This window comes from Achromobacter sp. FW305-C-30-7 (assembly GCF_058783105.1).
The window spans coordinates 1,345,752-1,400,742 of the sequence record NZ_JBYSYI010000001.1; the positions used below are offsets into that span (position 1 = coordinate 1,345,752).

The 54,991-nt window shown below is 67.0% G+C and carries 54 protein-coding genes and 6 tRNA genes (2 of these 60 only partly in view); 16 read left to right on the forward strand and 44 right to left on the reverse strand.

What is annotated here, in order from left to right:
- Both AC3WOB_RS06230 and AC3WOB_RS06235 read right to left on the reverse strand, forming a co-directional pair.
- Positions 1-685 carry the 5' portion of a ferredoxin reductase family protein gene (locus AC3WOB_RS06230; protein WP_492274527.1) on the reverse strand. 659 nt of this gene lie to the left of the window's left edge, so only the first 685 of its 1,344 coding nucleotides appear in the window; its start codon is at positions 683-685; its stop codon lies off the left edge, out of view.
- A gap of 74 nt (positions 686-759) precedes the next feature.
- Positions 760-1,071: a PepSY domain-containing protein gene (locus AC3WOB_RS06235; RefSeq protein WP_492274528.1), complete on the reverse strand. Its 312-nt coding sequence runs from the start codon at positions 1,069-1,071 to the stop codon at positions 760-762.
- A 220-nt stretch (positions 1,072-1,291) separates the two neighbouring features.
- Between AC3WOB_RS06235 and AC3WOB_RS06240 the strand changes: the two genes are divergently transcribed.
- Genes AC3WOB_RS06240 through AC3WOB_RS06250 form a run of 3 tightly spaced genes read left to right on the forward strand, consistent with a single transcriptional unit; the run spans position 1,292 to position 3,626 of the window.
- Positions 1,292-1,591 (forward strand): PepSY domain-containing protein, encoded by a 300-nt coding sequence (locus tag AC3WOB_RS06240; protein ID WP_492274617.1) that lies wholly within the window; start codon positions 1,292-1,294, stop codon positions 1,589-1,591.
- Positions 1,591-2,253 carry a response regulator transcription factor gene (locus tag AC3WOB_RS06245; protein WP_013395807.1) on the forward strand — a complete coding sequence of 221 codons (663 nt, stop codon included), beginning with the start codon at positions 1,591-1,593 and terminating at the stop codon, positions 2,251-2,253. The genes AC3WOB_RS06240 and AC3WOB_RS06245 overlap by 1 nt, the downstream gene beginning before the upstream one ends.
- Entirely contained in the window at positions 2,250-3,626 is a 1,377-nt protein-coding gene (locus AC3WOB_RS06250) for an ATP-binding protein (RefSeq protein ID WP_492274529.1), read from the forward strand. The genes AC3WOB_RS06245 and AC3WOB_RS06250 overlap by 4 nt, the downstream gene beginning before the upstream one ends.
- Positions 3,627-3,641: 15 nt before the next feature.
- On the opposite strand, the gene AC3WOB_RS06255 is transcribed toward AC3WOB_RS06250, so the two are convergent.
- The 4 genes from AC3WOB_RS06255 to AC3WOB_RS06270 form a co-directional block, all read right to left on the reverse strand.
- Entirely contained in the window at positions 3,642-4,070 is a 429-nt protein-coding gene (locus AC3WOB_RS06255) for a universal stress protein (protein ID WP_013395805.1), read from the reverse strand.
- A 16-nt stretch (positions 4,071-4,086) separates the two neighbouring features.
- The gene (locus tag AC3WOB_RS06260) at positions 4,087-4,512 is read right to left on the reverse strand and encodes a universal stress protein (RefSeq protein ID WP_492274530.1); all 426 of its coding nucleotides are present in this window, start codon (positions 4,510-4,512) and stop codon (positions 4,087-4,089) included.
- 148 nt (positions 4,513-4,660) lie between these two features.
- Positions 4,661-5,464, reverse strand: coding sequence for a glutamate racemase (gene murI, locus AC3WOB_RS06265; protein ID WP_492274531.1), 804 nt, complete (start codon positions 5,462-5,464; stop codon positions 4,661-4,663).
- Between the two features lie 46 nt (positions 5,465-5,510).
- On the reverse strand, positions 5,511-6,431 hold the full coding sequence (locus AC3WOB_RS06270; protein ID WP_013395802.1) for a LysR family transcriptional regulator: 921 nt from the start codon (positions 6,429-6,431) through the stop codon (positions 5,511-5,513).
- Positions 6,432-6,556: 125 nt separating this feature from the next.
- Here AC3WOB_RS06270 and AC3WOB_RS06275 point away from each other — a divergent pair, with 125 nt between their 5' ends.
- The 3 genes from AC3WOB_RS06275 to AC3WOB_RS06285 are packed head-to-tail and all read left to right on the forward strand — an operon-like array spanning position 6,557 to position 8,377.
- The gene (locus AC3WOB_RS06275; RefSeq protein ID WP_013395801.1) at positions 6,557-7,135 is read left to right on the forward strand and encodes a chromate transporter; all 579 of its coding nucleotides are present in this window, start codon (positions 6,557-6,559) and stop codon (positions 7,133-7,135) included.
- Complete coding sequence (locus AC3WOB_RS06280; RefSeq protein WP_492274532.1) at positions 7,132-7,656, forward strand: chromate transporter; 525 nt, start codon at positions 7,132-7,134, stop codon at positions 7,654-7,656. The genes AC3WOB_RS06275 and AC3WOB_RS06280 overlap by 4 nt, the downstream gene beginning before the upstream one ends.
- A gap of 34 nt (positions 7,657-7,690) precedes the next feature.
- A complete protein-coding gene (locus AC3WOB_RS06285; RefSeq protein WP_492274533.1) occupies positions 7,691-8,377 on the forward strand; it encodes a DUF1345 domain-containing protein in 687 nt (228 codons plus the stop codon).
- 83 nt (positions 8,378-8,460) lie between these two features.
- Here AC3WOB_RS06285 and AC3WOB_RS06290 read toward each other — a convergent pair whose 3' ends face one another.
- From AC3WOB_RS06290 to AC3WOB_RS06320, 7 genes are all read right to left on the reverse strand, one after another.
- Positions 8,461-9,579, reverse strand: a complete 1,119-nt coding sequence (locus AC3WOB_RS06290) for a methyltransferase (protein WP_492274534.1) — start codon at positions 9,577-9,579, stop codon at positions 8,461-8,463.
- Between the two features lie 138 nt (positions 9,580-9,717).
- A complete protein-coding gene (locus AC3WOB_RS06295) occupies positions 9,718-11,385 on the reverse strand; it encodes an OFA family MFS transporter (protein WP_013395797.1) in 1,668 nt (555 codons plus the stop codon).
- 107 nt (positions 11,386-11,492) lie between these two features.
- The gene (locus AC3WOB_RS06300; protein WP_492274535.1) at positions 11,493-11,750 is read right to left on the reverse strand and encodes a formate dehydrogenase subunit delta; all 258 of its coding nucleotides are present in this window, start codon (positions 11,748-11,750) and stop codon (positions 11,493-11,495) included.
- A 17-nt stretch (positions 11,751-11,767) separates the two neighbouring features.
- The gene (gene fdhD, locus AC3WOB_RS06305) at positions 11,768-12,589 is read right to left on the reverse strand and encodes a formate dehydrogenase accessory sulfurtransferase FdhD (protein ID WP_492274536.1); all 822 of its coding nucleotides are present in this window, start codon (positions 12,587-12,589) and stop codon (positions 11,768-11,770) included.
- A 28-nt stretch (positions 12,590-12,617) separates the two neighbouring features.
- The gene (fdhF, locus tag AC3WOB_RS06310) at positions 12,618-15,494 is read right to left on the reverse strand and encodes a formate dehydrogenase subunit alpha (protein ID WP_492274537.1); all 2,877 of its coding nucleotides are present in this window, start codon (positions 15,492-15,494) and stop codon (positions 12,618-12,620) included.
- 13 nt (positions 15,495-15,507) lie between these two features.
- Entirely contained in the window at positions 15,508-17,079 is a 1,572-nt protein-coding gene (locus tag AC3WOB_RS06315; protein WP_492274538.1) for a formate dehydrogenase beta subunit, read from the reverse strand.
- Positions 17,076-17,633: a formate dehydrogenase subunit gamma gene (locus tag AC3WOB_RS06320; RefSeq protein WP_492274539.1), complete on the reverse strand. Its 558-nt coding sequence runs from the start codon at positions 17,631-17,633 to the stop codon at positions 17,076-17,078. Before AC3WOB_RS06320 ends, AC3WOB_RS06315 begins: the two co-directional genes overlap by 4 nt.
- A gap of 138 nt (positions 17,634-17,771) precedes the next feature.
- On the opposite strand from AC3WOB_RS06320, the gene AC3WOB_RS06325 reads away from it, so the two are divergent.
- The 3 genes from AC3WOB_RS06325 to mobA all read left to right on the forward strand — a co-directional run bounded on the left by AC3WOB_RS06325 (position 17,772) and on the right by mobA (position 20,606).
- Positions 17,772-18,851, forward strand: a complete 1,080-nt coding sequence (locus AC3WOB_RS06325; RefSeq protein ID WP_013395791.1) for a substrate-binding domain-containing protein — start codon at positions 17,772-17,774, stop codon at positions 18,849-18,851.
- Between the two features lie 35 nt (positions 18,852-18,886).
- Positions 18,887-19,990 carry a GTP 3',8-cyclase MoaA gene (gene moaA, locus AC3WOB_RS06330; protein WP_207465651.1) on the forward strand — a complete coding sequence of 368 codons (1,104 nt, stop codon included), beginning with the start codon at positions 18,887-18,889 and terminating at the stop codon, positions 19,988-19,990.
- 67 nt (positions 19,991-20,057) lie between these two features.
- The gene (gene mobA / locus AC3WOB_RS06335) at positions 20,058-20,606 is read left to right on the forward strand and encodes a molybdenum cofactor guanylyltransferase MobA (protein ID WP_492274618.1); all 549 of its coding nucleotides are present in this window, start codon (positions 20,058-20,060) and stop codon (positions 20,604-20,606) included.
- On the opposite strand, the gene AC3WOB_RS06340 is transcribed toward mobA, so the two are convergent.
- From AC3WOB_RS06340 to moaC, 5 genes are read right to left on the reverse strand one after another with little or no spacing between them, the layout of a single operon-like run.
- On the reverse strand, positions 20,591-21,796 hold the full coding sequence (locus AC3WOB_RS06340; protein WP_492274540.1) for a molybdopterin molybdotransferase MoeA: 1,206 nt from the start codon (positions 21,794-21,796) through the stop codon (positions 20,591-20,593). The two genes, mobA and AC3WOB_RS06340, sit on opposite strands and share 16 nt — an antisense overlap.
- 3 nt (positions 21,797-21,799) lie before the next feature.
- On the reverse strand, positions 21,800-22,321 hold the full coding sequence (moaB, locus tag AC3WOB_RS06345) for a molybdenum cofactor biosynthesis protein B (protein WP_492274541.1): 522 nt from the start codon (positions 22,319-22,321) through the stop codon (positions 21,800-21,802).
- 20 nt (positions 22,322-22,341) lie between these two features.
- The gene (locus AC3WOB_RS06350) at positions 22,342-22,809 is read right to left on the reverse strand and encodes a molybdenum cofactor biosynthesis protein MoaE (protein WP_013395786.1); all 468 of its coding nucleotides are present in this window, start codon (positions 22,807-22,809) and stop codon (positions 22,342-22,344) included.
- Between the two features lie 5 nt (positions 22,810-22,814).
- Positions 22,815-23,066 carry a MoaD/ThiS family protein gene (locus AC3WOB_RS06355; RefSeq protein WP_013395785.1) on the reverse strand — a complete coding sequence of 84 codons (252 nt, stop codon included), beginning with the start codon at positions 23,064-23,066 and terminating at the stop codon, positions 22,815-22,817.
- Positions 23,047-23,535, reverse strand: a complete 489-nt coding sequence (moaC, locus tag AC3WOB_RS06360; RefSeq protein ID WP_041654266.1) for a cyclic pyranopterin monophosphate synthase MoaC — start codon at positions 23,533-23,535, stop codon at positions 23,047-23,049. The genes AC3WOB_RS06355 and moaC overlap by 20 nt, the downstream gene beginning before the upstream one ends.
- 171 nt (positions 23,536-23,706) lie before the next feature.
- Here moaC and AC3WOB_RS06365 point away from each other — a divergent pair, with 171 nt between their 5' ends.
- Both AC3WOB_RS06365 and AC3WOB_RS06370 read left to right on the forward strand, forming a co-directional pair.
- Positions 23,707-27,426, forward strand: coding sequence for a DUF748 domain-containing protein (locus AC3WOB_RS06365; RefSeq protein WP_492274542.1), 3,720 nt, complete (start codon positions 23,707-23,709; stop codon positions 27,424-27,426).
- 63 nt (positions 27,427-27,489) lie between these two features.
- Entirely contained in the window at positions 27,490-28,368 is an 879-nt protein-coding gene (locus tag AC3WOB_RS06370; protein ID WP_013395782.1) for a dienelactone hydrolase family protein, read from the forward strand.
- A 988-nt stretch (positions 28,369-29,356) separates the two neighbouring features.
- Here AC3WOB_RS06370 and AC3WOB_RS06375 read toward each other — a convergent pair.
- On the reverse strand, positions 29,357-29,779 hold the full coding sequence (locus tag AC3WOB_RS06375; RefSeq protein WP_013395781.1) for a hypothetical protein: 423 nt from the start codon (positions 29,777-29,779) through the stop codon (positions 29,357-29,359).
- Between the two features lie 242 nt (positions 29,780-30,021).
- Here AC3WOB_RS06375 and AC3WOB_RS06380 point away from each other — a divergent pair, with 242 nt between their 5' ends.
- Positions 30,022-30,525 (forward strand): peroxiredoxin, encoded by a 504-nt coding sequence (locus AC3WOB_RS06380; protein WP_332015776.1) that lies wholly within the window; start codon positions 30,022-30,024, stop codon positions 30,523-30,525.
- An 86-nt stretch (positions 30,526-30,611) separates the two neighbouring features.
- Positions 30,612-31,994, forward strand: coding sequence for an MFS transporter (locus AC3WOB_RS06385; protein WP_332015775.1), 1,383 nt, complete (start codon positions 30,612-30,614; stop codon positions 31,992-31,994).
- A 16-nt stretch (positions 31,995-32,010) separates the two neighbouring features.
- Here the strand turns inward: AC3WOB_RS06385 and AC3WOB_RS06390 are convergent, their stop codons facing one another.
- From AC3WOB_RS06390 to AC3WOB_RS06430, 9 genes are all read right to left on the reverse strand, one after another.
- Positions 32,011-32,886, reverse strand: a complete 876-nt coding sequence (locus AC3WOB_RS06390; RefSeq protein WP_454697132.1) for an EamA family transporter — start codon at positions 32,884-32,886, stop codon at positions 32,011-32,013.
- Positions 32,883-33,902, reverse strand: a complete 1,020-nt coding sequence (gene bioB, locus AC3WOB_RS06395; protein WP_332015774.1) for a biotin synthase BioB — start codon at positions 33,900-33,902, stop codon at positions 32,883-32,885. Before bioB ends, AC3WOB_RS06390 begins: the two co-directional genes overlap by 4 nt.
- A 243-nt stretch (positions 33,903-34,145) precedes the next feature.
- A complete protein-coding gene (locus tag AC3WOB_RS06400) occupies positions 34,146-35,636 on the reverse strand; it encodes a PAS domain S-box protein (protein WP_492274543.1) in 1,491 nt (496 codons plus the stop codon).
- Between the two features lie 227 nt (positions 35,637-35,863).
- A tRNA-Asp gene (locus AC3WOB_RS06405) sits at positions 35,864-35,940 on the reverse strand.
- A 71-nt stretch (positions 35,941-36,011) separates the two neighbouring features.
- Positions 36,012-36,087 (reverse strand) — tRNA-Glu (locus tag AC3WOB_RS06410).
- Between the two features lie 39 nt (positions 36,088-36,126).
- A tRNA-Ala gene (locus tag AC3WOB_RS06415) sits at positions 36,127-36,202 on the reverse strand.
- 103 nt (positions 36,203-36,305) lie between these two features.
- Positions 36,306-36,382 (reverse strand) — tRNA-Asp (locus AC3WOB_RS06420).
- Between the two features lie 63 nt (positions 36,383-36,445).
- Positions 36,446-36,521, reverse strand: a tRNA-Glu gene (locus AC3WOB_RS06425).
- A gap of 39 nt (positions 36,522-36,560) precedes the next feature.
- Positions 36,561-36,636, reverse strand: a tRNA-Ala gene (locus tag AC3WOB_RS06430).
- Between the two features lie 355 nt (positions 36,637-36,991).
- Here AC3WOB_RS06430 and AC3WOB_RS06435 point away from each other — a divergent pair.
- Complete coding sequence (locus AC3WOB_RS06435) at positions 36,992-38,047, forward strand: aldo/keto reductase (RefSeq protein WP_492274544.1); 1,056 nt, start codon at positions 36,992-36,994, stop codon at positions 38,045-38,047.
- Between the two features lie 7 nt (positions 38,048-38,054).
- On the opposite strand, the gene lnt is transcribed toward AC3WOB_RS06435, so the two are convergent.
- The 5 genes from lnt to miaB form a co-directional block, all read right to left on the reverse strand.
- Positions 38,055-39,683 (reverse strand): apolipoprotein N-acyltransferase, encoded by a 1,629-nt coding sequence (gene lnt / locus AC3WOB_RS06440; RefSeq protein ID WP_492274545.1) that lies wholly within the window; start codon positions 39,681-39,683, stop codon positions 38,055-38,057.
- A complete protein-coding gene (locus tag AC3WOB_RS06445; RefSeq protein ID WP_492274546.1) occupies positions 39,680-40,567 on the reverse strand; it encodes a CorC family transporter in 888 nt (295 codons plus the stop codon). The genes lnt and AC3WOB_RS06445 overlap by 4 nt, the downstream gene beginning before the upstream one ends.
- Before the next feature lie 153 nt (positions 40,568-40,720).
- Positions 40,721-41,194, reverse strand: coding sequence for an rRNA maturation RNase YbeY (ybeY, locus tag AC3WOB_RS06450; RefSeq protein WP_492274547.1), 474 nt, complete (start codon positions 41,192-41,194; stop codon positions 40,721-40,723).
- Positions 41,184-42,209, reverse strand: coding sequence for a PhoH family protein (locus tag AC3WOB_RS06455; RefSeq protein ID WP_013395771.1), 1,026 nt, complete (start codon positions 42,207-42,209; stop codon positions 41,184-41,186). Before AC3WOB_RS06455 ends, ybeY begins: the two co-directional genes overlap by 11 nt.
- Positions 42,206-43,639 carry a tRNA (N6-isopentenyl adenosine(37)-C2)-methylthiotransferase MiaB gene (miaB, locus tag AC3WOB_RS06460; RefSeq protein ID WP_492274548.1) on the reverse strand — a complete coding sequence of 478 codons (1,434 nt, stop codon included), beginning with the start codon at positions 43,637-43,639 and terminating at the stop codon, positions 42,206-42,208. The genes AC3WOB_RS06455 and miaB overlap by 4 nt, the downstream gene beginning before the upstream one ends.
- Positions 43,640-43,808: 169 nt before the next feature.
- On the opposite strand from miaB, the gene AC3WOB_RS06465 reads away from it, so the two are divergent.
- On the forward strand, positions 43,809-44,573 hold the full coding sequence (locus tag AC3WOB_RS06465) for a phosphatase PAP2 family protein (protein WP_492274549.1): 765 nt from the start codon (positions 43,809-43,811) through the stop codon (positions 44,571-44,573).
- Between the two features lie 550 nt (positions 44,574-45,123).
- Here AC3WOB_RS06465 and AC3WOB_RS06470 read toward each other — a convergent pair.
- The 5 genes from AC3WOB_RS06470 to AC3WOB_RS06490 form a co-directional block, all read right to left on the reverse strand.
- Complete coding sequence (locus AC3WOB_RS06470) at positions 45,124-45,834, reverse strand: alanyl-tRNA editing protein (protein ID WP_013395768.1); 711 nt, start codon at positions 45,832-45,834, stop codon at positions 45,124-45,126.
- A 35-nt stretch (positions 45,835-45,869) separates the two neighbouring features.
- Positions 45,870-46,547: a VOC family protein gene (locus AC3WOB_RS06475; protein ID WP_492274550.1), complete on the reverse strand. Its 678-nt coding sequence runs from the start codon at positions 46,545-46,547 to the stop codon at positions 45,870-45,872.
- An 82-nt stretch (positions 46,548-46,629) separates the two neighbouring features.
- Positions 46,630-47,235 carry an ATP-dependent Clp protease proteolytic subunit gene (locus tag AC3WOB_RS06480; protein ID WP_492274551.1) on the reverse strand — a complete coding sequence of 202 codons (606 nt, stop codon included), beginning with the start codon at positions 47,233-47,235 and terminating at the stop codon, positions 46,630-46,632.
- A gap of 44 nt (positions 47,236-47,279) precedes the next feature.
- Entirely contained in the window at positions 47,280-47,639 is a 360-nt protein-coding gene (locus tag AC3WOB_RS06485) for an SRPBCC family protein (RefSeq protein ID WP_492274552.1), read from the reverse strand.
- On the reverse strand, positions 47,636-47,950 hold the full coding sequence (locus tag AC3WOB_RS06490; RefSeq protein WP_054451557.1) for an ArsR/SmtB family transcription factor: 315 nt from the start codon (positions 47,948-47,950) through the stop codon (positions 47,636-47,638). Before AC3WOB_RS06490 ends, AC3WOB_RS06485 begins: the two co-directional genes overlap by 4 nt.
- A 120-nt stretch (positions 47,951-48,070) precedes the next feature.
- Here AC3WOB_RS06490 and AC3WOB_RS06495 point away from each other — a divergent pair, with 120 nt between their 5' ends.
- Entirely contained in the window at positions 48,071-48,406 is a 336-nt protein-coding gene (locus AC3WOB_RS06495; protein ID WP_492274553.1) for a hypothetical protein, read from the forward strand.
- 46 nt (positions 48,407-48,452) lie between these two features.
- On the opposite strand, the gene secF is transcribed toward AC3WOB_RS06495, so the two are convergent.
- The 6 genes from secF to AC3WOB_RS06525 all read right to left on the reverse strand — a co-directional run.
- Positions 48,453-49,388, reverse strand: coding sequence for a protein translocase subunit SecF (secF, locus tag AC3WOB_RS06500; RefSeq protein WP_492274554.1), 936 nt, complete (start codon positions 49,386-49,388; stop codon positions 48,453-48,455).
- 53 nt (positions 49,389-49,441) lie between these two features.
- Positions 49,442-51,322 (reverse strand): protein translocase subunit SecD, encoded by a 1,881-nt coding sequence (gene secD / locus AC3WOB_RS06505; protein WP_492274555.1) that lies wholly within the window; start codon positions 51,320-51,322, stop codon positions 49,442-49,444.
- Between the two features lie 110 nt (positions 51,323-51,432).
- Positions 51,433-51,774 (reverse strand): preprotein translocase subunit YajC, encoded by a 342-nt coding sequence (gene yajC / locus AC3WOB_RS06510; protein WP_013395762.1) that lies wholly within the window; start codon positions 51,772-51,774, stop codon positions 51,433-51,435.
- 191 nt (positions 51,775-51,965) lie between these two features.
- Complete coding sequence (locus tag AC3WOB_RS06515) at positions 51,966-53,186, reverse strand: CaiB/BaiF CoA transferase family protein (RefSeq protein WP_492274556.1); 1,221 nt, start codon at positions 53,184-53,186, stop codon at positions 51,966-51,968.
- Positions 53,187-53,190: 4 nt separating this feature from the next.
- Positions 53,191-54,165 carry a tripartite tricarboxylate transporter substrate binding protein gene (locus AC3WOB_RS06520; protein WP_492274557.1) on the reverse strand — a complete coding sequence of 325 codons (975 nt, stop codon included), beginning with the start codon at positions 54,163-54,165 and terminating at the stop codon, positions 53,191-53,193.
- Positions 54,166-54,233: 68 nt separating this feature from the next.
- A protein-coding gene (locus AC3WOB_RS06525; protein WP_492274558.1) for an acyclic terpene utilization AtuA family protein crosses the window boundary here: on the reverse strand, positions 54,234-54,991 show its final stretch. It continues 1,042 nt past the right edge of the window; 758 of the gene's 1,800 nt are visible here — the last part of the coding sequence; its start codon lies beyond the right edge, outside the window; it ends in the stop codon at positions 54,234-54,236.

The window sequence follows — 54,991 nt, forward strand, 5'->3', positions numbered from 1 at the left end:
TCAGCGATACGATCTTTCCGCGCGCGCGGCGGCCGTGGCCAACGCGTCCCAGCAGCGCCACCAGCGCGGCATAGACGCCCGCGGCCAGCAGCGGAATCAGCAGCAGGCCCACGGGACCGCTCCAGTAGTACGCCGGCGCCAGCGCCACCGTATGGAACACCAGCGCCAGGAACAGCAGCGGCATGACGCGGTGCAGGAGGCGCCAGGCCCGATAGGGAAAGCGCCGCCACAGGGTGATCGCCAGCATGGCAAGCAGCAGGTAGATCGACCATTCGCCCAGGTCCTTGGCCACGCCGCGCGAGCCTTCGAACAACGCCAGCACGACGTCGCGGGCGGGACGGTTGCTCGCGTCCGCCAGGCCCTTCAGCGGGCCGCTGGCCAGCTTCAGCAGCCAGTGCGCGGCGCCGGCGCCCACCGCGAGCATGCCGGCCCATTTGTGCAGCCGGTAGATCTTGTCCATGCCGCCCAGCGGCCGTTCCAGCCATACCGGCCGCAAGGCCAACAGCATGATCAAGGCCATCAGCCCGATGGACCAGACGCCCGTGAGGTACAGGCCTTGCTGCCGCGCGATCCAGTACCAGGCGCCTGCGGCGGGCGGCTGCAGGATCAGCGCGTCCAGGCCCCAGGCCAGGGTAAGGGCAAGCAGGAAGCCGCCGAGGGCGGCGCCGGTTCCTATCGGTTTCATGATGACATCCATGTTGGGGCGCTCGGCCCGCCGGATGCGGGCGGAGCGTGGCAAGGCGCGATCGCGCGGGTGCTTCAGTCCTTGATCTTGCTGCGCAGGACGGCGCCGCTTTGAGCGTCGACCCGCAGCTTCACGCGCTGGCCTTGCGGGTTGTCGGCCTTGACGTCGTAGCGGCCGTGTTCGAGCTCGATCTCGGTGATGTTGCGGTAGCCTGCGGCGGTCAGCGTGTCGTAGACCTGGCGCACGGTCAGCGTCGCGTTGGCAGGCGCCGTGGCGGCGGGCTGGGTCGGCGTTTGCGCCGGCGTCTGGGCATGCACGGCGGCCGCGCCGGTGAGGGTTGCGGCGCCAAGCGCCAGGGCGGCCAGGGTGTTGCGGATTGCGGTCATGGAATGGCTCCTTGGTTGTTGCGGGTTGCCGGAATGGCGACCATGACCGCATTATTCGGTTGTGCGGATGAACCAATTCTGAAGCCGCCGTTCACGTGCCGTTCATTTTTCCGGCGCTATAACTGGGCGGAAAATCGCCTCTTATGGCCGACCCTGAATTGCGAAAGAGACCATGACCCGAGGAATGCGTACCCGAATCTGGCTGACCTGCGGCGCGCTGATGCTGGCGCTGGCTGTCGGCCCCAACGCGGGCCTGGCCGATGAAAATGACCATGAACAGGCGCGCCAGGCTTTGCAGGCCGGCAAGGTCCTGCCCTTGCGCTCGGTGCTGGACATCGTCGAGCGCGACTATCCCGGGCAGGTGGTCAAGGTCGAATTCGAGGAAGACGACGGCGAGTTCATCTACGAGATCCGGCTGCTGCAAAGCGGCGGCCGGCTGGTCAAGCTGAAGATCGACGCGCGCGACGGCAAGGTGCTGGGCGTGAAGGGGCGCGACATTCAATTCCGGGACAAGCACTGATGCGCATACTCGTGGTCGAAGACGAACCCACCCTGGCCACGCAATTGGCCGACGCCTTGCGCCAGGCCGGCTATACCGTCGATACGGCGGCTGATGGCGGGACGGCCCAATACATGGGCGCGGTCGAGACCTACGACGTGGTGGTGCTGGACCTGGGCCTGCCGGTCATGGACGGCCTGACCGTGCTCAAGCAATGGCGCGCCGGCGGCCAGGGCATGCCGGTGCTGATCCTGACGGCGCGCGACAACTGGCACGAGAAGGTCGCCGGCATCGATGCCGGCGCCGACGATTATCTGACCAAGCCTTTCCACATGGAAGAACTGCTGGCGCGGGTGCGGGCGCTGCTGCGCCGCTCCAGCAGCCATGCCAGCGCGCAATGGCGCTGCGGGCCGCTGATGCTGGACACGCGCCTGGCCAAGGTCACGGTGGACGGCCAGGCGTTGTCCCTGACCAGCCACGAATTCAAGGTGCTGGCCGTGCTGATGCAGCGCGCGGGCGAAGTCATTTCGCGCAGCGAGCTGACCGAGCACGTCTACGCCCAGGACCACGACCGCGATTCCAACACCATCGACGTGTTCATCGGGCGGCTGCGCAAGAAGCTGCCGCCCGACACCATCGAAACCGTGCGCGGCCTGGGTTATCGCCTGGCCTGCGCCGCATGATGCCGCAGGGCGCGCGCGCACCCGGCTCGCTGCGCTGGCGCCTGCTGGCCGGCACGCTGGCCTGGATCGTGGTCACGGTGGTGTTGGCCGGCTGGGGGCTGGGCAGCTTGTTCCGCCAGCACATCACCGAGCAATTGCGCGCCGAACTGACCTTGCATCTGAACCAGCTGACCGCCGCCGTGAATGTGGCTCCGGACGGCCGCCTGGTGGTATCGCCGCCGCTGAGCGATCCGCGCCTGGAGCAGCCACTATCCGGCCTGTACTGGCAGATCGACCGGCTCGACGAGCAGGGCCGCCCGGTGGCCGTGGGCGCGGCGCGCTCGCGTTCCCTTTGGGACCAGGTACTGGCGCTGCCCGCCGCCGACAACGCGGATGGCGTCTATGACATCGCGGGGCCGGAAAAGCACCGCCTCACCGCGTTGACGCGCATGCTGGAACCGGCCGAGACCGAGGCCGCGCCCTTGCGCCTGATCGTGGCGGCCGACAGCCAGGTGCTGGCTGAACCGATAGGGCGCTTCAACCACATGCTGCTGATTTCGCTGGGCGCGCTGGCGGCTGGATTGACCGTGGCGGCCGTGGTCCAGGTGATGGTGGGCCTGCGGCCGCTGGCAAGGCTCAGGCGGCAGCTGGCCCGGCAGCATGGCGGGGCCAGCGTGCGCATCGAGGGCAGTTTTCCCAGCGAAATCCAGCCCCTGGTCGATGATTTCAACCGCGTCCTGGCCGTCAACGCCGACATGGTGCAGCGCGCGCGCACGCAGGCCGGCAATCTGGCGCATGCGGTGAAGACCCCGCTGACGATCCTGGGCAATGCCGCGGCGCGCGAGGAAGGGCCGCTGGCGGCGCTGGTGCAGGAGCAGGTCGGCATGGCGCGCCGCCAGATCGACTATCACCTGGCGCGCGCCCGCGCCGCCGCGGCGTCCGACGCGGCCGACAGCCGCACGCCCTTGCGCAAGCCCATCGAGGGCCTGTTGCGGGTCATGCAGCGCCTGTATGCGCAGCGCGGATTGCAGCTGGAAATGCCCGAGTTTGCCGAGGGCCTGGTGTTCCGCGGCGAAGAGCAGGATCTGCAGGAGATGGTCGGCAACCTGCTGGACAACGCCTGCAAATGGGCCGAGCGCCAGGTGCAGGTCACTGCGTCGGCGGCGGACCCCGGCCAGTTGCTGATCCAGATCGACGACGACGGCCCCGGCATCGCCGACGATGAGCGCGAGCGGATCTTCCTGCGCGGCGTGCGCATGGATGAACAGCGCCCGGGTTCGGGCCTGGGATTGGACATCGTGCGCGACCTGGCCACTACGTATGGCGGCCAGGTGCGGGCCGAGCGCTCGCCTTTGGGGGGCTTGAGGGTGTCGCTGTGGCTGCCGGCCGCCTGAGGCCGGCGTGCGGATTTATTTGACCAGCGTGACCGGCGCTTCGGCCAGTTGCAGCACCTGGTTGGCGACCGAGCCGATCAGGATGTTCGCGAGTGTGCCGTTGCCGCGCGTGCCCATCACGATGCGTGCGCAGTTGTGGTCTTGCGCGTAGCCGGCGATTTCCGTGGCCGCATGGCCGAATGCGACGTGGCTGGTGTAGTCGGCGCCGGTCACGTCCAGCAGCTTGCGCGCCTCGTCCGTGGCCTCCTGGCCTTCGCGCAGGTAGAACTCGTCGATCATGTCCTGCGTGATCAGGCGCGACAGGCCGGCCCGGCCTTGCACGGGCGTCTGGACGTTGAGCAGATGGATGCGCGCGGCGCCGGCGCCTTGGGCCAGCTGGCGGGCATACAGGACGGCGCGGTTGGCGTTGTCGGAGCCGTCTACAGGGACCAGGATGTTCAGCATGGATGCTCCTTGACGGTTACTTGACCAGAGTGACGGGCAACTCCGTCAGATGCAGGACGCGTGTTGCTACCGAACCCAGGAACCAGGACGACACCGAGCCCAGCCCGCGCGAGCCCATGTAGATCTCGTCGGCGCCGGATTCGTCGGCCACGCGCACGATGGTCTCGGCCGCCGCGCCTACTTCGACGCGCGCCTGGAAGGGCACGCCGGCCTGGGTCAGCAGGTCGCTGGCGGCCTGCAGCGCGTGGCGGCCTTCTTCCTCGTGATAGGCGTCGATCTCGGCCTGCGACAGGCCGCGGCCGATCTTGCCCGACTTCAGGGGGATCTGGACCGTGAGCAGTTCCACGCGTTCGACGGGGTCGTAGCTGCGGGCGTCGAGCAGGGCTTGGACCGCATGGACGGCGGGCTGCGAACCGTCCACGGGGATCAGGATGCGTTTCATGGGCGTCTCCTTGTGCGCGCCGCGGGCGGCGTTGTAGTCCACTGTATCCGAATTATTCGCCGAATCGGACTAGCGCGACATGCGCGGGATCAAACCGGGCGCAATCAGCGCGCAATCGGGGTCCGCTGGGCGCGCGGTCGACGCGTCATCAACGCCAGCGCGGCTCCAAAGTATGTGCGGCGGGCGCTTGTCCGAGCAGGCGTGGGGCCAGCGCGCTCAGCGCCTCGGCCGAGCCGCTGCTCTCCAGACGCAGGTCGCCCGGGCCGTCGGCGCGCAGCAGGCCGCGTTCCTGGAGCTGGTGACGCAGCCAGCGCGCCACGGGCGCACCGGTTTCCAGCAGCGGCACGCCGGGGCCGGCAGCCGCCTGGATCGCGTCGCGCAGGAAAGGAAAGTGGGTGCAGCCCAGCACCAGCACATCGGCGCCGGCTTCGCGCAGCTCCGCCACGGGAGCGCGCACCGCGGCCTCGGCCTCGGGGCCGCTGAGCACGCCTTGTTCAACCAGCCGCACCCATTCGGGGCAGGGCCTGAACAGGATGCGGACTTCGGGGGCCTGGCGCTGGACCAGCGCCGCGAATTTGGGGCTGGCCAGAGTGCCGGTGGTGGCGAACACGCCCACCACGCCGCTACTGGTCAGGTGCGCGGCGGGCTTGATGGCGGGTTCCACACCGATGATGATCAGTTGCGGATGGCGCTGGCGCAGTTGGGCGATGGCCGCCGCGGTCGCGGTGTTGCAAGCCACCACCATGGCCTTGGCCTGGCGCGACACGAAGTAATCGGCGATGGTGCTGGCGCGCTGCTCGACGTAGTCCTGGGTCTTTTCGCCGTAGGGCACATGGGCCGAGTCGGCCACGTACAGCAGGTATTCGTGGGGCAGCGCGTCGCGGATGGCGCGCAGCACGCTCAGTCCGCCGACGCCGGAATCGTAGATGCCTATGGGGGATTCTGAAAACATGGCTGCAATGCAGAGTGCGGGTGCGGGGCAGTGTAGCGCCGCGTGCTCAGGCCAGCGATTCCTCCCGCTGCCGGCGGGCCTCGTCGATCAGCTTGCGGGTCGCGCCTGACAGCGATTCGTCGCGCCAGATCAGGTTGAGCGGCGCGCGCAGTTCCGCGGGCTGGGTCAGGTTGACGTAGACCACGCCTTCGATGTTCACGCGGCGCAGCGACGCCGGCACCAACGACACGCCCAGGCCCGCCGCCACCAGGCTCAGGGTAGACAGCATGCGCGGCGCTTCCTGGGCCACACGGGGGCTGAAGCCGGCGGCGCCGCAGGCGGCGATGATGGCGTCATACAGCCCTGGCCCGCTGTGGCGGCGGTAGAGGATCAGGGATTCGTCGGCCAGTTCGGATAGCGCGATGCGCTTGCGCGACCGGCCCTTGACGGCCGGGTGATCGGCGGGAAACGCGGCCAGCATCGGTTCCTCCAGCACTGTCTCCACTACCACGCCGGGACCCAGCCCATAGGGGCCGCGGATGAACGCCACGTCCACGCGGCCCGCGCCCACGGCCTCCATCAGCTCCCCGGTGCTGCTTTCCTCCAGCACCAGCCGCACATTGGGAGCCGCTTCGCGAAAACGCCGGATGACGGACGGCACGAAGGGGTGGAAGGCGGCCGATCCGGTGAAGCCCACGGTCAGGCGTCCGGCCTCGCCCAGCGATACTCGCCGCACGCCTTCGACGGCCTGGTCCACCAGGGCCACGATGTTGCGCGCGTCGTCCAGCAGCGCGCGGCCGCTTTCGGTCAGCTCCATGCCGCGCGGCAGGCGGTGGAACAGTGTCACGCCCAGCTCCTGCTCCAGCACGCGGATCTGCTGGCTGAGCGGCGGCTGGCGTATGCCCAGCCGCGCTGCGGCCTTGGTCAGGTGGGATTCCTCGGCCACGGCCAGGAAGTAGCGCAACAGCCTCAAGTCTACGGATGCCATATTCAACCGATATGAATATATAGATAGTCATATATTAGACATTATCCTGGGCGAAGAGTAGGCTGCAATCTCGTCGTCTTCCCCTGTTCCACCCCGCGCCCCTTGTCCGGCGCCGGCATAAAAAAATGATGAACGCAGCACCTTCCATCCCCGAGGCCGATCTCCGGCCCGCGCCCACTTGCGGGCAATTGTTCTACGGATTCCTCATGCTCGGCCTGACGGCCTTCGGCGGCGCCCTGCCGCTGGCGCGCCGCATGGTCGTCGAAAAGCACCGCTGGCTCAGCGGCGCCGAGTTCACCGATCTGCTGGGCCTGTGCCAGTTCCTGCCCGGCGGCAACATCATCAACCTGTCGGTGGCGCTGGGCATGAAGTTCCGCGGCCCGCGCGGGGCCTTCGCGGCGCTGATGGGCCTGATCCTGGCGCCATCCGCCATCGTGGTGCTGCTGGGCATGGTGTACGACCGCTTCCAGAACGATCCGCACATCCAGCACCTGTTCGCCGGGCTGGCCGCGGCCGCCGCGGGCCTGCTGATCTCGATGGCCGTGAAGATCGGGCTGCCGGTGATCAAGCGCCGCGACTGGCTGGCCGGCGTGGTGGCCACGGCCTGCTTCATCGCCATCGCCGTGCTGCGCATTCCGCTGCTGCCGACCATGGCGGTGCTGACGCCGCTGAGCATCCTGATGGTCTGGAGGCAACGTCGATGATCCATACCCTGATTGCCCTGGCCCTGATCTTTTCCGAGCTGTCCGTGCTGGCATTCGGCGGCGGCAACACCATCCTGCCCGAGATGCAGCGCCAGGTGGTGGATGTGCATGGCTGGATGACGGCAGCGGACTTTTCCGCGCTGTTCGCCCTGGGGCAGGCCGCTCCGGGCCCCAACCTGATGGTGGTCACGCTGGTAGGCTGGCATGTGGCTGGCGGTCTGGGCATGCTGGTCACCACCATCGCCAAGTTCGGCCCATCGTCCATCATCACCGTGATTGCCCTGGGGCTCTGGGAGCGCTTCAAGGACCGCCCCTGGCGCGGGGTGATCCAGGCCGGCATCTTCCCCATGACCGTGGGGCTGGTGGCCGCGAGCGCGGCGCTCATCACCGAAGCCTCGGTGCATACCTGGCTGCTGGGCGTGATTACCGCCGTGGTCGCGCTGCTGGGCAGCGTCACCCGCATCCATCCGCTATGGCTGCTGTTCGGCGGCGCACTGGTCGGTTTGCTCGGCATCGGTTAGCGTTAGGGCCTGTTCACGTCTAAAGGAGCGCCGCATGCCGCCGCTCAAGGATTTCGATCCCGAGGACGACGCTGCTTCCGGCGCTGCCTTGCCGTTCTTCCACGCGCATCGGCGTCTGGTCGGGTGCGCTGCGCTGCTGCTGATCATGGCGGGCGGTCTGTACGCCCTGGGCGTACCCTGGGTCCTGGCGCTGTTGCTGGGATTCGACGCGGGGGCTCTGGTATTCCTGCTGATGACGGCCCGCGTGTTCGGCCGGACTAGCGCGGCGGCCATGCGCCAGCACGCGCAGCAGCAGGATGTCGGCCGCACGGGCGTGCTGTGGAGCAGCGTGGCGCTGTCCTGCGTGGTGATGATGGCGCTGTGGGTCGAGTTGCGGGGCGAGAGCGGCGTGGGTAGCGTACTGGCCATGCTGGCCGCCGCCGCGACCATCATCCTGTCGTGGCTCTACATGAACATGATCTTCGCGCTGCACTACGCGCATGGCTATTACGGCCATCGCAACGCCATGCACAAGGGACTGGATTTCCCGGGTACGGAAGATCCTGACTACTGGGACTTCGCCTATTTCGCACTGGTGCTGGGCATGACGTTCCAGGTATCGGACGTGCAGATCGTGAACCGGCGCTTGCGCCGCACCGCGCTGACGCATAGTGTCATCGCGTTTTTCTTCAACGTCTTCATCATCGCCATCAGCGTGAACGTGGCGGCGGGGCGGGCCTGACGGCGCGCCCCTGGGCCGTGGCTGGCCCGAAGCCATATCCGGGCCCGGCTATGCCGGATCGGGCCGTGTAAGGCCGTGCAGCCTCAGGCGGCGCCCAGGCGCCACAAGGACGTGACTTCCTTCGAGCGCGCCGCGTGCAGCGGGTCGCTCGCATCTTGCGCGCGGCCGTGCGTGGGCCGCGTGTCGATGCGCTCGATGACCTGCAGGCCGGCCTGGCTGATCATTTCCAGCAGCGCTTCGCGGCTGCGCAGGCCCAGGTGTTCGGCCAGGTCCGACAGAATCAGCCAGCCTTCGCCGTTGGGCGTCAGATGGGCCGCCAGTCCGTTCAGGAAGCCGCGCAGCATGCGGCTGTCGGGATCGTAGACCGCATGCTCGACGGGCGAGCTGGGGCGGGCGGGCAGCCAGGGTGGGTTGCAGACGATCAGCGATACCCGTCCCTCGGGGAACAGGTCCGTTTCTTCGACGTCGACCTGCTTGGACAGGCCCAGCCGCTCCAGGTTTTCGCGGGCGCAGGCCAGGGCGCGGGGATCCGTGTCGGTGGCGATGACGCGCTTGCCGCCGCGGCGTGCGATCACGGCGGCCAGCACGCCGGTGCCGGTGCCGATGTCGAAGGCCACGCTGCCGCGCGGCATCGGGGTGCGCGCCACCAGATCGACGTACTCGCCGCGCAGCGGCGAAAACACGCCGTAGTGCGGATGGATGCGGGCGTTCAGCGCGGGGATTTCCACGCCTTTCTTGCGCCATTCGAAGGCGCCGATCAGGCCCAGCAGTTCGCGCAGCGACGCGACATAGGGCTCGGCGGCCGGACCGTGGGCTTCCTCGCAGGCCAGTTGCGCGTCGGGCGCGCGGCGCAGCGGAATGCCGTGGCCGGCGTCGAACGGAATCAGCAGCATGCCCAGGATGCGGGCGCGTTGCGACTGGATCTGGCGGTGCTGGTTGAAGGCGTCCAGCAGGCTGTCCACGGGCTTGCGGGGGCGCTTGTCGACCCGCCGCGTCATGGCCTGCAGCAGTTGCCGCGCATTCTGGAAATCGCCGCGCCACAGCAAGCCGACGCCTTCGCAGGCCTGGCGGTAGGCCATGTCCGCCGTCATGGTGTCGTCCGCGACCACCACGCGCTTGGGTGGCGCGGCGCCGGATTCGGAGCGCCAGCGGGCGGAATGGGGGGTCTGGTTTTCTTCCCAGCGGATTTCAGGGACGGTCAACGTGTCGCTCCAGCAAGGCGGGGCGCGCGGGGCAGGGTGGTCATGGAGAAAGCAAAAAGAAGGGGCGCGGGCTGCCAATGTAGCAGCTTCACGCCCCGCCGCGGCAGGCGTGGCCTGCCGCGCCTGCCGTTGCCGGCCTTAGTGGAACAGCACCACCGCCTTCTGCAGGGTGATCCAGATGCCCCAGGCCAGCGGAATGCCCACGCAGGCCCAGGCGAATACCACCAGCGCCGCCGGCGTGCGGAACGTGGATGCGCCGACCCCATGCGTTTCGGTGGCGACCGCGCGTTCGTGCGCCAGCGCCTTTTCACGCGCCAGTTCTTCGTCGCTCATGAAGTACTTGGCGTTCACCGGCCGGATCGCCAGGTTGCACAGGAAGCCCAGCACCAGCATGCCCGCCAGGATATACATGGTGATGTCGTACACCTGGGCGCGCGGCACGCCGATGGACAACTGGTATTCGCGGATGTAGTTCACCAGCACCGGCCCGAAAATGCCCGCCGCCGACCAGGCCGTCAGCAGCCGGCCGTGGATGGCGCCCACCATCTGCGTGCCGAACAGGTCCGCCAGATAGGCCGGCACGGTGGAGAAGCCGCCGCCGTACATGGACAGGATGATGCAGAAGGCGGCCACGAACAGGGCCAGCGCGCCGATATGCGCGGTCCATGGGATGGCCGAATACAGCGCGAAGCCCAGCACGAAGAACACGAAGTAGGTGGTCTTGCGGCCCAGCTTGTCGGACAGGCTGGCCCAGAAGAAGCGGCCGCCGATGTTGAACAGGCTGAGCAGGCCGGTGAAGCCGGCGGCGATGGCGGCGATGGCCGCCAACTGGCTCTTGTCCAGCTGCGTGTAGCCCAGTTCAGGCTGGTTGATCAGGCCGCCGCCGAACACTTCCTGCAGCAGCGGCGAGGCCATGCCCAGGATGCCGATGCCCGCCGTGACGTTCAGGCACAGCGCCCACCACACCAGCCAGAACTGCGGCACGCCCCAGACGCGCTGCACGTGCACGTGGCCCTTGGTGATCATGGCGTTGCCGGCATGCTTGGCCGGGGCGGTCCAGCCTTCGGGCTTCCAGCCGGTAGGCGGCACGCGGTAGCCCAGCGCGCCCGACATCATGAAGACGAAATACACCGCGGCCATGGTCAGGAAGGTCTGCCAGACGCCGGGCGAATCGGGCGTGGCGAAGTGGCGCATCAGCAGGTCGGCCAGCGGCGCGCCTATCATGGCGCCGCCGCCAAAGCCCATGATGGCCATGCCCGTGGCCATGCCGCGGCGGTCGGGGAACCACTTGATCAGCGTGCTCACGGGCGAGATATAGCCCAGGCCCAGGCCGATGCCGCCGATGACGCCCGACCCCAGCCACAGCATCCACATCTGGTGCAAGTACACGCCGATGGCCGAGATGACCAGGCCGCCGCACCAGCACAGGGCCGACACCACGCCCGCCTTGCGCGGGCCGGCGCGTTCCAGCCAGCCGCCCCATAGCGCGGCCGAGCAGCCCAGCAGCACGAAGAACAGGGTGTACATCCACCCCATGGTCGAGATTTTCCAGTCGCAGTTGGTGGCGAACAGCTCGGCGACGAGGCTCATGTCCGCGGGGCAGGCCAGCGGCTTGGCGCCACCCACCACCTTGGACAGCGGCAGCCAGAACACCGAGAACCCGTAGGCCATGCCGATGCACAGGTGGATGGCCAGGGCGGCCGGGGGCACCAGCCAGCGCGAGAAGCCCGGGCCGGCGATGGTGCGTTCCTTGTCGAAAAATCCCGGCTTCGAACCGGGCAGGTCCAGCGTGGCAGTGCTTTGCATGTTGTCTCCTCTTTGGGGGCCGCTCGTTGGCGTGCGTGGTCCGGCATCCGGCCGGTCCCGCCGCCTTCTTTTGTGATGTTCTTGTTGTCTTGCGTCGCGCCGCTACGCTAGGCCACGCGGGCCAGCGGCGTCAGGCGCTGACGGTTTTTCGTGACCGCTTCCAGCACCAGCGGATGCAGCCGTTCCCCGCCGGCATCACCGTCGGGGTTTTGTTCGAGAAAGTTCAGGAGCTCGTTGCGCATGCGCGGCTCCCAGAATTTGTGGATATGGTTGGCCACGCCTTCCAGCGCTTCCTGCCGGTCGGGCATGGCCTCGAAGAATTGGCCGATGCGGTTGGCCATGCGGATCAGGTTGCCGATTTCCATGCTTGCGTAGGTCCGGTTCAGGAGATGATGCGTAGGGGATGGGTGTACAAGGTGGCGTCTTCGCCGCGTAGAAAGCCCAGCAGGCTGACGTTGGCCTCATGGGCCAGGCGGATGGCGAGCGCGGTGGGCGCGGAGACGGACGCCAGCACGGCGACGCCGGCGGCGGCGGTTTTCTGCACCATTTCGAAGCTGGCGCGGCTGGACACCACGATGATGCCGTCGCCGGCATGCATGGCCTGGCGCGCCAGGGCGCCGACCAGCTTGTCCAGCGCGTTGTGCCGGCCGACGTCTTCGCGCACCAGAGCCACGGCGCCGTCGGCGCCGGCCCAGCCGGCGGCATGGGTCGCACCGGTAAGGTCGTGCAGGGCCTGGCGGGCCCGCATGTCGCGCATGGCCGCTAGCACCGCCTGGATGCGCACTGGCGCGCCGTTGGTGACGGGCGCCACCGGCCGCAGCACTTCGGGCAGTGTTTCCACGCCGCACAGGCCGCAGCCCGTGCGGCCGGCCATGGCGCGCCGGCGTGACTTCAGCCGCACTTCACAGGCGCTGGAGATTTCCAGCTGGACCACGATGCCGTCGCATTGCGGCAGCAGGTCGATGCCGCGCACGTCGCTGACGCCGTCGATGATGCCTTCGGACAGCGCGAAGCCCACCGCGAAGTCCTCCAGATCGGCCGGCGTGGCCAGCATGGTGGCGTGGCTGATGCCGTTGAACTCCAGCGCCACCGGCGTTTCCTCGGCCACGGAGTCGGTTTCGACCTCGGGGACCAGGGCGCCGCCCCGCACGCGGGTGACCTGAACCTGCGTGCAGTCGGGGCGGGAAGGCGGTGGCGTGGGCATGGCGCGTCCTGGCGGTTTGGGCTGGCGGTTATTTCCCGGTCAGCGCCGCCTCGTTTTCGCGTGAACGCTCGCGCAGCAGCTTTTGCTGGATATCCGCAAAGCGCGACCACTGGCGCTGCCATTCCGAAGGCTGGGACACGCGCGTGACCTGCACGGCCGTCACCTTGTACTCGGGGCAGTTGGTGGCCCAGTCGGAACTGTCGGTGGTGACGACGTTGGCGCCGGACTCGGGGAAATGGAAGGTGGTGTATACCACGCCCGGCTGCACCCGGTCGGTCAGCGTCGCCCGCAGCACGGTCTCGCCCGCGCGGCTCTGGATGCCGACCCAGTCGCCGTCCTTCACGCCGCGGTCCTCGGCGTCCTGCGGATGCAGTTCCAGCACGTCCTCGCCATGCCACATGACGTTGGGGGTGCGCCGGGTCTGCGCGCCCACGTTGTATTGCGACAGGATGCGGCCGGTGGTCAGCAGCAGCGGGAAGCGGCGCGTGCTGCGCTCGTCCGTGGGCACGTACTTGGTGATCATGAACTTGCCCTTGCCGCGCACGAACTCATCAATGTGCATGATGGGCGTGCCGTCGGGCGCCTCGTCGTTGCAGGGCCATTGCAGGCTGCCCAGCTTGTCCAGCTTTTCGTAGCTGACGCCGGAGAACGTGGGCGTCAGGCGCGCGATCTCGTCCATGATCTCGCGCGGATGCTTGTAGTCCATGGGATAGCCCAGCGCATTGGACAGGGCCACCGTCACTTCCCAGTCGGACTTGCCGTTCTTGGGTTCCATCACCTTGCGCACGCGCGAGATGCGGCGCTCGGCGTTGGTGAAGGTGCCGTCCTTTTCCAGGAACGAGGAGCCGGGCAGGAACACGTGGGCGTACTTGGCTGTTTCATTGAGGAACAGATCCTGCACCACGATGCATTCCATGGCAGCCAGCGAGGCTGCCACGTGCTGCGTGTTGGGGTCCGACTGCACGATGTCTTCGCCCTGGCAGTACAGGCCCTTGAAGGTCCCGCCCAGCGCGGCCTCGAACATGTTGGGGATGCGCAGGCCGGGTTCGGGCTGCAGGGTTACGCCCCAGTCCTGCTCGAACTGCGCGCGCACCGTGTTGTCGGAGATGTGGCGGTAGCCCGGCAGCTCGTGCGGGAACGAGCCCATGTCGCAGGAGCCCTGCACGTTGTTCTGCCCGCGCAGCGGGTTCACGCCCACGCCTTCGCGGCCGACGTTGCCGGTGGCCATGGCCAGGTTGGCGATGGCCATGACGGTGGTGGAGCCTTGGCTGTGTTCGGTTACGCCCAGGCCGTAGTAGATCGAGCCGTTGCCGCCGGTGGCGTACAGGCGCGCCGCGCCGCGCACGGCCTGCGCCGGCACGCCGGTGATTTCTTCCATGGCTTCCGGCGAGTTTTCCGGCAGCGAGACGAAATCGCGCCATTCCTTGAAGGCCTTGGCTTCGCAGCGCTCGGCCACGAAGTCTTCGGCGATCAGGTTTTCGGTGGCGATCACGTGCGCCAGCGAGGACAGCAGCGCGGTGTTGGTGCCGGGGCGCACCTGCAGATGGAAGTCGGCCTTGATGTGCGGCGAACTCACCAGTTCGATGCGGCGCGGATCGATCACGATCAGGCGCGCGCCCTGGCGCAGGCGGCGCTTCAGGCGCGAGGCGAACACAGGATGGCCGCTGCTGGGGTTGGCGCCCATCACGATCACCACATCGGTGTGCATGACGGAATCGAAGGTCTGCGTGCCGGCGGATTCGCCCAGCGTCTGCTTCAGGCCATAACCTGTGGGCGAATGGCAGACCCGTGCGCAGGTGTCGACGTTGTTGGTGCCGAAGGCCGCGCGCACCAGCTTCTGCACCAGCCAGGTCTCTTCGTTGGTGCAGCGCGACGAGGTAATGCCGCCGACCGCGTCGCGGCCGTACTGGCCCTGGATGCGGCGGAATTCGGAGGCCGCGTAGTTGATCGCCTCGTCCCAGGACACTTCCTTCCAGGAATCGGTGATTTGCTTGCGGATCATGGGCTTGAGCACGCGTTCCTTGTGCGTGGCGTAGCCCCAGGCGAAGCGGCCCTTGACGCAGGAGTGGCCGCGGTTGGCCTGGCCGTCCTTCCAGGGCACCATGCGCACCACTTCCTGGCCCTTCATTTCGGCCTTGAAGCCGCAGCCCACGCCGCAGTAGGCGCAGGTGGTCACGACCGAGTGTTCGGCCTGGCCCATCATGATGACGGTTTTTTCCTGCAGGGTGGAGGTCGGACAGGCTTGCACGCAGGCGCCGCAGGACACGCATTCGCTGTCCAGGAAAGGCTGGTCCTGCCCCGGCGACACGCGCGATTCGAAGCCCTTGCCGGAGATCGTCAGGGCGAAGGTGCCCTGGGTTTCCTCGCAGGCGCGCACGCAGCGGTTGCAGACAATGCACTTGGACGCGTCATAGGTGAAGTACGGATTGGACTCGTCCTTTTCGCTCTTCAGGTGGTTGGCGCCGTCGTAGCCGTAGCGCACGTTGCGCAGGCCCACCACGCCGGCCATGTCCTGCAGTTCGCAGTCGCCGTTGGCCGGACAGGTCAGGCAGTCCAGCGGGTGGTCGGAGATGTACAACTCCATCACGCCGCGCCGCAGGTCGTGCAGCTTGGGGGTTTCGGTGTAGACGACCATGCCGTTTTCGGCCGGGGTGGTGCACGACGCGGGATAGCCGCGGCGGCCTTCGATCTGCACCAGGCACAGGCGGCACGAGCCGAAGGGTTCCAGGCTGTCGGTCGCGCACAGCTTGGGGATGTTGATGCCGGCCTCGGCGGCCGCGCGCATCAGCGAAGTGCCCTCGGGCACCGTGATTTCCTGGCCGTCTATGGTCAGGGTGACGGTTACGGCGGACTCGCGCGCCGGCGTGCCCAGGTCGCGATCGCGCTTGATGACGGTTTCTAGCATGTCGGTCTCGGGTTCAGGCCGCGTGCGCGGCAGACTGGGAGGACTCGATGCCGAAGTCCTGCGGGAAATGGTTCAGCGCGGACAGCACCGGGTAGGGCGCCATGCCCCCCAGCGCGCACAGCGATCCGCCCAGCATCGTGTCGCACAGGTCGCGCAGCAGATGCACCTGCTGTTCGCGGCCAGGGCCGCCCGCGCCGATCTTGTCTATGGTTTCCACGCCGCGCGTGGAGCCGATGCGGCAAGGCGTGCATTTGCCACAGGACTCGATGGCACAGAACTCCATCGCGTAGCGCGCCATGCGCGCCATGTCGACGCTGTCGTCGAAGGCCACCAGCCCGCCGTGGCCGACCATGGCGGAGATCTGGATGTAGGCCTCGTAGTCCAGCGGCACATCCCACTGCGATTCCGGCAGATAGGCGCCCAGCGGGCCGCCCACCTGCACCGCGCGCAGCGGGCGGCCGGAGGCGCTGCCGCCGCCAAAGCCGTACAACAGGTCGCGCAGGCTCAGGCCGAAGGCTTTCTCGACCAGGCCGCCGTGCTTGAGATTGCCGGCCAGCTGGAACGGCAGCGTGCCGTGCGAGCGGCCCACGCCGTAGTCGCGGTAGTAGGCCGCGCCCTTGGCCAGGATGATGGGCACGGTCGCCAGCGAAATCACGTTGTTGATCACGGTGGGCTTGCCGAACAGGCCCGAAATCGCCGGCAGCGGCGGCTTGGCGCGGACCACGCCGCGCTTGCCCTCGAGGCTTTCCAGCAGCGAGGTTTCCTCGCCGCAGATGTAGGCGCCCGCGCCCTTGCGCACTTCCAGGTCGAAGCGGCGGCCGCTGCCGTGCACGTCGTCGCCCAGCCAGCCCACGCTGCGCGCCCGCGCGATGGCGGCTTCCAGGGTGTCGATGGCTTGCGGATATTCGGAGCGCACGTAGATGTAGCCGTAGGTCGCGCCCACCGCCAGGCCGGCGATGGTCATGCCTTCGATCAGCACATAGGGGTCGCCTTCCATCAGCAGGCGGTCGGCGAAGGTGCCGGAGTCGCCTTCGTCCGCGTTGCAGACGATGTACTTCTGGTCGCCGGGAGTGCCGGCCACCGTCTTCCATTTGATGCCGGTCGGAAACGCCGCGCCGCCGCGGCCGCGCAGGCCCGAGGCCACCATTTCATCGACGATCTGCCCCGGCTCCATCGTCAGGGCGCGTTGCAGGCCCTGCAGGCCGCCATGGGCGGCATAGTCCTGCAGGGACAGCGGGTCGGTCACGCCGACGCGGGCGAAGGTCAGGCGTTCCTGCTGCTTCAGGTAGGGGATTTCTTCGGTCAGGCCCAGGCGCAGCGGGTGCTCGCCGCCGGCCAGCCAGTCCGCGTCGAACAGCGCGGCCACGTCCTCGGGCTGCACCGGCCCGTAGGCGATGCGGCCTTGCGGCGTGGCGATTTCGACCAGAGGTTCCAGCCACAGCAGGCCGCGCGAGCCGTTGCGCACGATCTGCACCGACAGGCCGCGGGCGTCGGCGGCGCGTTCGATGTCGCGCGCGACCGTGTCCGCGTCCATGGCCAATGCCGCGGCGTCACGCGGCACGTAGATGACGATAGGAGCGCTCATGACCGGTCCTCCAGCGTGCGGGCCAGCAGACGGTCCAGCTTTTCCGGCGTGACGCGGGCATGAGGCCGGCCGTCGATCATCACCGCCGGCGACTGGGCGCACAGGCCCAGGCAGTACACCGGCTCCAGGGTGAAATCGCCGTTCCTGCTGTTGGCGTGGAAATCACAGCCCAAGGCCGTGCGCGCATGGGCGGCAAGATGTTCGCCGCCCATGGCCTGACAGGCTTCGGCGCGGCAGACCTCCAGGGTATGGCGCGCCGCGGGTTCGCTGCGGAAATGGGGATAGAAGGTGATGACGCCGTGGACCTCGGCGCGGGACAGGTTCAGGGCCTCGGCGATGGTCTGCACCGCCGGGGCCGGAATACAGCCCAGTTCATGCTGGACCGCATGCAGCACAGGGAGCAGCGGGCCGGGCTGGTCCTTCAACCGGGCGAGTATGCGGGCGGTGGCCGCGATGGCCGGGGTGGGGGACGCTTGGGCCGCGTCCAGGGCCATCTGGCCGCCGCGGGCGCCGCCGCTGGACGCCAGATCGGATGTTGCCTCGCGCTGATGCACGTCGGTCTCCTCCTGTGTTGCTGTAGGGTCGGGCTGGATTCTGTTGGGTTATATGTTTTTAAAAGCATATAAAAACCCTTCCAGCCGCATTATTTGTGTACTCTAGCGGGGTAATTCACCGTCTTCAATAAGAAATAAATGACATATAAGTTCCGTATCGGCTTGCGGCCGCAATGGAGCCTGGGCGGAGACGACGACCCGGCGCCCGTACCGCTGCAGGACATGCTGGCGCTGCTGTCGGCGATCGACGCCACCGGCAACATCGCCGGCGCCTGTCGCGCCTGTGGCCTGTCGTACCGGCACGCCTGGGGCGTGCTGCGTCGTTTCGAGGCCATTTTCGGCACGCAATTGCTCATCACCAACCGCCGCCAGGGCACGCAGCTGGCGCCTTTCGCGCAGCGCCTGCTGTGGGCCAACCGCCGCATCGAGGCGCGCCTGATGCCGACGCTGGACAGCATGGCGTCGGAGCTGCAGGAAGAGCTGGAGCGCCTGCTGCCCGAAAGCGGCCCGCACCTGCGGCTGCACGCCAGCCACGGTTTCGCGGTGGAATCGCTGATGCAGCACATGGGCAATCGCAAGCCGGGCCTGGAACTGCGCTACCGCACCGCCATCGAGGCGCTGGCCTCGCTGGAGCGGCACGAGTGCGACCTGGCGGGCTTCCAGGTGCCGCTGGGCGATTTCGAAGCGCCCATCATGGAACGCTACGCACAATGGCTGCACGCGGACGAATACATGCTGATCCATCTGGCGGTGCGCAATGCCGGCCTGTTCGTCACCGCCGGCAATCCCAAGCAGATACGCGGCATGGCGGACCTGGCGCGGCCCGACGTGCGCTTCGTCAACCGCCAGATCGGTTCCAGCACCCGCTATCTGGTGGGCCTGATGCTGCAGCGGGCGGGGGTCTCGATCAGCGAGGTCCAGGGCTACGAAACCAATGAATTCACCCACATGGCCATCGCCGCGCATATCGCCAGCGGCATGGCCGACACGGGCGTGGGGGTGGAGACGGCCGCCTGCCGCTTCGGCCTGGACTTCATCCCGCTGGTGCGTGAGCGCTACTTCTTCGCCATCCGCAAGTCCTCGCTGGAAACGCCGGCCATGCGCGACCTGCTGTCCATCATGCGCAGTCCCGACTACGTCGGCTACGTCAGCCAGCTGGCGGGATATGACGCCCAGGATACGGGCCGGCTGCAGTCCCTGCAGGAGGCTTTTCCATGAGCGCGGAACGCGATGCGCCGGGATATGATGTCCCCATGAGCAAAGTGATTTTCCTCGCCGATCGCCGGACCGGTCCGCTGGCCCCTGCCGTGCCCGGCGAACTGCCGCCGCACGGACAGCCGGCGCTGGACGCGCGCACGCGTCCCCTGCGCGATCTGCGGATCTCGGTCACGGACCGCTGTAACTTCCGTTGCACCTACTGCATGCCGCGCGAAGTCTTCGACAGCAGCTATACCTTCATGCCGCATGCAGCGTTGTTGTCGTTCGAGGAAATCAGCCGCCTGGCCGGCATCTTCACGCAGCTGGGCGTGGAAAAGATCCGCCTGACCGGCGGCGAGCCGCTGCTGCGCAAGCACATCGAGAACCTGGTGGGGCAACTGGCGGAACTGCGCACGCCTGCGGGCCGTCCGCTGGACCTGACCCTGACCACCAACGGCAGCATGCTGGCGCGCAAGGCCGCCGCGCTCAAGAGCGCCGGACTCACGCGCGTGACCGTCAGCCTGGACGCGCTGGATCCGGCCATGTTCCAGGGCATGAGCGACAGCGGCTTCACGCCCGACGACGTGCTGCGCGGCGTCGACGCCGCGGCCGAGGCCGGGCTGGCTCCGGTCAAGGTCAACATGGTGGTGCGGCGCGGCCTGAACGACGGCCAGATCCTGCCCATGGCCGAACGCTTCCGCCATTCCGGCCACATCCTGCGTTTCATCGAATACATGGACGTGGGCAACACCAACGGCTGGAATCTGGCTGAGGTGGTGCCCAGCCAGGAAGTGCTGGACCGCATCGGCGCGGCCTACCCGCTGGAGCCGGTGGCCAGCGGCGAAATGGGCCGCGTGGCCGAACGTTGGCGCTACCTGGACGGCGGCGGCGAGATCGGCGTCATCTCCAGCGTCACCCACGCCTTCTGCGGCGGCTGTACGCGCGCGCGCCTGTCGCCGGAAGGCAAGCTCTTCCTGTGCCTGTTCGCGCACGACGGCTACGACCTGCGCGCCCCGCTGCGCGACGGCGCCAGCGATGCCGAACTTGCTGGCATCATCGCGGGCATCTGGGCGGGCCGCAACGACCATTACTCCGAGCTGCGCGGCCGCAATATGGCCGATCCGGCGCGCAAGATCGAGATGAGCTACATCGGTGGCTGAAGCCTCGCCCGCGATCGCACCCGCAGGAGTCGCCGGCTTGATCCTGGCCGGCGGCCAGGGCACGCGCATGAACGGACAGGACAAGGGCCTGGTGGCCCTGCGCGGCGAGCCCATGGTGGCGCACGTCGCGCGCCGCCTGACGCCGCAAGTGTCGCGCCTGATCATCAGTGCCAACCGCCACGAGGACCTTTATGCCCGGTACGGCGAGGTGCTGCGGGACGGTGAAGCCGAACTCGGCGCCTGGCAAGGACCATTGCTGGGTATCGCCGCGGGCCTGGCCGCGGCGCGGGAAGACGCATGGCTGGTGGTGGTGCCTTGCGACACGCCGTTCCTGCCCCAAGACCTGGCCGTGCGCCTGGTCGGCGCGGCCGAGTCCGCCAAGGCGCCGATGGCATATGCGATGGCCGGCGGGCAGCGGCATTCGGCCTGCATGGCCCTGCGCACGTCGCTGTTGCCCAATCTGCTGGAGTACCTGCGAGCCGGGGACCGCAAGGTGGGGCTGTGGCAGGCGAGAGCGGGCGCGGTCGAAGCCTGCTTCGACGACGCGCCCGAGGCCTTCATGAACGTCAACACGCCAGAGGAACTGGCGCAGGCCGAGCGCTACGCCAGCCAGTGACGCAGGTCGTAGTAGGCGACCCGATCCTGGTCCTGCACTGGCAAGTCGGCCGGCAGGCGGGCCAGGCCCGTGGCCCAGGGCAGCGAACTGATCACGCCCGAACCCTGGTGGCCGTAAGGCACCAGTTCGGCGCTGCCGTCGTCGGCCAGGCGGCGCTGCACGCGCAGGAATTCCTCGCGGCTGTCCTGGCGCGGATGCTCGGTGCGCAGCGGCAGCTGGCTGGTCGGCGGGAACAGCGTGTCGCGGCCCTGCATGCGGCGCATCAGCGGCGTCACCAGCAGGGTGAACACGGCGTAGGCCGACACGGGATTGCCGGGCAGTCCGACCACGGGCTTGCCGTCGATCTGCGCCAGCGCAACCGGCTTGCCCGGCTTCATGCGCACCTTCCAGAGCGCGAGTTCGCCGCCCAGCGAGGCCAACGCGGGCTTGACCAGATCGCGTTCGCCCACCGACACGCCGCCCACGCTAACCACCAGGTCGCAATCGGCCAGCAGCGTCTTGAAGGCGGCCTGCAGGTCGGCCTCGGTGTCGCGGGCGTGCAGCACGTGCACCGGCAGGGCGCCCATGCCGCGCGCCAGCGCGGCCAGCATGGGGCCGTTGGAGTTGTAGATCTGTTCGGCCGCGCGTGGCTGGCCGGGCAGCACCAGCTCGTCGCCGGTGGTCAGGATGCCCACGCGCAACTGGCCGACGACCCGCACGCGGGCCAGGCCTTGCGAGGCTAGCAACGCCACGTGAGCCGCTTCCAGCACGGTGCCCGCGGCCAGCAACGGCGCGCCGGCCATGGTGTCTTCGCCGCGGCGGCGGATGTGCTGGCCGGGCTTGGGCGCGCGCGAGATTTCCACCTGGCCGTCGGCTTCGGTAGTGTCTTCCTGCATGACGACCGTATCCGCGCCTTCCGGGATCAGGCTGCCAGTGAACAGGCGGATGGCGTGGCCGGGTTTGAGCGGCTCGGGCATTTCGCCGGCATAGCAGCGCTGCTGGATGGGCAGGCGCACGCCGGCGCCCCAATCCGCCACGCGCAGGGCATAGCCGTCCATGGCGCTGTTGTCGGCGGGCGGGATGTCCACGGTGGCGTTGAGGTCGATGGCCAGCACGCGGCCGGCGGTATCGGCCAGGCTCACCTCTTCGCTGCGTTGCAGCGGACCCGCGGCATTGGCCAGCAGGGTCTGGGCTTGATCAAAATCCAGCATGGGTCAGTTGTCTTCTTCGCGTTGCTTGAATTGGGTGGCGAAATTGCAGGGGCGGTGGCTGCTGTCCAGCTGTTCGCGGATGATCTGCGACCAGGCGGTTTCGCAGGCATTGTTGGACCCGGGCAGGCAGAAGATCAGCGTCTGGTTGGCCGAACCCGCAAGGGCGCGCGACTGGACGGTGGAACTGCCGATCTCGGTGTAGGAGATCTGGCGGAACAGTTCGCCGAAGCCGGGGATCTCGCGGTCCAGCAGGGGCGCAATGGCTTCGGGCGTGTGGTCGCGATGCGAGAAGCCCGTGCCGCCCGTGGTCAGGATCACCTGCACCTCGGGATCGGCGATCCAGTCGCTGATGACGCGGCGGATCTGATAGATGTCGTCCTTGACCAGGTCGCGGCGCACGCACTGATGGCCTGCATGAGCCAGGCTGTGGGCCAACAGGTTGCCGGAGGTGTCGTCGCCCGCGCTGCGGGTGTCGCTGACCGTCAGCACGGCGCAGGCCAGCGAAACAAGGCTTTCGTCGCTCATGGATTCTCCTCTTCTATCTTCTAGACGGTGGTGTCTTCATCCCAGGACTGCGTGCGGTCCTGGTCGGATTGGCGTTGCTCCACCCAGAAGCTGTTGCCGCCCGCGAGGGTTTCGCGCTTCCAGAAGGGCGCGCGGGTCTTGAGCGCGTCGATGATGTACTCGCAGCCGCGGAAGGCATCGCCGCGGTGGGCGCTGGCGGCCGCCACGAAGACGATCTGGGCGTTGCGGTGCAGCGCGCCGACCCGGTGCACGATGACCGTGCCGTCCAGGTGCCAGCGGGCGCGGGCGGTCGCGGCGATCTCTTCGAGTTCGCGTTCGCACATGCCCGGGTAGTGTTCGAGAAAGAGCGTGTCGGTGGGCGTGTCGGGCGCGTAGTCGCGCACATAGCCCACGAAGGTGACGATGCCGCCCACGCCCGGGCCGGCGCTCTCCCGCAGCGCGGCCGTGAGCGCGGCGCCGTCGAAATCGGCTTCCTGGACGCTGATCATGGCGTTCAACCTCCGGTGACGGGTTCGAATACCGCGACCTCGTCGCCCGCCCGGATGGGCGCGGACGGCTTGGCGTGGGTCTGGTTGATGGCCAGCTTCAGGCGCGCGGAGGGCGCCAGCTGGGGGTAGCGTTCGCCCAGCGCGGCAAGCAGCTGCGCGCCGGTGGACTCGGCCTCCAGGGGCCAGGCTTCGGAGCGCTTGCCGACCAGTTCGGCGACGCGCGCGAAGTAAAGAAGATTAATCGTTGCGCCATTCACCGCTTTTTCCTCCTGCCTTGTACTTAAGGCGAACTTGCTCGATGACGATGCCTTTGTCGGCAGCCTTGCACATGTCGTAGATGGTCAGCGCGGCAACGCTGCAGGCCATCATGGCTTCCATTTCCACGCCGGTCTTGTAGCTGGTGCGGCAGGTGGCCAGCACGTCGATGCGATGCTCGGCGTCGTCCAGCGAAAACTCGACGCCGACGAAGGCCAGCGGCAGGCTGTGGCACAGCGGGATGGTGTCGGCGCAGCGCTTGGCGGCCAGGATGGCGGCGACGCGGGCGGTGTTGAGGACCTCGCCCTTGCCCTGGCCCGGCTGGGTCAGGAGGCCGTAGGCGATGGCGTTCATGCGCACGCTGGCGGTGGCGATCGCCACGCGCTCGGTGTCCGTCTTGGCGATCACGTCGACCATGCGGACCTGTCCGGCTTCATCCAGGTGGCTCAAAGTTGGGGTGGGCGTGGACATGGGAATCGGGAGCGATAATTGTTAATGATTGAAAAGGGCGGTCCCGGCTGGCCGGATCGGCCCATCGATACGCCTATGATAGACGAGCAGTGCAGGGGGCGCGATAATCGCGCCTGTAGTCATTAGAAGGACGGAAACGCTCGCCCTTCAATTCGTATCAGGAGACGCGCAATGCCCTTGCGGATGCCCAAGCTTCGGTTCACCCGCCGGGTCGGCAAGATTCTTCTGGGTATCGCGGCATTCGTACTTATCCTTTTCGGGGTTGCCGCCTGGCAAGTCCCCAAAGTGCTGCACAACGTCCTGGTGCAGGACGTCTCCAAGATGATCGGGCGGGACGTCTCCGTCGGCGACATCAGCTTCAATCCCTTCACGCTGACCGTCCGGGCGCGCGATCTGGCCGTGGCCCAGCCCGATTCGCAGACGCCGCTCTTGACGCTGGCCGAGCTGGACGTCAGCGCGGCCTGGACTTCCCTGTTCTGGTTTGCGCCGGTCGTCGATCGAATGACGCTGCGCGAGCCTAACATCGCCATCGTCCGCGAGGACGTCACGCGCTTCAATTTTTCTGATATTCAGCAACGAGTGGCCGAATTGACGGCCGCCCAGCCCGAGGAACCGCCCAAGCCGGACGAAGGGCTGCCGCGTTTTTCGCTGAACAACATGGTGATCGAGAACGGCTCGATCACGCTGGACGACAAGGTCACGGGCCGCAAGCAGGTGGTCGACGAAGTGGGCGTGGGCGTGCCGTTCATTTCCACTTTTGGCTACGCCACCGACATCGACGTGCAGCCGCGCGTGCACTTGCGCATCAATGGCAGTCCGTTCGATTTGAACGGTGTGGCGCGCCCCTTCGACAAGGTGCCCTCGTCCACGCTGCGCGTGGCCTTCAATGGCCTGCAGTTGGAAAAGTGGGCGGACGTCTGGCCCATGCCGCTGCCGTTCAAGGTGGAAAGCGCGCTGCTGGATTCGAACCTGCAAGTGGTGTTCGAGCAGCCCAAGGACGCGCCGCCCAAGATCCGCGTGGTTGGCGACCTGGGCTTGCGCCGCCTGGACCTGCGCGACACCACGGGCGCGAACCTGGCCGCCTGGAGCGCGCTGACCGTCACCCGCCTGGAGCTGGAGCCCATCGCGCGCCATGCCTATGTGGGCGAGGTGGGGCTGTGGGCGCCGCAGATCCATGTGCGCCGCTACGCCAATGAAAACCTGAACTGGCTGGACGTGGTTGCCGGGCTGAAGCGGCTGGGCGGTGTCGAGCCGACCGCCACGCCGGTGGCCGACAAGCTGCGTAAAGCCAGCGGCCTGGATCCCGCCAAGGCGGGAGACAAGGCAGGTCCGGGCGCCGCCACGGCCAAGGCCACGCCGGCCGCGACGGCAACGCCGGGATCCGCCGCCAAGGGCGCCGCTCCGGCAACTGTCGCGACGAAGGGTGCGCCTTCCGCCCCGGCGTCCCCGGCCGTGCCGGCTGCATCCGCGGGCGCGCCCGCGGCAGCCTCCGCGCCTGCCGCGACGCCATCCGACGCGCCTGCCGCCGCAAACGCTATCGCAGCGGCCAGCGCTACCGCCACTCCGTCCGCCACGACTCCCGCAGCGCCCGCCACCGCGGACGCCGCAGCCCCCCAGCCGGCGCCCGCGCCGGCGGAATGGAAGGTCGAACTGGACGCCTTCAACCTGCATGAAGGCGAGGTCTACGTCACCGACGCCGTCAGCAAGCTGGACTACGTGATGACCGGCCTGGCCGCGACGGTCGAGGGCGTGGCCCTGCCGCAGGTGCCGGGCCAGCCCATCAATCTGTGGCTGACCATGGATAACAGCACCGACGGCGGCTGGCTGCGCGCCAAAGGGCCGCTGGTCCTCAAGCCGCTGTCGCTGGAACTGGGCGTGCGCCTGGGCAACATCGCGTTGGCGCCCCTGGCGCCGGCCGTGCGCAACGCGGCGCCGATCGCATTGCTGGACGGCCGCCTGGCTGCCAGCGCGCAGGTCCATGTGCAGGAAAAGAACGGCGCGGTGGATGCGTCCGCCAGCGCCGTGCAGGCCGACCTGACGCAGTTCAAGGCCCGCGACGAATCCCTCAAGCCCGCCGTGGACATTGCGCTGCAAAGCTTGCGCGTGACCGCCGACCGCCTGGCCATGGGGCCGGGACAGAGCAACTTTACCCTGGCCGCCGCCGGCATCCAGGGCAACGGCAAGCTGGATCTCAAGGGCGCATTCACGCCGCAGCCGCTGACCGTGAAAACCTCGGTGGACCTGTCCGAACTGAACGTCGCGTCGTTCGCGCCGTACGCCGCCTCCAGCCTGAACGCCACGGTGCGCGCCATCACGCTGGGCGCCAAAGGCAACGCGGAGTTCGCCGCCGCGGCCGGTTCGGCGCCAATGAAGGTCAACTGGAAGGGCGGCGTCGAAGTCACCGGCGTGGACCTGCAGGACCGCGTCAACAAGGACGACTTCCTGAACTGGAAGCGCCTGGGCTTTACCGGCATGGACATCTCGGTGGCGGGCGACAAGATCGGCGCCAAGCTGGGCGATATCGCGCTGGAGGATTTCTACGGGCGCGTGCTGCTCAATGCGCAAGGCCGCCTGAACGTCATGGACTTGGTGGCGGCCCCAGGCCAGGCCGGCGGCTCCATCACCCAGGACACGCAGACGCCCGGCCGCAGCGCCGCGCCGCCGCCCGCGGCGCCTGCCGCCAAGGGAGGCGGGGGCATGCCCGATATCTCGGTGAACAGCGTCACCCTGAACCGCGGCCGCATGACCTTCACGGACCGCTTCGTCAAACCCAACTACGTGGCCGAGCTGTCCAGCATCGAAGGCTCGATCACGGCGGTATCGTCCACCAATCCCCAGCCCGCCAAGGTCAAGGTCACCGGCCGCGTCTACACCACCGCGCCGCTGTCGATCAGCGGCGTGGTACAGCCTTTCGCCAAGTACCTGTCGCTGGACCTGAAGGCCTCGGCCAAGGGCGTGGACCTGCCGCGCTTCAACACCTATTCCGCGAAGTACGTGGGCTACCCGATCAAGCGCGGCAAGCTGTCGGTGGACCTGGAATACAAGATCAAGGACCGCGCGCTGCAAGCCACCAACCATGTGGTGCTCAACCAGCTGACCTTCGGCGACAAGACCAACAGCCCCGACGCGACCAAGCTGCCGGTGCTGCTGGCCGTGGCGCTGCTGAAGGATTCGCGCGGCAACATCGACATCAACCTGCCGATCTCCGGTTCGTTGGACGATCCGGAGTTCTCGGTGGGCGGCATCGTGGTGCGCGTGCTGCTGAACCTGGTGGTCAAGGCCGTCACCTCGCCCTTCAGTCTGCTGGCCTCGGCCTTTGGCGGCGGCGAGGAGCTGTCCTACGTCGAGTTCGCGCCCGGCAGCGCGGCGCTGACCGAGGACAGCCAGCAGCGCATCGACACGCTGATCAAGGCGCTGACCGACCGTCCGGCCCTGAAGATGGACATCAGCGGCCGCGCCGATCCCAAGACCGACATGGAAGGCCTGCGCCAGGCCTGGGTCGACGCCAAGATCCGCGCCGCCAAGGCCGCCGACGTCACGCCGCGCGGCAAGAAGCCGAACCCGGCGGGCGTCGAGGTATCGGGCGCGGAGCGCGCCAAGTACCTGGAAGAGGTCTACGACGACACGGACATCAAGGACAAGCCGCGCAACTTCATCGGCATGTCCAAGTCCGTGCCGGCGGCGCAGATGGAGGAGATGCTGCGCAGCGTGGCGCCCGTGGGCGACGAGCAGTTGCGCCAACTGGCCGATGCGCGCGCGCAGGCGGTTTATGAGAAGCTGCAAGCCCAGGAAGGACTCGCGGATCGCGTGTTCATCGTTGCGCCGCAACTGGACGCGGATGGCATCAAGGACGAGGGGCAACCCTCGCGCGTGGACTTCTCCCTGAAGTGAACCAGGCTGGTCCGGGAGGCGGCGCCCAGCCGCCCCTGCCGGCTTTTTGCCAGGAGATTCTCGATGAATGACCAGGACGCGCACTTCGACAGCCTGCTTCCGCCCTTGCGGCTGAATCGGCGGGGTTTCATGGCCACCACGGTGGCGACGGGTTTTTCGCTGGCGGCCGGGCAGGCCGTGGCGCAGACCGCGATCACCACGGACGCCAACGGTCTGGTGGCCGGCAAGGTGGACATTCCGGTCAAGGACGGCAAGATGCCCGCGTACCGGGCGGCGCCCAAGGGCAAGAAGGACCTGCCGACGGTGCTGGTGGTGTCGGAAATTTTCGGGGTGCACGAGTACATCCAGGACGTGTGCCGCCGGCTGGCCCACCAGGGCTACCTGGCCGTCGCGCCCGAACTGTTCGCGCGCCAGGGCGATCCGTCCAAATACACCGAGATCCCCAAGCTGCAGGCCGAAATAATCGGCAAGGTGCCGGACGCGCAGGTGATGTCCGACCTGGATTCGGCTGCGGCCTGGGCCGCGTCCAATGGCGGCAATGCGGACCGGCTGGGCATCGTGGGCTTTTGCTGGGGCGGGCGCCAGGTCTGGCTGTACGCCGCCCACAACCCGAAGCTCAAGGCCGGCGCGGCCTGGTATGGCCAGTTGGCCGGGCAGCCTTCGGACCTGAAGCCCAAGTCGGTGCTGAGCCAGGTGAATGAGCTGAAGGCGAAGGTGCTGGGGGCTTACGGCGGCAAGGACGCCGGGATTTCGATGGCGGACGTGGACAAGATGCGGCTGGAACTGGCGCAGGGGCCAGCGGCGGCGAAGGCGTCGCGGATCGATGTGTATCCGGACGCGCCGCATGCGTTTCATGCGGATTATCGGCCTTCTTATCGGAAGGCGGAGGCGGAGCAGGCTTGGACGCGGATGTTGGATTGGTTCAAGCAGAACGGGCTTTGAGACGTGTTTCTTTGGACGCGGGTTGGGAATGTAGGCCTACATAGGTAGTTTTTATATCTATGTAAGTGTTCTTTTCTTTGCGTGGGTTTATACGGGTTCGTCGCAGGTTTTCGTAGGTCGCCCGTCGGCGCGGGCGGCGTGGCGGCTCGCGCCCACGATTGCGGTCCGGAGCGTTCGCTCCGGACTGCCCCTTCGTCATCCTCGTCACCGCCTATGGCGGTTCCTTCGGATTCCCTCGGGCGCATCGAGGTTGCGAGCCGCCACGCCGCCCGCGCCGACGGGCTACGTGCGTCTTGGCTACTTGCGCTGCTAGAGCTGTGGTCGGGGGCGAGTCTTGGGCTGCCCGTATTAATCGGCCGCGCGGGCGGCCGATTAATACATACGTCATCGTTTTGAGTGTGATTGTGATCGCTGGCGCGCATGCGTAGGTGGGTTTTCTGATGGCGTCGCCGTCAGAGGGGGGGCGGTGATGGGTGGCGCGCGGCAGGTAGCTGTTTGCGCATGAAGACCCATACGCGCGCCACCCATCCGGCATCGGAGTTCAACTGGTGAATGTCAGTGGCATCGAGATACTGTCGGTCGGCATGAAGAACGGCTCTTGAAATTCGAACCAGTTCTTCACCAGCGCGCAGCGTCATCGCCAATCGCCAGAAACCGCGTAAGCCCCCAGAGGCCGCCCGCGCGGCCGGCCGGGGGCGGGCCCCGCAAGATCCATCGCCAGCCCCCACCGGCGGCGAGAACCCTAAGCACACCGTTCGCCCCCGGGGCCGGGAAGTTTTAGCCAGCAGAGCCAGTTGCGGCGGCGGGCCCAGAGGCGCGGGGCGTCGATAAGCCCGAGGGAATCTGAAGGAAAGGCCGAAGGCCTTGACGAAGATGACGAAGGGGAAGTCCGGAGCGAAGGCTCCGGACCGCAATCGTTGCCCCGCGCCTCTGGGCCCGCCGCCGCAACTGGCGTCTCAAGAACCTGAAGCTTCTGAAACAGAACCTGCTATTGCGCCTTCTCCCCCGGCAACCCATCACTGACCTCAGCCAAAGCACTCTTCATATCCTCGTACTCCATCACCCTCTCGTTCTGAAAGCTACCCAGCACCCCCCGGCATCCATCCACCCCCGAGCGCTTCATCTCCTCCATCATCGTCTTCCCCTGGGCCTGTCCCTGCTGGAACAGCCCGTCATAGCCGCCCGCCGAAAAGCCATACTCCTGCGCATACTGCAGCAGGTTCTTGCGGGACGTGGTCAAGTGCTGGGCCAGGTCGGGTTCGGAGGCGCCGCAGGCGCGGGCGGCGCCGTTGGAGGCGCCGGCGGCGACGACGAAGGAATCGTATTGGGCCTGTTCGGCGGCATCCGGAGCGGCCCAGGCCGTGGCAGCCGAGGCCAGCGTCAGGGCCAGGCCGGTCAAGATCTTGCGCATCGATGACTCTCCGCTAGATGCCCGCCAGCCGGCTGCGCGGCGTGCGCGGGCGGTGATTGCAACCACAACATTATGGCAATCAGCCGTTTCGAACCGGTGTAGGCACGGTATGGAGTCGTTTCAGACTGTGCATCTTTTTTTCCCGGGGGCCTGACGGCCAGCAAGGCGGCCGCGCAAGAACTATGATGGAGGCTGTGGGGCGCTCCTGCCCCAGTGCATTGCCCCCATTCCTGGAGATCTACATGACGATCAAAGTCGGCGATCGCGTGCCGGACGGCACCCTGACCGAATTCATCGAAACCGAAACCGCCGCCTGCTCGCTGGGCCCCAACGCGTTCCAGGTGGCCGATCTGACCCGTGGCAAGACCATTGCGCTGTTCGCGCTGCCCGGCGCCTTCACGCCCACCTGCTCGGCCAAGCATCTGCCGGGCTACGTGGAACAGGCCGCCGCCCTGAAGGCCAAGGGCGTCGATGAAATCTGGTGCGTGGCCGTCAACGACGCGTTCGTCATGGGCGCCTGGGGCCGCGAGCAGAAGACGGACGGCAAGGTCCGCATGCTGGCCGATGGTTCCGCCCTGTGGACCAAGGAACTGGGCCTGGAGCTGGACCTGATCCAGCGCGGCATGGGCGTGCGCTCGCAGCGCTACTCGGCCCTGATCGTCGACGGCGTGGTCAAGCAGCTGAACATCGAAGGCCCCGGCAAGTTCGAAGTCAGCGACGCAGCCACGATGCTGTCGCAAGTCTGATCCCACGCAGTTCCTGTTTTACCGCTTAGTGCAGCGGGCCGCTCCGGCGGCCTGTTGCGCTGCCGCCAGCAGCGGTTGCCGACGCCATGCTCGCCACCATCTCCTCCTTCTCGTCGCTTTACTTCGCGACCTTGCTGATGCTTATCGGCACGGGTCTGTTCAATACCTACATGGGGCTCAGGCTGACAGCGCAGTCTGTCAGCGAGGTGTGGATCGGCGCCCTGATCGCCGGCTACTACCTGGGCCTGGTGTGCGGCGCCCGTCTCGGGCACAAGCTCATCATCCGCGTGGGCCACATCCGGGCGTTCGTCGCCTGTGCGGCCGTCGCCACCAGCATGATCCTGGCGCAGACGCTGGTCGACTCCATGCCGCTGTGGCTGGTGTTCCGCGTCATTTCGGGCATCGTGATGGTGACCGAGTTCATGGTCATCGAGAGCTGGCTCAACGAGCAGACCGAAAACCACCAGCGCGGACGCGTCTTTTCCGTCTACATGGTCGTGTCGGGCCTGGGCACCGTGCTGGGGCAACTGGCCCTGACCGCCTATGCCACGCTGGACCTGCGGCCCTTGACCCTGGTGGCCATGTGCCTGGTGCTGTGCCTGGTGCCGATCGCCGTCACCGCGCGTTCGCACCCGCCCACGCCGCTGCCGGCGCCGCTGGACATCCGTTTCTTCATGCGGCGCGTGCCGCTGTCGATGACGGTGCTGTTCGTTGCGGGCAATCTGTCGGGGGCCTTCTACGGCCTGGCAGCCGTCTACGGCGCCAAGCACGGCCTGTCCACCTCGCAGGCGGCCATTTTCGTGGCCGCCGCGGTGACTGCGGGCCTGCTGTCGCAATGGCCCATGGGCTGGCTGTCAGACCGCATCAACCGCGCCGGCCTGATCCGCTTCAACGCGCTGCTGCTGGTGCTGCTGCCCGTGGTCATGTGGGGCTGGATCGTCCTGCCGTATTGGGCGCTGGTGGCGATGTCCTGCGTTTTTGGCGTGCTGCAGTTCACCCTGTACCCGCTGGGCGCGGCCTTTGCCAACGATCACGTGGAGTCCGAGCGCCGGGTCAGCCTGTCGGCCGTGCTGCTCATGACCTACGGGGTGGGGGCCTGCATTGGCCCGATGATTGCCGGGGTGCTGATGTCCCTGGCCGGGCCCAGCATGTACTACGTGTTTATCTCCGCCTGCGCCCTGATCCTGGTCTGGCACGTGCGTCCCACCCGCGTCACTGGCGCGCACCAGGTGGATGAGGCCCCGACGCATTTCGTGCCCATGCCGGACACGCTGCAGAGTTCGCCGGCCGCGGCGGTGCTGGATCCGCGGGTGGATCCGGCGACCGACATCGCCATGGAAATGGTGCAGCCCGACGTGGCGCCGGTAGCGACGGCCGAGCCGCCCGCGCAGGAACCGCCTGGCGAGGCCGGCGCGGACCAGGCAGACGACGCGGCCGAGGACGGACGCCAGAGGCGCACCGGCACCTGAGGCCGGGATGGCGCCCCTACCAGGGCGCCATCAGCACGATGGCGGCCAGCGCCAGCGCGATGCCCAGCAGGTTCAGCCGGGTCAAGGGTTCGCGGAAGGCCAGCGCGCCGACCAGCGTGCCCAGGGTGATCACGCCCATGTTCATCGATGCGAATACCAGCGCGGGATGCTCGGGCAGCGACTGGTGCGCGCGGATGTAGGTCAGGATGTTGCCGAAGTTCGCCAGGCCCAACACTGCGCCAGCGGCCAGGTGACGCAGCTGCCAGCGCACCCGGCTTCCCAACAGATAGGCGAGCATCAGCAGACCGGCGATGACGAACGCGAGCAGCAAGCCGCCCGCGAAGGCAGTGCCTGCGCGCGCCATCTGCTTGAACAGAATGTCGATCACGCCATAGCCCACCCACACGACCAGCGGCCATAGCCACATGGCGCGGGTGCTGGCGGGTGTGTCCTCACCCGGCGCTTGTGCGCGGGCGGGGCGGCGCAGCAGGCAGTACAAGGCGCTGGCGGCCAGCAAGGTCGCGGCCAGCTTGCGGCCGCTGACCGATTCGCCGAACAGCAGGAAGGCCGCCAGCAGCGGGATGAACAGGGACAGGCGCTGCGCCGCGTCGCTGCGCACGATGCCGGCATGGCGCACGGCCGCGGCCATCGCCAGGAACACGCTGGGCAGCAGCACGCCCAGCGCGGCCAGCACCAGCCATGGGGTCTGCGGCGCCAGCAGCGCGGCCGGATCCGGGCGCAGCACGGCCCAGCAGAGCAGGGCGGCCACCGCGTAGTTCATGGCGATGGCCTGGCGCACGTCCACCTGGTAGCGCCGCGCCAGCTTCAGCAGCACGGCCACGGTCACGCTGCAGGCGACGCTGGCCAGCAGGTAGAGCAGGCCCGGGGTCAGCGGCATGCCGTGGCGTCGTGGTGCTGGTGTTGGGCGGCGTCGATGCGCATGCCCAGGCGCTGCAGCAGGCGCTGGTCGGCTTCCATCTGCGGATTGGCCGTGGTCAGCAGGGCGTCGCCGTAGAACATGGAGTTGGCGCCCGCCATGAAGCACAGCGCCTGCAACGCGTCGTCCATGGCTTCGCGGCCCGCGGACAGGCGCACCGCCGCGCGCGGCATGGCGATGCGGGCCACGGCGATGGTGCGCACGAATTCGAACGGGTCCAGGGCTTCCACGCCGGCCAGCGGCGTGCCTTCCACCTGCACCAGGTTGTTGATCGGCACGGACTCGGGATAGGGCTCCATGCTGGCCAGCTGGGCGATCAGGCCGGCGCGTTCGCGGCGCGATTCGCCCAGGCCCACGATGCCGCCGCAGCACACGCTGATGCCGGCGTCGCGCACCCGGTCCAGCGTGTCCAGCCGGTCCTGGTAGGTGCGGGTGGAGATGATCTTGCCGTAGAACTCGGGCGAGGTATCCAGGTTGTGGTTGTAGTAGTCCAGGCCGGCGCTTTTGAGTTGTTCGGCCTGGCCCTCGCGCAGCATGCCCAGGGTGACGCAGGTCTCCAGGCCCAGGGCCTTCACCGCGCTGACCATCTCGGCCACCGCCTCCAGGTGGTGCGGCTTGGGGCTGCGCCAGGCGGCGCCCATGCAGAAGCGCTGCGCGCCGCCTTCCTGGGCCTTGCGGGCCGCGGCTACCACGTCCGCCAGGGGCATCAGCTTGTCGGCGTCCAGGCCCGTGTCGTAGTGCGAGGACTGCGGGCAATAGGCGCAGTCCTCGGGACAGCCGCCGGTCTTGATCGACAGCAGGCTGGACAGCTGGATGGCGTTCGGATCGAAATGGGCGCGGTGCGTCTGCTGGGCCCGGAACACCAGATCCATGAACGGCAGCTCGTAGAGCGCCATGATGTCGGCGGCGCTCCAGGCGGGAGCGGCGGCCGGCTTGGCGACGGTCGGGACGGGAATGTAGGCGGTCTGCATGGATGGGGCTCCTTTCGGCTTGCGGGGATCGTGCCGCTTGGCAGGCAAGGGCGGGATCGGCGGATCGTAAGAAGCTGCGCACGGTTTGCGCAATCCAGGTCGACAGGCGGAAATTAGTACCCTGTTGTTGTTGTTTTTGCTGGAAATGGAAGATTTTGGAGGATGCCCGCGTCTAAGTGGCCCATATCTTCGGGGACGCCTGAATGCTTATTATTTTGCATCCAATTGTAAATAATCGGGGTATCAGGCCTGGTCGCGCTTGTCGCGCGCCCGCGTGCGCTCGTGTCCGGTGATGCCACGGTCCCGCGCCCACACGATGGCCGCGCTGCGGCGGTGTACGCCGATCTTGCTGTAGATGGTGGCCACGTGGTTGCGCACGGTATTGCGCGACAGCTTCAGTTGCCGGGCGATGCCGTCGTCGTCATGGCCCTGGCACATCAGGCCCAGCACTTCGCGCTCGCGCGAGGTGAGCTGCGCCAGTTCGGCCACATCGCGGGTGGCGGGCGCGGGTTCGCGCAGTTGCGCCAACTTTTCGATGACGCTGCGGCTGAACCATGAGGTGTCCTGCATGACGGCTTCGATCGCCGTCAGCAGTTCCGTCTCGGAGCGCTTGCGTTCCGTGATGTCCTGGATGGCCAGCAGCACACGTTGTTGGCCGCCTATGGTCACGGGCTCCGCCGACAGAAGGCAATCCAGCTGGCTGCCGTCCTTGGCCGCCAAGGCCACATCACGGTTGCGTGCGCTTTCGCCGCGCTTGAGGTTGGTCTCCAGATCCTCGGAGAGCCGCAGGCCCAGAGCGGTCAGCGCGTGGCCGATGCTCTCCTGCGGCGAGGCGCCGGTGGCTGCGGCAAAGGCGTCGTTCAGGTCCAGCGCGAGCAGCGTCTCGCCCTCGCAGACGGCCATGGGCACGGGCGCTAGGCGGAATGCTTTGGAGAATCGCTCCTCGCTTTCGCGCAAGGCCAGTTCGGTGCGCTTGCGGGCTTCCACGTCGATGAAGGTGAACAGCATGCATGGCTCGCCCTGCATGTCGATGGGCTGGCCCGCGACGATGACGAACTTCAGGCTGCCATCCGCAAGTTTCAGCACGCCTTCGCGTTGTGCAATGGTCTGCCGTTCGTGCAGCCTGGCGACCGCGTTGTTCTTGTCGTCGCCGTCCAGCACGTCCAGGTCGTAGGCCGACTTGCCCAGTATGGCGTCGCGCGCGTAGCCCGTCATTTCCAGGAAGCCCTGGTTCACCTTCACGTAACGCAGGTCGGAGAGGCGGCAGATCAGGGCGGGCGCGGGATTGGCGCCGAAGGCGCGCTCGAAGCGTTCTTCGGCGTTGATCTGCCCGGTCTGGTCGTGCAAGATCAGGACGCGGTAATCGGCCCCGTCGCCGCCGTCCAGGTGCAGGCCGCTGGCGCGCACATTGCGCCGGAATTCCTCGTCGTCCTTGCGTGCCAGGTCCAGTAGCAGTTCGTCGAATGGCTCCGCCGCGGCCAGGAGATCCAGTGGATACTGGCGCGCGGGCACGCGCAGATGGTTGCGGAAGCTGAGGGTATATCGCTTGCGATAGCCCGCCGGCGTGCCGCCCAGTTCATCCAGCGTGTCGGCGCCATGCAGGTTGAGCGCGCTGGCATTGGCCCAGGCGATGGCGCCGTCCGCCTCGAGCAGGATGATGCCTTCGTTCAGGCCCGCGATGATGCGTTGCAGATGCTGGCGGTGCGGATGGGGAGCGGCGGCGTTCGCGGTCACGTAGTCCTCTTCTTTTCGCAGGGCACGACGCAAAGAGAATGAAGGCGCGCCGGCGCGCTGTCCAGATGGCGAAATGGACGAGACTGAGCGCAGGGGGGAGAGTAGAGAAGATGGCTGCCGGCTGGCGATGAGGGCAAATTCGGCCGGCAGAAATGCAAAAAAGCTCCGGAAACCGGAGCTTTCAAGGGATGCTGAAGCAGACAGACTTGCGAACCGCATGATGTGCTTGGCGGAGCGGACGGGGCTCGAACCCGCGACCCCCGGCGTGACAGGCCGGTATTCTAACCAACTGAACTACCGCTCCGCAGCGGTTTACTCTGACTTCTTCAATGCACTGCGGTGTCAAGGCAGCTTGGTACTACATGCCAGAAAGACTGGCGTCCCCTAGGGGATTCGAACCCCTGTACTCACCGTGAAAGGGTGATGTCCTAGGCCTCTAGACGAAGGGGACCTGAACGAAACAGAACTACTTTACTACCGTACTGCTTACTGGTGGAGGTAAGCGGGATCGAACCGCTGACCTCTTGCATGCCATGCAAGCGCTCTCCCAGCTGAGCTATACCCCCCAGGATCCTCGATGTCCCAAACTTCAGACAACAAGGTCTCACACTTTATAAAGCAAAAAAGCCCCGAAAACGGAGCTCTTGAAAGACTCTGAGCGAGAGCTTTTGGCGGAGCGGACGGGGCTCGAACCCGCGACCCCCGGCGTGACAGGCCGGTATTCTAACCAACTGAACTACCGCTCCGCAGCGGCGTACTCAAAACATAGTCACTTCAACTGCATCACTACATACTGCTGCCAGAAAGACTGGCGTCCCCTAGGGGATTCGAACCCCTGTACTCACCGTGAAAGGGTGATGTCCTAGGCCTCTAGACGAAGGGGACTTGGACTTGCAAACTGGTACTGCATCCTTCGCCGTTGACTGGTGGAGGTAAGCGGGATCGAACCGCTGACCTCTTGCATGCCATGCAAGCGCTCTCCCAGCTGAGCTATACCCCCGTCTTTCTAATCAGCCCGTTCAACGTTTTACGAAGGCGAACACACGTTTTACCGAGTGCTTTTTCGTAGTTCGTTGCCGGTTTTGTTTAGTGCCGTTGGCGAAGAAACGAGATTATGCACGAACTAAATAGGGTGTGCAAGTCGCTTCGGGGCAAAAAGCCCAAAAGTTGCGAAAAAATGGGGGTTGGAAGGGTTTTTTTGCTCGTTTTTGCTCTTTCTTTGCGCAGGCTTGGGCAGGGCGATTGATGCAGAATCCAAGTAAATCAAAGGCTTGTGAGAATGCTATCGTGAGCGGAAAATTTTTTCGCCGATCCGGAAAATTTTCCATGCCGAATCGGCGCACACGGACATCGCCATGAGCAACAAGACTTCGTTTCCCACGCGGCCGCTGGGGCAGAGCGGCATGGACATCACCCGCATCGGGCTGGGCGCGTGGGCCATCGGCGGCAACGGCTGGGCGGTGGGCTGGGGACGGCAGGACGACGCCGATTCGGTGGCTGCGATTCGCCGCGCGGTCGAGCGTGGCATCAACTGGATCGACACCGCGGCGGTTTACGGGCTGGGACATTCCGAGGAGATCGTGCGCCGCGCGCTGGCGCAGATGGCGCCGGACGCGCGGCCCTACGTCTTCACCAAGTGCGGCCTGACCTGGTCAGCGGAGCAGCCGCAGGCGATGCCGCGGCGTACCGGCGCGCCGGCTAGCATCCGGCGCGAAATCGAGGATTCGTTGCGCCGGCTGGGCGTGGGGCGCATCGATCTCTACCAGATGCACTGGCCGGCGGGCGACGGCACGCCCCTGGAGGTGTACTGGCAGGAATTGCTGGACCTGAAACAGGAGGGCAAGGTCAGGGCGGTGGGCCTGTCGAACCACAATCTTGCGCAATTGGAGCAGGCCGAAGCCTTGGGCCATGTGGATACGCTGCAACCGCCGTTCTCGGCCATCCAGCGGGGGGCTGGCGCGGACCTGATTCCTTGGTGCGAGAGGAACGGCACGGGCGTGATCGTCTACAGCCCGATGCAGTCCGGCCTGTTGACCGGCGGCTTCAGCGTGGCGCGCGCCCGCGCCTTGCCGGCGGATGACTGGCGCGCGCGCAACGCGGAATTCACCTCGCCCGGCATCGAGCGCAACCTGGCGCTAGCCGATGCGTTCAAGCCCATCGCCGAACGCCATGGCGCCACGGTCGCGGCCGTGGCCGCGGGCTGGACCTTGGCCTGGCCGGGCGTGACGGGTGCCATCGTCGGCGCCCGCAGCGCGGCTCAGGTGGATGGATTGCTGGGCGCGGCGTCGCTGGAGCTGGACGCGGAGGACATGGACGCCATCGCGGACGCGATCGAGCGCACGGGGGCAGGAGCCGGACCGCTGCGCCCGCCCGAGGAGAGCGGCGCGCTGCCGGTCAATCTGTTCGCCTGAGGCGGCTTCAGCCGCGGCGCGTCTTGCGGCCGCTGCCGAACGCGGCAATCAGCGCCAGGCCGATCAGGGCCAGCGCGGTCTTGTCGCCAAAGCGCGCATAGGGCGTCAGCCCCGTCATGCCTTGCACGGCCACCGGCAGGACGCCGGCTTGCAGCGGCGCGAGTTGGGCCGCCACGTGGCCCTTTGCGTCGATGGCGGCGGTAATGCCGGTGTTGGTGGCGGTCAGCATGGGACGCGCCGTTTCCATGGTGCGCAGGCGGCCGATCTGCAGATGCTGGCGCAAGGCCCAGGAATCGCCGAACCAGCCCAGGTTGCTGACGTTCACCAGTATCGTCGCGCCCGGTTCGCCATTGGGGCCGGGCTGCAGCGCGGGCAGCAGGTCCGGTCCGAACAGGTCTTCGTAGCAGATGTTGAACGCGACGTGCTGGCCGCCGACCGCGAAGGGCGTCTGGCGCACCGCGCCGCGGTCGAAGTCGCCCAGCGGAATGTTCAGCATGTCCACGAACCAGTGGAAGCCGGGCGGCACGTACTCGCCCCAGGGCACCAGGTGGCGCTTGTCGTAGCGCATGGCGGTGTTGCCGGCCACGAGCTGCTCGACTGGCGTATTGCCGTCAAAGCCCATGACGCTGTTGGTGTAGCGGTCGCGGCCGTTGACGCGGTCGTGCAGCGGCACGCCCATGGCGATGGTCGTATTGCGCTGCGCCGCCAGGTCGCGCCAGACTGCCCAGGCGCGCGGATCGAGCTGGTCCTGGAAGATCGGCAGCACGGTTTCCGGCAGGATGATCAGTTGTGGCGCGGGCACGCCCGGCGCCGGCGGCATCGCCGCCAGGTCCAGGTGGCGCGTCAGGCTCTGGTCGAGCAGGGCGGGGTCGAATTTCTGGGATTGTCCGATGTTGCCCTGGACCAGGCGCACGTTCAGCGGATCGCCGGACGGCGTGGACCAGTCGATGCGGGACAGCGGCCAGCCGGCAGCGGCCAAGGCCAGCGCGATGCCGGCAGCCAGGGCGTGGCGCGAGCCGGTGCCGGCCCGGCGCGAGGGGTGCCACAAGCTTGCCAGGGCCGCGGCGACGAAGGCGGCCAGGAAGGCCATGCCATGCACGCCGAGCAACGGCGCCCAGCCCGCGATGGGACTGTCGACCTGCGCATAGCCGATGTTGAGCCAGGGAAAGCCCGTCAGCAGCACCGCGCGCAGCCATTCGAACGCGGCCCACATCGCGGCCCAGGCCAGCGTGCCTGACAGGATGCGGGCAGGCGGAGAATCAGGTAGCAGCGGCGCGTAGCGGCGCGCCAGCGCGCTGGCGGTGGCCGGGAACAGGGCCAGGAAGGCCGACAGCGCCAGCACCGCGGCCACGGCCAGCGGCGCGGCCAGATCGCCGTAGCGGTGCAGGCTGATGAAGATCCAGTACAAGCCCAGCGCATAGCTGGCGAAGCCGAACAGCCAGCCGCGCAGCCAGGCCTGTTTCGCGGAAGGCGCATACAAGGTGACGCGCGCGGCGATGGCCAGCATCAGGACCTGGGTGACCGCCAGCGCCCAATCTGGCAAGGGCCCGGGCGAGAAAGTCAGGGCGTGCACGGCGCCTGCCAGCACCAGGCCGGCGGCGCCGCGCAGGTAACGGCTGCGCGGGGACTGGGTCATTCGTCGGAAGAGGGTGAGGCTTGAGGCGCGGCGTTGCGCTTGACGCGCAGCCAGATGGCGCGACGCGCGTCGCCGCGGGCCACTTCCAGGCGCAGGCCGTCGAACTCGGCGATGTCGCCGCGGCGCGGGATGCGGCCCAGCTGTCCGCCCATCCAGCCGCCGACGCTGTCGTACTCGTCGTCGGGCAGTTGGCAGCCGAACACTTCGTTGAAGTGCGAGATGTCGGTGGCCGCCAGGACGCGCCACTGGTTCTCGCCTTCGGGGAAGATGGAGTCTTCCTCGGTTTCGTCGAATTCGTCTTCGATGTCGCCGACGATCTGTTCCAGCACGTCTTCCATCGTGACCAGGCCGGAAATGCCGCCATGCTCATCGATGACGATGGCCTGGTGGTTGCGGCTGGCGCGGAACTCGTGCAGCAGCACGTTCAGGCGCTTGGATTCGGGGATGAAGACGGCGGGCCGCACCAGCGTGCGCACTTCGATGCCGGGTTCCAGCATGCAGCGCAGCAGATCCTTGGCCAGCAGGATGCCGATGATGTTGTCGCGGTCGCCCTCGTACACGGGGAAGCGCGAATGAGCGGTCTCGATGACCGAGGCCACCAGGTAGGGGATGGGCTGCGTGACGTCCAGCAGATCCATGCGCGAACGCGGGACCATGATGTCGCCGACAGTGCCTTCGGACACGGCGAGCGCGCCCTTGATCATCTTGTAGGATTCCGCGTCTAGCAACTGGCGTTCGTGCGCGGCTTCCAGCACGGCCTTGATGCCTTCGCGGTCCTCGGGCTGGCGGCGCACAAGGGAAAGCAGGCGGTCTAGAAGGGATTTGGTGGCGGGTTTGGCTGAGCGAGCAGAAGTCGCTTCGGGAGCAGGGTAAGGGTCAGACATCGTCCGGGAGGACAAGTTATGGAGGGGCCAGCATAACCGATACTGGCCTGCAATTTGTAACGACGGCCCCTTAAGTGAAGGGATCCGCCGCCATCTGCGCCTTGCAGGCCGCCATTTTTCGGTAATTTCTCAGGGTTGACCCCAGTCCCCGTGTCAGGCCGCGACGTAAGGATCGGCGATGCGCATGGCGGCCAGCGTGGTGGTCTCCAGGGCTTCCATGCGCTTGGCGTCGCGGGCCTTGATGTGATCGTAGCCCAGCGCGTGCAGCACGCCGTGGATGGTGAGATGGGCGGCGTGGTCCAGCAGCGCCTTGCGCTGTTCGCGGGCCTCGCGCAACAGCACCGGCACGCACATGACGATGTCGCCGCGCGCAACTCCCAGCGGATCCACCCCGTACTCGAAGGTCAGCACATTGGTGGCGTAGTCGCGGCCGCGGAAGTCGCGGTTCAGGCGCCGGCCCTCGGCCGCGCCGACCAGCCGCAGGCTCAGCTCCGCGGCCGAGAACGCGACCAGGCCGTCCTCGGCTGCGGCCGCCAGCGCGCGCTCGGCCCAGCGGCGCAGGCGCCAGCGGGGCAGGCGGGCTTCCTCGACGCCGTACTGTACGGACAGGGACAGTTCAGGCTTCATCTTCGGAGGCGCGGTCGTAGGCGTCGACGATGCGCGCGACCAGCGGGTGGCGCACGACGTCTCGGCTGGTGAATCGGGTGGTGGCGATGCCCTGCACTTCGTGCAGCACCTTCACCGCATGCGCCAGGCCGCTGTCCTGGCCGCGCGGCAGGTCCACCTGCGACGGGTCGCCTGTGATGACGGCCTTGCTGCCGAAGCCGATCCGCGTCAGGAACATCTTCATCTGTTCCGGCGTGGTGTTCTGCGCTTCGTCCAGGATGACGAAGGCGTGGTTGAGCGTGCGGCCGCGCATATAGGCCAGCGGCGCGATCTCGATGGTCTGCTTTTCGAACAGGCGCTGCACCTTCTCGAAGCCCATCAGGTCGTAGAGCGCGTCGTACAGCGGGCGCAGGTACGGGTCGACCTTCTGCGCCAGGTCGCCGGGCAGGAAGCCCAGGCGTTCGCCGGCCTCGACCGCCGGGCGCGTCAGCACCAGGCGCTGCACGGTGTCGCGCTCCATCGCGTCGATGGCGCAGGCCACGGCCAGCCAGGTCTTGCCGGTGCCGGCGGGGCCGACGCCGAAGGTGATGTCGTGCTTGAGGATGTTGTTCAAGTAGTCGCGCTGGCGCGGCGTGCGCGGACGCAGGTCGCTGCGCTTGGTGCGCAGGGCGATGCTGTCGCTTTCGTCGTCCAGGGCGGGCAGCGGGTCCGCCTCGCGGGCCTGCTCTTCCTTCAATTCCTGTTCCTGCCGGCCGACGCCGATCTCGACCAGCCCGAGCTGGATATCGTCGACCGACAGGGCGCGGTGCACGGCCTGCTCATGGAAGCGGCGCAGCACCCGGCTGGCCAGCTCCGCCAGCTCGCCTTCGATGGTGACGCGGCTGCCGCGGCGCGAGAGCTTGACGTTCATGCCGTCGGCCAGCTGCCGCAGGTTCTCGTCCAGCGGGCCGCAGAGGTTGGCCAGATGGGTGTTGTCGCCGTCCAGGGTGACGACGATGGGCATGCTGCGGCGGGCGCGGGAGCGGGGAGTGGTCATTCGGCCTCTTGGGGGGTACGGTCCACGTCGGCGACCCGGGCGCGCAGCGAGTTGGTGTGCGCTTCGGTGATGATGACGTCGACCATTTGTCCGATGAGCCGCGCGGGCGCGGCGAAGTTCACGATGCGGTTGTTCTCGGTGCGGCCCATCAGTTCGTTCGGGTCGCGGCGCGAGGGGCCTTCCACTAGCAGGCGCTGGCGCGTGCCGATCATGTTGCGGGCGATCGTGGCCGCCTGCTCGTTGATCAGCGCTTGCAGGCGTTGCAGGCGGCGCAGCTTGACGTCCTGCGGGGTGTCGTCATGCAGGTCGGCGGCGGGCGTGCCTGGGCGGCGCGAATACACGAACGAGAACGAGGTGTCGAAGCCGACGTCCTCGATCAGCTTCATGGTCTTTTCGAAGTCTTCCTCGGTTTCGCCGGGAAAGCCGACGATGAAGTCCGAGGACAGGGTCAGGTCGGGGCGCGCGGCGCGCAGGCGGCGCACCACCGACTTGAATTCCAGGGTGGTGTAGCCGCGCTTCATGCCGGCCAGCACGCGGTCGCTGCCGGCCTGCACCGGCAGGTGCAGGAAGGACACCAGCTTGGGCAGGCGGGCGTAGGCGTCCACCATGCGCTGGGTCATTTCCTTGGGGTGCGAGGTGGTGTAGCGGATGCGCTCGATGCCGGGGATTTCGTGCACGTACTCCAGCAGCATGGCGAAGTCGGCGATCTCGTCGCTGTCCGTCATGCGGCCGCGGTAGGCGTTGACGTTCTGGCCCAGCAGCGTTACTTCCTTCACGCCCTGGTCGGCCAGGTCGGCGACTTCCACCAGCACGTCCTCGAAGGGCCGCGAGACTTCCTCGCCGCGCGTATAGGGCACGACGCAGAAGCTGCAGTACTTGCTACAGCCTTCCATGATGGAGACGAACGCCGTGGCGCCTTCCACGCGCGGCGGCGGCATGTTGTCGAACTTTTCGATCTCGGGGAAGCTGATGTCCACCTGCGAACGGCCTTCGTCGCGGCGGCGCTTGATCAGGTCCGGCAGGCGGTGCAGCGTCTGCGGGCCGAACACCACGTCGACGTAGGGCGCGCGCTTGACGATGGCCTCGCCTTCCTGGCTGGCCACGCAGCCGCCCACGCCGATCACCAGGTTGGGATTGGTTTTCTTCAGGTGCTGCACCCGGCCCAGGTCCGAGAAGACCTTTTCCTGCGCCTTCTCGCGCACCGAACAGGTGTTGAACAGGATGACGTCGGCGTCTTCCGGGTTGTCGGTGAGTTCCAGGCCCTGGTCGCCGCGCAGTACGTCGGCCATCTTGTCCGAGTCGTACTCGTTCATCTGGCAGCCGAAGGTGCGGATGTACAGCTTGCGGGGGGAGCCGGCCTGGGCGGCGGGGAGGGCGGCGCTGGCGCCGTCGTGCGCGGCGTCGGCGCGCTTGAGAGTGGTTTCTTGCATGATGGTCGCCGTGACGGGTGTAGATCCCGGGGGCAGAAAGGTAGGAAACCCGGGATTTTAACCCTTGCCCGAATTTGCTTCTTGGTCTGGCGCGTCCAGGCCGTTACGATAGCGTGCTGGGCCGATTCCGGGGTCCAGGAACATTTCTCATTTCCCTGTAGCGGTACCGATGAACACCAATCCCCTGACGCCTTCGGCGGCCGCTCCCGTGACTGACGCCGCGGCGGGCCAGTTCGATTCCGCGCAGTTCCGCAACCCGTTTTCCGCGCTGACCTGGGTGCTGCTGGGCTGCGCCCTGGCGCTGGCCGCCAGCGCCTGCGCGCTGTGGGTGGACCTGCCGCTGGCCGTGTGGATCAGGCAGTCGGTCTCCGAGGGCGTGAACGAATCCTTCGAATGGATCGGCGAACTCGGCGAAAGCGGCCCCTATATCGGCGTGGCGCTGGCCTTCTACGTGATCGGCCTGGTCGGCCTGGCGCGCGGCTGGCGCAACCCGGTGCGCATGAGCTACGCCAGCATGGCGCGCGGCAGCCTGCTGATGCTGTCGACTATGGCAGTGGGCGGGCTGGTGGTGCTGGTGCTCAAGCGTTCGGTGGCGAGGGCGCGCCCTGAACTCTTCTTCGAAAAAGGCATTTACGGGGTGGGCGAGTCCTTCTCCCGCGCCCAGCTGTACAACTCCTTCCCCTCCAGCCACACCTATGCGGCTTTCGCCGTGGCCGTGGTGCTGGGCATCCTGGCGCCGCGCTGGCGCTGGGTCTTCCTGTTGCTGGCCGCGCTGGTGGCGATGAGCCGGTTGGTCAACCTGGACCATTATCTGTCCGACGTGATGACGGCCGCGGGCATCGCGGTGCTGGTTGGACACGTGCTGGCGCCCCGCGTGCTGGGCGCCAGCTACCAATGGCCCCTGCGCGCGCCCTGGCGCTGGTGGAAAAAGTAAGGTTTGCTGTTGCTGACGTTGGCTTGTGCTTCGTAGGTCGCCCGTCGGCGCGGGCGGCGTGGCGGCTCGCGCCCACGATTGCGGTCCGGAGCGTTCGCTCCGGACTGCCCCGTCGTCATCTTCGTCAAGGCCTTCGGCCTTTCCTTCAGATTCCCTCGGGCGCATCGAGGTTGCGAGCCGCCACGCCGCCCGCGCCGACGGGCTACGTGCGTGTTGGTCTGTTGCGCTGCTGGAGCTGTGATTGGGGGCGAGTCTTGGGCTGCCCGTGTTGTTCGGCCGCGCGGGCGGCCGAACAACACATACATGATTTCTTGAATTTCTATTGTGATCGCTGGCGCGAATGCGGCGATTGGTTTTCTGGTGGTGTCGCCGTCGGGGGGAGGGATGGTGGCTTGCGTATGAATATCCTCTCGCGCCCGCCACCCAGCCGTCCGCGACGACGTGCGGTCTACGAAGCGACACGGCCTTCGCCTGCAAACCCGCAAACCTGCGAAGAAGCAAAATAAGCCAGTGTCCGGAAGCCGGCCAGGGGCCGGCTCCAGACTACGCCTTACGCGAAATTCACCACTACGCGCCGGTTGGTGCGGCTCTTTTTCTCGATCTTCGTAACGATCACCGCGCCGATCTCGCCGGTGTTGGCCACGTGCGTGCCACCACAGGGCTGGCGATCCACGCCCGGGATTTCGACGATGCGTATGCTGGCGGTGCCGGCCGGGGGCGCTGCGCCCACGGTGCGCACCAGGTCGGGTTCGGCCGCCAGTTGCTCGGGCGTGATGCAGTTGATGCTGACGCCGGTGCGGGCCTCGATCAAGGCGTTCAGGCGTTCGGTCAGGTCGGCCTTGTCCAGCGTGGACTCGGGCAGGTCGAAATCGACGCGCGCCGAGTCGGGTGAAATGCTGCAGCCGGTCACGGGCGCGGGCACCAGCGCGCCCAACAGGTGCAGGCAGGTATGCAGGCGCATGAGCCGGTGGCGCCGCGGCCAATCGATGGCCACCGAGACGCGGTCGCCTACTTGCGGCGTCATCCCGCCTTCCAGCACATGCAGGATGCGCTGGCGGTCGTCGGCATACACGGTGTCGGTCAGCGCCAGCGCGCGGCCGTCGGCCAGCGTCAGCGTGCCGCTGTCGCCCGCCTGGCCGCCGCTGCGCGCGTAGCAGACGGTCTCGTCCAGTTCGACGCCTTCGGGGCTGACCGCGATCACGGTGGCGTCGCATCGGTCCAGGTAAGGGTCTTCGTCGAATCGCTTGCGGGTGGCATGCATGTACAGGTCTCCGGATGTTTTTTGATGGGGCGGATTTAGGCCAGGATCTTCAGGCCGCCGGCCGTTTCTATCTGCGCGCTCAGGCGGGGCGGCCCGTCGGCCTGCTCGACCTGGATCAGGTGGTCGGCGCCCAGCCAGACCAGGCCCTGGCGCAGCAGCCCAGCCTGGGGATGGCTGCCGGACAATTGCTTGAGGACGAGGCCCTGGGGCGGCAGGCTGACGCCGGGATAATTCTCGACGTCCCACTGGATCAGCGTGGGCAGCAGGCCGTCGCCGGCCGCGTGGCCGGCTTCGCGCCACGCGGGCAGGCTGCCGTCGTCGGGCACCGTCAGCCGCCAGCGCAACTGCCCGCGTTCCATAGGGATGGCGGGAGGGATGCGCGCGGGATGTTCGGCCTGCATGAGGGTCAGGTCCAGCGGCGCCTCCACCCGAGCCGCCCAATGTGCCAGGTAGGGCCCCTGGGCGATGCGGGCGCGGACTGCGTCCTGATCCAGTCCGAACCAGCGCGGCCGCGCTGGCGCCGGGGCCCGCGGATCGAGGGCGATGACTTCGAGGTAGATGCCGCCCGCCATGCCCAGCACCCGGTTGTGGGTGCCCATGCGGGGATGCGCGCCGCCGCCCGAAGGCGCGATGCCGAGCAGTCCGGCGACGTATTCGGCGCCGCTGTCCAGGTCCGCGGCGGCGATGACGATGTGATCGATGACAAGTTTCATTGTGTGGCTATGGTAGCGAATCCGCGCGGATCCGTACCCGTACACCGCGACGGGGGCGGACGGTACAGTGCCCGCCGCCGTGTCAGACGCCCAGGTCCCGGCGCTTCAGGACCCGGTCTATCAGGCCCCATTCCAGCGCTTCTTCCGCGCTCATGTAGCAGTCGCGGTCCAGCGAGCGCTCCACCTCTTCGTAGCTGCGTCCGCAGTGCTGGGCGTAGACGCGCGTGACGCGATCCTTGGTCTTGCGCATTTCCTCGGCGTGGATGAGGACGTCCGAGGCCTGGCCCTGGAAGCCGCCCAGCGGCTGATGCACGTGCACGCTGGCATTGGCCAGCGCGCATCGTTCGCCCGGTTCGCCCGCCATCAGCAGGAACGAGCCCATGGAGCGCGCCGTGCCCATGCACAGCGTGTGCACCGGCGCGGTGATGAACTGCATGGTGTCATACATGGCCAGGCCGCTGGTGATGACGCCGCCCGGCGAGTTGATGTAGAGGTGGATGGGCTTGGTGGGATTCTCGGATTCCAGGAACAGCAGCTGGGCGCAGACCAGCGCCGACACCGAGTCGTTGACTTCGCCGTTCAGGAAGATGATGCGGTCGCGCAGCAGCCGCGAATAGATGTCGAAGGACCGCTCGCCGCGGCCGGATTGCTCGACCACCATGGGCACGTATTGCATCACGTCCTGCATGGACGAATCTCCTGGGTTGCGATTGTCTAGCGTGCGCGCCGGGTTCAGGCGGCGCGCATGAGGAAGGGGCCGGCGTCGTTGGCGGCGGCGCGCCCGCGGCGTTCGAGCCGGGCGTCGTCCAGCGCGTGGATGATGCGCAGCAGCGTGCGGCCGTCGGCGGCAGGCCGGATCTGGAAGGTCACCAGGCTTTCGAGGAAGGGCGGTTCCTCGTCGCGCATGCGCAAGCGGATTTCGTCTGCGGGCGTCGCGTCCGCGGGTTCGGCGCTGGCCAGCGCCCGCCCGGGCAGCCATTGCTCGCGGAATTCGGGGATGCTGATGGCGCGCCAGACTTTTTCGGGCGGCGCGTCGAGTTCGTATTCGAGCACGATGTCCTGGGGCGGGTCTTGCGGCGCGGTCGGCTTCATTGGTCCATGTCCTTGAGCAGGGCGTTCAGGGCTTCGATGCGGGCCGGCCAGTAGGCGCGGTACTTCGCCAGCCATCCGGCGATGAGCGCAAGCCCGTCGGGGTCGACTTCATAGTTCACGAAACGGCCTTGTTTTTCCTCGCGCACCAGGCGGGCCTTGCGCAGCACCGCAAGGTGCTGCGACATGGCTGGCTGGCTGATCTCCATGCCGACGCGCAGGGCGCTGGCGTTCATGCCGCCGGCGGCGAGCTTTTCGAAGATGGCACGGCGGGTCGGATCGGCCAGGGCCTTGAAGATGTCGGTTTCGAGCATGACAATACATTAGTAAATACTTATGTGTTGGTCAAGAGGAAAGCACCCTGTGCGCGTCCGAGAGCCATTTGCGATCGCGGCTGGCACAATGGCGCCGGACCTGCTGTCGGGAGCGACGCCGTGGCTTTTCTTCTATTCCCCGTCTTGTTCGCGGCCAGCCTGCTGATCAGCCTGGCGGCCGGCGCCGTGCATGGCCGGCGTCTTGGTTGGAAGGCCCCGGCTACGCGGCGGTGGCTGTTCGTGGCGGGATGCCTTGTGCTTTCGTATCTGGTCGGCCTGGCGCTGGTCATTCATGACCCGTACTTTGACGACAACGGGGTGCCTGAATTCATTCCGTGGCGTTTCCGCTGGACCTGGGCCTGGCTCTACGCCGGCTTGCTGCAATTCGCCGTGGTTCCGAGCGGTTTGGCCCTGCGGCGCCTGGCCAGGCGTAAGACGGCAAGCGCCGCGCAATAAAAAACCCGCCGTGATTGCGGCGGGTTTGTCTTCAAGCGGAAACGGATCAGGCGGCTTCGCCTTCCTCGCCTTCCTTCTTGACCGGCTTGATCAGGTCTTCGCGCTTGACGCCCAGCCACATGGCCAGGGCCGCGGCCACGAACACCGACGAATAGATGCCGAACCAGATGCCGATGGTCAGGGCCATGGCGAAGTAGTGCAGGGTGGGGCCGCCGAAGAACAGCATGGCCAGCACCATCATCTGCGTCGAACCGTGGGTGATGATGGTCCGCGAGATGGTCTGGGTGATGGCGCTGTTGATGACTTCGTGCACGTCCGCCTTGCGGTACTTGCGGAAGTTTTCGCGGATCCGGTCCATGATGACCACGGATTCGTTCACGGAGTAGCCCAGCACCGCCAGCACGCCCGCCAGCACCGACAGCGAGAATTCCCACTGGAAGAAGGCGAAGAAGCCCAGGATGATCACCACGTCGTGCAGGTTGGCGATCACGCCGGCGACGGCGAACTTCCACTCGAAGCGGAAGCCCAGGTACACCATGATGCCGATGACCACGACGAGCAGGGCCATCAGCCCGTTGTGCAGCAGTTCCTGGCCCACCTGTGGGCCGACGAACTCGACGCGGCGCAGTTCGACGCCGGAGTCGGCGGTCTTCAGCGCGGCCATGACGGTTTCGCTTTGGGTGGCCGAGGTCTGGCCTTCCTGCAAGGGCAGGCGGATCATGACGTCGTGCGAGGTGCCGAAGTTCTGCACCTGGAAGTCGGTGTAGCCCAGCTTGGAGACCACGCCGCGCACGTTTTCAAGCTGCGCCGTCTGGGCGTAGTTGACTTCCATGACCGTGCCGCCGGTGAACTCGATCGACAGGTGGAAGCCGCGGGTGACGATGAAGAAGACAGCCGCCAGGAAAGTGACGAAGCTGATGATGTTCAGCACCAACGCGTGGCGCATGAACGGGATGGTGCGGTGAATACGGAAAAATTCCATTTTTCGCCTTAGGCTTTATCTGTGGCGGGCGGCCGGGCCGCCCGCGCTCATGTTCAGTTGGTCTTCGGTTTCCAGACTTCACCGATGGAGATCGACGTGAGCTTCTTCTTGCGGCCATACCAGAGGTTGGCCAGCGCGCGTACGCCCACCACCGACGAGAACATCGAGGTCAGGATGCCCAGGACGTGCACCACGGCGAAACCGCGGATCGGACCCGAACCGAAGGCCAGCAGCGCCAGGCCCACGATCAGCGTGGTGAGGTTCGAGTCGAGAATGGTGCCCCAGGCGCGTTCGAAGCCGTGATGGATGGCCTGCTGCGGACTGGCGCCCGCGCGCAGTTCCTCGCGTATCCGCTCGTTGATCAGCACGTTCGAGTCGATGGCCATGCCCAGCGTCAGCGCGATTGCCGCGATGCCCGGCAGGGTCAGCGTGGCCTGCAGCATGGACAGCAGCGCCAGCAGCAGCAGCACGTTCATGGTCAGGCCGATGGTCGAGAACACGCCAAACAGGTGGTAGTACAGGATGATGAAGACGGCGATGGCCAGGAAGCCGTACAGCGTCGAGTAGAAGCCCTTGGCGATGTTGTCCGCGCCCAGGCTCGGGCCGATGGTGCGTTCCTCGATGATGGACATGGGCGCAGCCAAGGCGCCGGCGCGCAACAGCAGCGCGGTGTCGGCGGCTTCCTCGGAGCTCATGCTGCCCGAGATCTGCACCTGGCCGCCGGCGATTTCGCCGCGGATGACCGGGGCCGTGACCACTTCGCCCTTGCCGTTTTCAAACAGCAGGATGGCCATGCGCTTGCCGATGTTGTCGCGGGTGACGTCGCGGAAGATGCGGGCGCCCTTGGAGTCCAGCGTCAGGTGGACGGCGGCCTGCTGGGTCTGCGAGTCGCGGCCGGGCTGGGCGTCCTGCAGGTTTTCGCCGGTCAGGATGACCTGGCGGCGCACCAGGATGGGACGGCCGTCGCGGTCGTTGTAGCGTTCGAGGCCGAAGGGCACGCTGCCGCCCAGCAGCGCGGCTTGCGCGGCGGGGGTGTCGTCGACCATGCGGATTTCCAGCGTGGCGGTGCGGCCCAGCAGTTCCTTGGCCTTGGCCACGTCCTGCACACCGGGCAGCTGGACCACGATGCGGTCGGCGCCCTGTTGCTGGATGACCGGTTCGGCCACGCCCAGTTCGTTGATGCGGTTGTGCAGCGTGTTGATGTTCTGCTTGAGCGCGGAATCCTGCACGCGGGTGACGGCGGCCGGGTTCAGCGCAGCCATCAGCAGCGGCTTGCCGTTTTCCATGCGCTCGGTGAATTCCAGGTCGGGCAGGCGGCTGCGCAGGGTGGAAATGGCGCGGTCGCGGTCGTCCGTGTTGGCGAAGGTGGCGGCAATGGCCAGACCCGAGCGTTCGACGCCGGCCACGTTGACCTTCTGGTCGCGCAGCACCGAACGCACGTCGGCGGCCAGGGAGTCATAGCGGGCGGTCAGGGCGCCCTGCATGTCCACTTGCAGCAGGAAGTGCACGCCGCCGCGCAGGTCCAGGCCCAGGTACATGGGTTTGGGCGCGAACCAGCCCAGGGCGCGCATCCAGGCGGGCGAGGCGGGCAGCAGGTTCAGCGCGACCGTGTAGTGGGGGTCGCCGGCGACGGTGTTGAGGGATCTGTCGATGAGGTCGCGCGCCTGCAACTGCAGGTCGGTCGACGTAAAGCGGGCGCGCACGGTGCCGAGCGTGCCGTTTTGTTCGTAGTAGACCCCTTCATTGGGGATCTTGGCGTCGGTCAGGATCTGATCGACCCGGTTCAGCATGGCGGGATCGACCTTGATCGTGGCCTTGGCGCTGGAAACCTGGACGGCCGGGGACTCGCCGTAGAAGTTGGGAAGCGTGTACAGCAGGCCGATGATGACCGCGACCAGGACCGTAATGTACTTCCAGAGGGGATAGCGGTTCATTGCCGGCTACTTCATGTAAAAGTGATGAAAGGGCCGCCCGGGCGGCGAGCGCGGCGGGCGGCGGCAGGGCCATCAAGCACAAGAGCCCGATGGGCGCTCCTGTGGGACGCTTACAGGGCCTTGATGGTTCCCTTGGGCAGCACGGTCGAGACCGAGGACTTCTGCATGATCACTTCGACGGGCTTGTCGGCCAGTTCGGAGACTTCGACGGTAACGTAGCTGTCGTTGACCTTGGTGACCTTGCCGAGCATGCCGCCGGCGGTAACCACTTCGTCGCCCTTGGCCAGGGCGGCGATCAGATTGCGGTGTTCCTTCTGGCGCTTCATCTGGGGACGGATCATCAGGAAATAGAGGATCACGAACATCAGGATGATGGGCAGCATGCCCATCAGCGCGTTGCCCTCGGGGGCGGCCTGAGCCACGACGAGGCTGGCGGTATCGATAACGGACATTGAATTCTCCTGCGTTTAGTCTGTTTGGGTGTTTATGTCTGTGTTTTTATGCGCCCATCCCCGCGCGAGCCATGGATAGGGCAAGCCGACTATTGTAGCGAGGTTATGCGCGAGCCCTAACTTGGGGCTGTTCGGGAAAAGACAAGAGGTGGCGGGAGGAGGCCCGCCCCTGAGCCGCTGGCCCAGCTTCCCTAAATGATAGCGCGGGAGCGCAGATCGGCCAGCCGCAAGTCGTCCAGGCCCAGTTCGTCGCGCAGGACCTCCAGGCTGTGCTGCCCCAACATGGGAGCCGGACCATAGCGCACAGGAGTGGCCGAGAAGTCCAGCGGGCTGCGCAGCATGGGGGCATTGCCCCCGCGGGGGTGCGGCAGCGACAGGGCGAGATGCCGGTGACATGTCTGGGGGTCTTCGAAAACCTGGGACAGGTCATTGATCGGTCCCGAGGGCACGCCGGCCCGGTCGAAGATCGGGAACAGGTCGGCGCGCCGCCGCCTGGCAAGCAGGGGTGCCAGCAGATCGCGCAGTTCGATTCTGTGAGCGACCCGCAAGGCATTCGTGGAAAAGCGCGGATCGTCCACCAGCCCTGGCTGGTCCAGGATCTCGCAAAGGGCGTGGAACTGGGTGTTGTTGCCGGCGGCCAATATCATGCGGCCGTCGGTGCAGGCGAACACTTCGGAAGGGGCCGCGATGGGGTTGGTGTTGCCTTGCCTGCTTGGCAACTGCCCCGACATGAGGTAGCCCACCGCCAGGTGCCCGTTGAGGGCCACTGAAGCGTCCAGCATGGAAGCGTCCACGAACTGGCCCATGCCGGATTGCCGCTGGTGCAGCACGGCGCCCAGGATGGCGATGGCCGCGTACAGGCCGGTGACGACGTCCGTGATGGGGATTGCTGTGCGCATGGGCTCGCCGCCGGGCGCGCCCTCGGCGTGTCCGCACGTGCTCATTACACCGGCCAGTCCTTGCAGGATAAAGTCGTAGGCTGGCCGCCGCGCGTAGGGGCCGTCCTGTCCGAAGCCGGTCAATGAGCAGTAGACCAGGGCGGGCTTGGCCGCGGCCAACGCGGCATGGTCCAGTCCGTACTTGGCCAGGGTTCCGACCTTGTAGTTTTCCATGACGACGTCGCAGCGCAGCGCCAGATCGCGTACCAGTTCCGCACCTTCAGGCGTGGAAATATCCACCGTCACGGAATGCTTGCCGCGGTTGTAGGCCAGGTACAGCGCGGAGTCGTTGCTGTCGCCGCCGTGGCCGTCAGGCAGGAAGGGGCCCATGCGGCGGGTATCGTCGCCTTCGCCGGGACGTTCTATCTTGTAGACGGTGGCGCCCATGTCGGCCAGGATCTGGGTGCATAGCGGTCCGGCGATCACGCGTGTCAGGTCCAGGACTTTGACGCCTTCCAGGATACGGGGGCTCATAGGCTTACTCCAGGCGGATGCCGGCTTTGGCGATGACGTCGGCCCAGCGGCGGGCTTCGTCGGCGATGAAGCTGTCGAATGCCGCGGGCTTGCCGCCGGCGGGATCGATGCCATAGCCGATCAGTTGGGCGCGCACATCGGGTTGGTCAAGCACGCGCTGGACCGCCGCGGAAATCTGCTCGGCGCGCTCGTCCGGCACCTTGGCGGGAGCCAGCATGCCGATCCAGCTGCCCACGACGAAATCGGGTACCCCGGCCTCCGCCATGGTGGGGACGTCGGGCGCACCGGGCCACCGGCTGGCGCTGGTCATGGCCAGCGCGCGCAACTTGCCCGCCTTGACCTGCGGCATCATGGTTTGCACCGAATCGAAGATGGCGGCCACCTGCCCGGAGTAAAGGTCGGGCAGCGCGGGTCCCACGCCTTTGTAAGGCACATGGGTGATGCGCAGGCTGTTGACCTGGGCGAACTCTTCCGCCGCCAGATGCGCGCCCGAGCCCGCGCCGCTGGAGGCGAACGTGGCGCTGTCGGGATTCGCCCGCGCCCAGGCCAGGAATTCCTCCAGATTGCGGGGCGGCAGGCGGGCGCTCGATACCAGCAGCAAAGGAATGCGGCCGAACAGGCTGATCCCGCGCAAGTCGCGCAGCGGATCGTAGGCCATGTTCTTATAGAGGCTGGGGTTGATGGCATGCGCCATGACGACGACCAGGAAGGTATAGCCGTCGGGCGCGGACCGGGCGACGGCGGCCGAGCCGATCTGACCGTTGGCACCGCCCAGGTTTTCGACGACTATCGGTTGGCCGATTTCGTCGCTCAGCTTGCGGGTCACGAGCCGCGCGACCGCATCCGATACGCCGCCCGCGGTATACGGCACCACCACGCGCAGCGGCTTTTCCGGGTATGCGGCGCCCGCGCTGCCTGCGCCAGCAAGAAGGCCCGCCATGGCTAGGGCGGCGATACTTTTACTGATGATCCGGCTCATGCTGTATGTCTCCTCTGTTTTTTATGGGACTGCGTGATTCTCGGCCGGGTCAGGGCCTGTTTGCGGCGCTATGACGGGGCGATCCAGCCATGTTCAATCCAACTCCGGGGAATTTGCATGGGATGGTCTAGCAGCATCTGGGCATAGGACTTTCCCAAGGGATCCGAACGCAGGCTGGACATTCCGCCGCCGCCCAGGGCCTCGTTCAGCACGAAGTTCATGGCGTGCAAGCCAGGCACGTCGAAGCGCTCGACCGGGCCATGTGCCAGGTGCGCGAAGTACACGCGCACCTGCTCTGCGCCCAGTTGCCTGCGGATCAGGGGAAGGAACTCGGGGCGGCGCGCGATGACGCCGATGTTCTCCGTATCACCCTTGTCGCCGCTGCGCGCCCAGGCCAGCGCCTGCAGCGCGACAGTCGCCAACGGGCCTTCATCCGGCGTTGCTGCTGGCTCGTCCCGCTCCGTCTCCGGTTCGGCTTGCGCCGCGGCAAGGTGGGCGGGCTGCGCGTCGCCGGCCGCAGGCGGCACGGGGATGACGCGGTCTTCCAGCAGCACGTGCTCTTGCAGCAGAGTTTTCGGCAACAGGAAGGAGTGGACGCGTACCACTGGCTGGATATCGGAGCGTCCCTGGAAGGACGAGCGGGTGCCCGGCCCCATGGAGGTTCCGGCGGAAGCGCATTCGCGTTGCAGAAAGCCCAGGCCCGCGGCCGATTCATGCCGGACCACGATGCGCAGGACAATCTCCCGGGTGGGGAGATGCCGGGCATGCGGGCCGTAGAGTGCTTCGCAGCCCAGCATTTCCACGCAGGTTTCCCGATAGTCCGCGA

Bases quoted from the DNA above. Each gene is read 5' to 3' on its own strand.
- AC3WOB_RS06325 (WP_013395791.1), top strand. From the start codon at position 17,772: ATGACATATAAGTTCCGTATCGGCTTGCGGCCGCAATGGAGCCTGGGC.
- AC3WOB_RS06455 (WP_013395771.1), bottom strand. From the start codon at position 42,209: ATGACCACTCCCCGCTCCCGCGCCCGCCGCAGCATGCCCATCGTCGTC.
- yajC (WP_013395762.1), bottom strand. From the start codon at position 51,774: ATGTCCGTTATCGATACCGCCAGCCTCGTCGTGGCTCAGGCCGCCCCC.
- secD (WP_492274555.1), bottom strand. From the start codon at position 51,322: ATGAACCGCTATCCCCTCTGGAAGTACATTACGGTCCTGGTCGCGGTC.
- AC3WOB_RS06350 (WP_013395786.1), bottom strand. From the start codon at position 22,809: ATGATCAGCGTCCAGGAAGCCGATTTCGACGGCGCCGCGCTCACGGCC.
- AC3WOB_RS06515 (WP_492274556.1), bottom strand. From the start codon at position 53,186: ATGAGCCCCCGTATCCTGGAAGGCGTCAAAGTCCTGGACCTGACACGC.
- lnt (WP_492274545.1), bottom strand. From the start codon at position 39,683: ATGACCCAGTCCCCGCGCAGCCGTTACCTGCGCGGCGCCGCCGGCCTG.
- AC3WOB_RS06385 (WP_332015775.1), top strand. From the start codon at position 30,612: ATGCTCGCCACCATCTCCTCCTTCTCGTCGCTTTACTTCGCGACCTTG.
- fdhD (WP_492274536.1), bottom strand. From the start codon at position 12,589: ATGCCCACGCCACCGCCTTCCCGCCCCGACTGCACGCAGGTTCAGGTC.
- AC3WOB_RS06340 (WP_492274540.1), bottom strand. From the start codon at position 21,796: ATGCTGGATTTTGATCAAGCCCAGACCCTGCTGGCCAATGCCGCGGGT.
- moaC (WP_041654266.1), bottom strand. From the start codon at position 23,535: ATGTCCACGCCCACCCCAACTTTGAGCCACCTGGATGAAGCCGGACAG.
- AC3WOB_RS06370 (WP_013395782.1), top strand. From the start codon at position 27,490: ATGAATGACCAGGACGCGCACTTCGACAGCCTGCTTCCGCCCTTGCGG.
- AC3WOB_RS06280 (WP_492274532.1), top strand. From the start codon at position 7,132: ATGATCCATACCCTGATTGCCCTGGCCCTGATCTTTTCCGAGCTGTCC.
- AC3WOB_RS06285 (WP_492274533.1), top strand. From the start codon at position 7,691: ATGCCGCCGCTCAAGGATTTCGATCCCGAGGACGACGCTGCTTCCGGC.
- AC3WOB_RS06260 (WP_492274530.1), bottom strand. From the start codon at position 4,512: ATGAAACGCATCCTGATCCCCGTGGACGGTTCGCAGCCCGCCGTCCAT.
- AC3WOB_RS06275 (WP_013395801.1), top strand. From the start codon at position 6,557: ATGATGAACGCAGCACCTTCCATCCCCGAGGCCGATCTCCGGCCCGCG.
- murI (WP_492274531.1), bottom strand. From the start codon at position 5,464: ATGTTTTCAGAATCCCCCATAGGCATCTACGATTCCGGCGTCGGCGGA.
- AC3WOB_RS06375 (WP_013395781.1), bottom strand. From the start codon at position 29,779: ATGCGCAAGATCTTGACCGGCCTGGCCCTGACGCTGGCCTCGGCTGCC.
- AC3WOB_RS06465 (WP_492274549.1), top strand. From the start codon at position 43,809: ATGAACACCAATCCCCTGACGCCTTCGGCGGCCGCTCCCGTGACTGAC.
- AC3WOB_RS06490 (WP_054451557.1), bottom strand. From the start codon at position 47,950: ATGCTCGAAACCGACATCTTCAAGGCCCTGGCCGATCCGACCCGCCGT.
- AC3WOB_RS06250 (WP_492274529.1), top strand. From the start codon at position 2,250: ATGATGCCGCAGGGCGCGCGCGCACCCGGCTCGCTGCGCTGGCGCCTG.
- moaB (WP_492274541.1), bottom strand. From the start codon at position 22,321: ATGAGCGACGAAAGCCTTGTTTCGCTGGCCTGCGCCGTGCTGACGGTC.
- AC3WOB_RS06365 (WP_492274542.1), top strand. From the start codon at position 23,707: ATGCCCTTGCGGATGCCCAAGCTTCGGTTCACCCGCCGGGTCGGCAAG.
- AC3WOB_RS06315 (WP_492274538.1), bottom strand. From the start codon at position 17,079: ATGAGCGCTCCTATCGTCATCTACGTGCCGCGTGACGCCGCGGCATTG.
- AC3WOB_RS06300 (WP_492274535.1), bottom strand. From the start codon at position 11,750: ATGGAAATCGGCAACCTGATCCGCATGGCCAACCGCATCGGCCAATTC.
- AC3WOB_RS06245 (WP_013395807.1), top strand. From the start codon at position 1,591: ATGCGCATACTCGTGGTCGAAGACGAACCCACCCTGGCCACGCAATTG.
- AC3WOB_RS06435 (WP_492274544.1), top strand. From the start codon at position 36,992: ATGAGCAACAAGACTTCGTTTCCCACGCGGCCGCTGGGGCAGAGCGGC.
- AC3WOB_RS06475 (WP_492274550.1), bottom strand. From the start codon at position 46,547: ATGAAACTTGTCATCGATCACATCGTCATCGCCGCCGCGGACCTGGAC.
- bioB (WP_332015774.1), bottom strand. From the start codon at position 33,902: ATGCAGACCGCCTACATTCCCGTCCCGACCGTCGCCAAGCCGGCCGCC.
- ybeY (WP_492274547.1), bottom strand. From the start codon at position 41,194: ATGAAGCCTGAACTGTCCCTGTCCGTACAGTACGGCGTCGAGGAAGCC.
- AC3WOB_RS06295 (WP_013395797.1), bottom strand. From the start codon at position 11,385: ATGCAAAGCACTGCCACGCTGGACCTGCCCGGTTCGAAGCCGGGATTT.
- AC3WOB_RS06380 (WP_332015776.1), top strand. From the start codon at position 30,022: ATGACGATCAAAGTCGGCGATCGCGTGCCGGACGGCACCCTGACCGAA.
- secF (WP_492274554.1), bottom strand. From the start codon at position 49,388: ATGGAATTTTTCCGTATTCACCGCACCATCCCGTTCATGCGCCACGCG.
- miaB (WP_492274548.1), bottom strand. From the start codon at position 43,639: ATGCAAGAAACCACTCTCAAGCGCGCCGACGCCGCGCACGACGGCGCC.
- AC3WOB_RS06235 (WP_492274528.1), bottom strand. From the start codon at position 1,071: ATGACCGCAATCCGCAACACCCTGGCCGCCCTGGCGCTTGGCGCCGCA.
- mobA (WP_492274618.1), top strand. From the start codon at position 20,058: ATGAACGGACAGGACAAGGGCCTGGTGGCCCTGCGCGGCGAGCCCATG.
- AC3WOB_RS06480 (WP_492274551.1), bottom strand. From the start codon at position 47,235: ATGCAGGACGTGATGCAATACGTGCCCATGGTGGTCGAGCAATCCGGC.
- AC3WOB_RS06470 (WP_013395768.1), bottom strand. From the start codon at position 45,834: ATGCATGCCACCCGCAAGCGATTCGACGAAGACCCTTACCTGGACCGA.
- moaA (WP_207465651.1), top strand. From the start codon at position 18,887: ATGAGCAAAGTGATTTTCCTCGCCGATCGCCGGACCGGTCCGCTGGCC.
- AC3WOB_RS06255 (WP_013395805.1), bottom strand. From the start codon at position 4,070: ATGCTGAACATCCTGGTCCCTGTAGACGGCTCCGACAACGCCAACCGC.
- AC3WOB_RS06485 (WP_492274552.1), bottom strand. From the start codon at position 47,639: ATGAAGCCGACCGCGCCGCAAGACCCGCCCCAGGACATCGTGCTCGAA.
- AC3WOB_RS06240 (WP_492274617.1), top strand. From the start codon at position 1,292: ATGCTGGCGCTGGCTGTCGGCCCCAACGCGGGCCTGGCCGATGAAAAT.
- fdhF (WP_492274537.1), bottom strand. From the start codon at position 15,494: ATGCTAGAAACCGTCATCAAGCGCGATCGCGACCTGGGCACGCCGGCG.
- AC3WOB_RS06445 (WP_492274546.1), bottom strand. From the start codon at position 40,567: ATGTCTGACCCTTACCCTGCTCCCGAAGCGACTTCTGCTCGCTCAGCC.
- AC3WOB_RS06520 (WP_492274557.1), bottom strand. From the start codon at position 54,165: ATGAGCCGGATCATCAGTAAAAGTATCGCCGCCCTAGCCATGGCGGGC.
- AC3WOB_RS06270 (WP_013395802.1), bottom strand. From the start codon at position 6,431: ATGGCATCCGTAGACTTGAGGCTGTTGCGCTACTTCCTGGCCGTGGCC.